50 protein-coding genes and 3 pseudogenes (1 of these 53 running past the window's edge) are annotated in these 57,671 nt (G+C 60.0%); 32 read left to right on the plus strand and 21 right to left on the minus strand.

Translation table 11 applies throughout. From position 1 onward, the window contains the following. The 3 genes from JFT63_RS04670 to JFT63_RS04660 form a co-directional block, all read right to left on the minus strand. Positions 1–3,321, minus strand: partial view of a hypothetical protein gene (locus JFT63_RS04670; protein ID WP_198843567.1) — the 5' portion only. The gene continues 447 nt to the left of window position 1, outside the view; the window shows 3,321 of its 3,768 coding nt (coding positions 1–3,321); its start codon is at positions 3,319–3,321; its stop codon lies off the left edge, out of view. Between the two features lie 290 nt (positions 3,322–3,611). Then, positions 3,612–3,998, minus strand: a complete 387-nt coding sequence (locus tag JFT63_RS04665; protein ID WP_082629627.1) for a hypothetical protein — start codon at positions 3,996–3,998, stop codon at positions 3,612–3,614. Between the two features lie 145 nt (positions 3,999–4,143). Continuing rightward, the gene (locus JFT63_RS04660; protein ID WP_198843566.1) at positions 4,144–4,866 is read right to left on the minus strand and encodes a pirin family protein; all 723 of its coding nucleotides are present in this window, start codon (positions 4,864–4,866) and stop codon (positions 4,144–4,146) included. 181 nt (positions 4,867–5,047) lie between these two features. On the opposite strand from JFT63_RS04660, the gene JFT63_RS04655 reads away from it, so the two are divergent. Then, the gene (locus JFT63_RS04655; RefSeq protein ID WP_057702739.1) at positions 5,048–5,998 is read left to right on the plus strand and encodes a GlxA family transcriptional regulator; all 951 of its coding nucleotides are present in this window, start codon (positions 5,048–5,050) and stop codon (positions 5,996–5,998) included. Between the two features lie 95 nt (positions 5,999–6,093). Next, positions 6,094–7,599 (plus strand): winged helix-turn-helix domain-containing protein, encoded by a 1,506-nt coding sequence (locus JFT63_RS04650; protein ID WP_198843565.1) that lies wholly within the window; start codon positions 6,094–6,096, stop codon positions 7,597–7,599. Here the strand turns inward: JFT63_RS04650 and JFT63_RS04645 are convergent. Together JFT63_RS04645 and JFT63_RS04640 are read right to left on the minus strand one after the other, a co-directional pair. Next, positions 7,546–10,317: an ATP-binding protein gene (locus tag JFT63_RS04645; RefSeq protein WP_198843564.1), complete on the minus strand. Its 2,772-nt coding sequence runs from the start codon at positions 10,315–10,317 to the stop codon at positions 7,546–7,548. The two genes, JFT63_RS04650 and JFT63_RS04645, sit on opposite strands and share 54 nt — an antisense overlap. A 58-nt stretch (positions 10,318–10,375) precedes the next feature. Further along, positions 10,376–10,774, minus strand: a complete 399-nt coding sequence (locus tag JFT63_RS04640) for a helix-turn-helix domain-containing protein (RefSeq protein ID WP_057702742.1) — start codon at positions 10,772–10,774, stop codon at positions 10,376–10,378. Between the two features lie 203 nt (positions 10,775–10,977). Here JFT63_RS04640 and JFT63_RS04635 point away from each other — a divergent pair, with 203 nt between their 5' ends. The 5 genes from JFT63_RS04635 (at position 10,978) to JFT63_RS04615 (ending at position 16,171) form a co-directional block, all read left to right on the plus strand. Beyond that, a complete protein-coding gene (locus tag JFT63_RS04635; RefSeq protein WP_057702743.1) occupies positions 10,978–11,883 on the plus strand; it encodes a LysR family transcriptional regulator in 906 nt (301 codons plus the stop codon). A gap of 218 nt (positions 11,884–12,101) precedes the next feature. Then, positions 12,102–12,692: an antibiotic biosynthesis monooxygenase gene (locus JFT63_RS04630; RefSeq protein ID WP_198706834.1), complete on the plus strand. Its 591-nt coding sequence runs from the start codon at positions 12,102–12,104 to the stop codon at positions 12,690–12,692. After that, positions 12,689–14,527: an amidohydrolase gene (locus JFT63_RS04625; RefSeq protein WP_057702745.1), complete on the plus strand. Its 1,839-nt coding sequence runs from the start codon at positions 12,689–12,691 to the stop codon at positions 14,525–14,527. Before JFT63_RS04630 ends, JFT63_RS04625 begins: the two co-directional genes overlap by 4 nt. Positions 14,528–14,551: 24 nt before the next feature. Beyond that, a complete protein-coding gene (ycaC, locus tag JFT63_RS04620) occupies positions 14,552–15,169 on the plus strand; it encodes an isochorismate family cysteine hydrolase YcaC (protein WP_005787666.1) in 618 nt (205 codons plus the stop codon). A 120-nt stretch (positions 15,170–15,289) separates the two neighbouring features. Beyond that, complete coding sequence (locus tag JFT63_RS04615) at positions 15,290–16,171, plus strand: LysR family transcriptional regulator (RefSeq protein WP_057702746.1); 882 nt, start codon at positions 15,290–15,292, stop codon at positions 16,169–16,171. Here JFT63_RS04615 and JFT63_RS04610 read toward each other — a convergent pair. Then, a pseudogene (locus tag JFT63_RS04610) lies at positions 16,158–16,247 on the minus strand (helix-turn-helix domain-containing protein); the annotation flags it as partial. The gene JFT63_RS04615 and the pseudogene JFT63_RS04610 overlap by 14 nt on opposite strands. Before the next feature lie 2 nt (positions 16,248–16,249). Here JFT63_RS04610 and JFT63_RS30025 point away from each other — a divergent pair. Then, positions 16,250–16,633, plus strand: a pseudogene (locus tag JFT63_RS30025) (energy transducer TonB); the annotation flags it as partial. Here the strand turns inward: JFT63_RS30025 and JFT63_RS04600 are convergent. Continuing rightward, entirely contained in the window at positions 16,518–17,372 is an 855-nt protein-coding gene (locus JFT63_RS04600; protein ID WP_057702747.1) for an AraC family transcriptional regulator, read from the minus strand. The pseudogene JFT63_RS30025 and the gene JFT63_RS04600 sit on opposite strands and share 116 nt — an antisense overlap. 109 nt (positions 17,373–17,481) lie before the next feature. Between JFT63_RS04600 and JFT63_RS04595 the strand changes: the two genes are divergently transcribed. The 3 genes from JFT63_RS04595 to glsB all read left to right on the plus strand — a co-directional run bounded on the left by JFT63_RS04595 (position 17,482) and on the right by glsB (position 19,274). After that, a complete protein-coding gene (locus tag JFT63_RS04595; RefSeq protein ID WP_198843563.1) occupies positions 17,482–17,892 on the plus strand; it encodes a hypothetical protein in 411 nt (136 codons plus the stop codon). A 73-nt stretch (positions 17,893–17,965) separates the two neighbouring features. Beyond that, positions 17,966–18,310 (plus strand): hypothetical protein, encoded by a 345-nt coding sequence (locus JFT63_RS04590; RefSeq protein ID WP_057702749.1) that lies wholly within the window; start codon positions 17,966–17,968, stop codon positions 18,308–18,310. Between the two features lie 55 nt (positions 18,311–18,365). Continuing rightward, on the plus strand, positions 18,366–19,274 hold the full coding sequence (gene glsB / locus JFT63_RS04585) for a glutaminase B (RefSeq protein ID WP_057702750.1): 909 nt from the start codon (positions 18,366–18,368) through the stop codon (positions 19,272–19,274). 392 nt (positions 19,275–19,666) lie between these two features. Here glsB and JFT63_RS04580 read toward each other — a convergent pair whose 3' ends face one another. The 4 genes from JFT63_RS04580 to JFT63_RS04565 form a co-directional block, all read right to left on the minus strand. Next, positions 19,667–19,906, minus strand: coding sequence for a DUF6124 family protein (locus JFT63_RS04580; RefSeq protein ID WP_198843562.1), 240 nt, complete (start codon positions 19,904–19,906; stop codon positions 19,667–19,669). Positions 19,907–20,400: 494 nt separating this feature from the next. Beyond that, complete coding sequence (gene mddA / locus JFT63_RS04575; protein ID WP_198843561.1) at positions 20,401–21,168, minus strand: methanethiol S-methyltransferase; 768 nt, start codon at positions 21,166–21,168, stop codon at positions 20,401–20,403. A gap of 194 nt (positions 21,169–21,362) precedes the next feature. Beyond that, complete coding sequence (locus tag JFT63_RS04570; RefSeq protein WP_057702753.1) at positions 21,363–22,607, minus strand: saccharopine dehydrogenase family protein; 1,245 nt, start codon at positions 22,605–22,607, stop codon at positions 21,363–21,365. 28 nt (positions 22,608–22,635) lie between these two features. Further along, complete coding sequence (locus JFT63_RS04565; protein ID WP_198843560.1) at positions 22,636–23,733, minus strand: carboxynorspermidine decarboxylase; 1,098 nt, start codon at positions 23,731–23,733, stop codon at positions 22,636–22,638. Between the two features lie 344 nt (positions 23,734–24,077). Here JFT63_RS04565 and metE point away from each other — a divergent pair, with 344 nt between their 5' ends. Beyond that, positions 24,078–26,366 (plus strand): 5-methyltetrahydropteroyltriglutamate--homocysteine S-methyltransferase, encoded by a 2,289-nt coding sequence (gene metE, locus JFT63_RS04560; protein ID WP_057702754.1) that lies wholly within the window; start codon positions 24,078–24,080, stop codon positions 26,364–26,366. A 209-nt stretch (positions 26,367–26,575) separates the two neighbouring features. Here the strand turns inward: metE and JFT63_RS04555 are convergent, their stop codons facing one another. Next, on the minus strand, positions 26,576–27,730 hold the full coding sequence (locus JFT63_RS04555; protein ID WP_198843559.1) for a DUF1624 domain-containing protein: 1,155 nt from the start codon (positions 27,728–27,730) through the stop codon (positions 26,576–26,578). Between the two features lie 102 nt (positions 27,731–27,832). Between JFT63_RS04555 and JFT63_RS04550 the strand changes: the two genes are divergently transcribed. From JFT63_RS04550 to yfcF, 3 genes are all read left to right on the plus strand, one after another. Beyond that, positions 27,833–28,384, plus strand: coding sequence for a DUF924 family protein (locus JFT63_RS04550; RefSeq protein ID WP_198843558.1), 552 nt, complete (start codon positions 27,833–27,835; stop codon positions 28,382–28,384). Between the two features lie 197 nt (positions 28,385–28,581). Continuing rightward, entirely contained in the window at positions 28,582–29,754 is a 1,173-nt protein-coding gene (locus JFT63_RS04545) for an MFS transporter (RefSeq protein WP_186560168.1), read from the plus strand. A 102-nt stretch (positions 29,755–29,856) separates the two neighbouring features. Then, positions 29,857–30,489, plus strand: a complete 633-nt coding sequence (gene yfcF, locus JFT63_RS04540; RefSeq protein WP_198843557.1) for a glutathione transferase — start codon at positions 29,857–29,859, stop codon at positions 30,487–30,489. Here yfcF and JFT63_RS04535 read toward each other — a convergent pair. Beyond that, complete coding sequence (locus JFT63_RS04535) at positions 30,448–30,732, minus strand: hypothetical protein (protein WP_198843556.1); 285 nt, start codon at positions 30,730–30,732, stop codon at positions 30,448–30,450. The genes yfcF and JFT63_RS04535 overlap by 42 nt on opposite strands. 137 nt (positions 30,733–30,869) lie before the next feature. Here JFT63_RS04535 and JFT63_RS04530 point away from each other — a divergent pair, with 137 nt between their 5' ends. Beyond that, entirely contained in the window at positions 30,870–31,514 is a 645-nt protein-coding gene (locus tag JFT63_RS04530) for an ATPase (RefSeq protein ID WP_186560162.1), read from the plus strand. Between the two features lie 45 nt (positions 31,515–31,559). Beyond that, positions 31,560–31,901, plus strand: a complete 342-nt coding sequence (locus tag JFT63_RS04525) for a hypothetical protein (RefSeq protein ID WP_057702761.1) — start codon at positions 31,560–31,562, stop codon at positions 31,899–31,901. Positions 31,902–32,103: 202 nt separating this feature from the next. Here the strand turns inward: JFT63_RS04525 and JFT63_RS04520 are convergent, their stop codons facing one another. Together JFT63_RS04520 and JFT63_RS04515 are read right to left on the minus strand one after the other, a co-directional pair. After that, positions 32,104–32,850 (minus strand): creatininase family protein, encoded by a 747-nt coding sequence (locus JFT63_RS04520; protein ID WP_057702762.1) that lies wholly within the window; start codon positions 32,848–32,850, stop codon positions 32,104–32,106. 30 nt (positions 32,851–32,880) lie between these two features. After that, positions 32,881–33,594 carry a murein L,D-transpeptidase catalytic domain family protein gene (locus tag JFT63_RS04515; RefSeq protein ID WP_057702763.1) on the minus strand — a complete coding sequence of 238 codons (714 nt, stop codon included), beginning with the start codon at positions 33,592–33,594 and terminating at the stop codon, positions 32,881–32,883. A 39-nt stretch (positions 33,595–33,633) separates the two neighbouring features. Between JFT63_RS04515 and JFT63_RS04510 the strand changes: the two genes are divergently transcribed. After that, entirely contained in the window at positions 33,634–35,229 is a 1,596-nt protein-coding gene (locus JFT63_RS04510) for a L,D-transpeptidase family protein (RefSeq protein WP_198843555.1), read from the plus strand. Between the two features lie 171 nt (positions 35,230–35,400). Here the strand turns inward: JFT63_RS04510 and JFT63_RS04505 are convergent, their stop codons facing one another. Both JFT63_RS04505 and JFT63_RS04500 read right to left on the minus strand, forming a co-directional pair. Beyond that, positions 35,401–36,792, minus strand: a complete 1,392-nt coding sequence (locus JFT63_RS04505) for a sensor histidine kinase (protein WP_057702765.1) — start codon at positions 36,790–36,792, stop codon at positions 35,401–35,403. Further along, positions 36,770–37,453, minus strand: a complete 684-nt coding sequence (locus tag JFT63_RS04500) for a response regulator transcription factor (protein WP_005787712.1) — start codon at positions 37,451–37,453, stop codon at positions 36,770–36,772. The genes JFT63_RS04505 and JFT63_RS04500 overlap by 23 nt, the downstream gene beginning before the upstream one ends. A 443-nt stretch (positions 37,454–37,896) precedes the next feature. Between JFT63_RS04500 and JFT63_RS04495 the strand changes: the two genes are divergently transcribed. Continuing rightward, the gene (locus JFT63_RS04495; protein WP_005787714.1) at positions 37,897–38,802 is read left to right on the plus strand and encodes a hypothetical protein; all 906 of its coding nucleotides are present in this window, start codon (positions 37,897–37,899) and stop codon (positions 38,800–38,802) included. Between the two features lie 101 nt (positions 38,803–38,903). Here JFT63_RS04495 and JFT63_RS04490 read toward each other — a convergent pair. Then, positions 38,904–40,135 (minus strand): annotated as a pseudogene (locus JFT63_RS04490) (multidrug effflux MFS transporter). Positions 40,136–40,227: 92 nt separating this feature from the next. Between JFT63_RS04490 and pdxR the strand changes: the two are divergent. Beyond that, positions 40,228–41,640 carry a MocR-like pyridoxine biosynthesis transcription factor PdxR gene (gene pdxR / locus JFT63_RS04485; RefSeq protein WP_198843554.1) on the plus strand — a complete coding sequence of 471 codons (1,413 nt, stop codon included), beginning with the start codon at positions 40,228–40,230 and terminating at the stop codon, positions 41,638–41,640. Between the two features lie 106 nt (positions 41,641–41,746). On the opposite strand, the gene JFT63_RS04480 is transcribed toward pdxR, so the two are convergent. Next, positions 41,747–42,655, minus strand: a complete 909-nt coding sequence (locus tag JFT63_RS04480; protein WP_005787722.1) for a MurR/RpiR family transcriptional regulator — start codon at positions 42,653–42,655, stop codon at positions 41,747–41,749. A gap of 284 nt (positions 42,656–42,939) precedes the next feature. Here JFT63_RS04480 and JFT63_RS04475 point away from each other — a divergent pair, with 284 nt between their 5' ends. The 12 genes from JFT63_RS04475 to JFT63_RS04420 all read left to right on the plus strand — a co-directional run bounded on the left by JFT63_RS04475 (position 42,940) and on the right by JFT63_RS04420 (position 57,031). Next, a complete protein-coding gene (locus tag JFT63_RS04475) occupies positions 42,940–44,877 on the plus strand; it encodes a bifunctional 5-dehydro-2-deoxygluconokinase/5-dehydro-2-deoxyphosphogluconate aldolase (protein WP_198843553.1) in 1,938 nt (645 codons plus the stop codon). A gap of 149 nt (positions 44,878–45,026) precedes the next feature. Then, positions 45,027–45,914: a myo-inosose-2 dehydratase gene (iolE, locus tag JFT63_RS04470; RefSeq protein WP_198843552.1), complete on the plus strand. Its 888-nt coding sequence runs from the start codon at positions 45,027–45,029 to the stop codon at positions 45,912–45,914. 3 nt (positions 45,915–45,917) lie between these two features. Then, complete coding sequence (gene iolB, locus JFT63_RS04465; protein ID WP_032897000.1) at positions 45,918–46,706, plus strand: 5-deoxy-glucuronate isomerase; 789 nt, start codon at positions 45,918–45,920, stop codon at positions 46,704–46,706. Positions 46,707–46,732: 26 nt separating this feature from the next. Continuing rightward, on the plus strand, positions 46,733–47,554 hold the full coding sequence (locus JFT63_RS04460; RefSeq protein WP_198843551.1) for a TIM barrel protein: 822 nt from the start codon (positions 46,733–46,735) through the stop codon (positions 47,552–47,554). 149 nt (positions 47,555–47,703) lie between these two features. Next, positions 47,704–49,635: a 3D-(3,5/4)-trihydroxycyclohexane-1,2-dione acylhydrolase (decyclizing) gene (gene iolD, locus JFT63_RS04455; RefSeq protein WP_198843550.1), complete on the plus strand. Its 1,932-nt coding sequence runs from the start codon at positions 47,704–47,706 to the stop codon at positions 49,633–49,635. A gap of 19 nt (positions 49,636–49,654) precedes the next feature. Then, the gene (locus JFT63_RS04450) at positions 49,655–50,665 is read left to right on the plus strand and encodes a Gfo/Idh/MocA family protein (protein ID WP_198843549.1); all 1,011 of its coding nucleotides are present in this window, start codon (positions 49,655–49,657) and stop codon (positions 50,663–50,665) included. A 150-nt stretch (positions 50,666–50,815) separates the two neighbouring features. Continuing rightward, the gene (locus JFT63_RS04445) at positions 50,816–51,844 is read left to right on the plus strand and encodes a Gfo/Idh/MocA family protein (RefSeq protein ID WP_057702775.1); all 1,029 of its coding nucleotides are present in this window, start codon (positions 50,816–50,818) and stop codon (positions 51,842–51,844) included. Positions 51,845–52,194: 350 nt separating this feature from the next. Beyond that, positions 52,195–53,130: a sugar ABC transporter substrate-binding protein gene (locus JFT63_RS04440; protein WP_057702776.1), complete on the plus strand. Its 936-nt coding sequence runs from the start codon at positions 52,195–52,197 to the stop codon at positions 53,128–53,130. 65 nt (positions 53,131–53,195) lie between these two features. Further along, complete coding sequence (locus tag JFT63_RS04435; protein WP_057702777.1) at positions 53,196–54,749, plus strand: sugar ABC transporter ATP-binding protein; 1,554 nt, start codon at positions 53,196–53,198, stop codon at positions 54,747–54,749. A 26-nt stretch (positions 54,750–54,775) separates the two neighbouring features. After that, entirely contained in the window at positions 54,776–55,798 is a 1,023-nt protein-coding gene (locus tag JFT63_RS04430; protein ID WP_003191668.1) for an ABC transporter permease, read from the plus strand. 424 nt (positions 55,799–56,222) lie between these two features. Continuing rightward, complete coding sequence (locus JFT63_RS04425; protein WP_003191666.1) at positions 56,223–56,627, plus strand: TraR/DksA family transcriptional regulator; 405 nt, start codon at positions 56,223–56,225, stop codon at positions 56,625–56,627. A 200-nt stretch (positions 56,628–56,827) separates the two neighbouring features. Beyond that, the gene (locus tag JFT63_RS04420; RefSeq protein ID WP_005787746.1) at positions 56,828–57,031 is read left to right on the plus strand and encodes a hypothetical protein; all 204 of its coding nucleotides are present in this window, start codon (positions 56,828–56,830) and stop codon (positions 57,029–57,031) included. Between the two features lies 1 nt (position 57,032). Here JFT63_RS04420 and JFT63_RS04415 read toward each other — a convergent pair whose 3' ends face one another. Then, positions 57,033–57,275, minus strand: coding sequence for a DUF2789 domain-containing protein (locus JFT63_RS04415; RefSeq protein ID WP_057702778.1), 243 nt, complete (start codon positions 57,273–57,275; stop codon positions 57,033–57,035). A 68-nt stretch (positions 57,276–57,343) separates the two neighbouring features. Further along, positions 57,344–57,574, minus strand: coding sequence for a hypothetical protein (locus JFT63_RS04410; RefSeq protein WP_057702779.1), 231 nt, complete (start codon positions 57,572–57,574; stop codon positions 57,344–57,346). Positions 57,575–57,671: the final 97 nt, after the last annotated feature.

The following is a 57,671-nucleotide window of genomic DNA, read 5'->3' on the forward strand; positions in this document are numbered from 1 at the left end:
GTGCGCCATACTGAGAAAGAAATTCTTTATCAGTGTGTCTTCGGCGTCGTCGAGAATGGCCAACGCCATGGTGTTCGACAAGGCTGCGCAGTCGCCCGAGGACGGAATATTCACCTGACTCAGATAATAGCCCTGCGGCATGGCGATCACTGTGCCGCCGGCGGCCGTGATGTCATCCGTGAATTTTCTGCTCGTTGCCAAGCTTGTTTCAAGCAGTCGATTTTGCATATGCCGGAACAGGGCACCCACTTCTGCAGGTGACAGCGCTGGGGTCAATATCAGCTCGCGCAATTGATGCATTTTCATCGTCGGCGAGAAGCCCGCGATTGCGTCTGGAATACCCCTTGCGAACCCCTCTTCAAACTGTATTTGTTGCGGTGTCGGGTGGAGGCCGGGCACGGGGTTTTGTGGCGTAATGAGCGTCTCGTAGTGTGCTCTGACTTTTTCTGGCAGGGCCTCCAACTCGTCGATACGCTTGGACAGGCTACCCAGTATTGCGGGTGAGTCGATGGAGTCCATGGCCAGTTTTTTCAGCTGGCTGATGCCCAGTGCCGCTGAGTAGCCAGAAAGGCTGGACGCGGCGACCGTGCTGTACCCTTGATGGAACGCAGCCTGGCCTGTTGTAGTTGCGGTTGCTGCTGCAACCGCGTCGTTGAAGGCCTCTGCTAAAGGAATATCGCTTTTCGCCGGATTGAGCCATCCGGTGATCCAGTCGCTGATGATGCCGTTGATTTCACCTTGGGTTGCCAGCACTTTCGGGGTGAAGTCCTTGATTGGCGCACCGTAGGGTTGGCGGGTGACGGGATCGTAGTGGTGCCACTGATCGTTTTTGAGTACCGCAACCCCCTCAACGGAGTGTTCGCCGGACTTGGTTGAACCGAGCAACGCGCTGCCATGCTCCTGACTGAGAGCCTTGAGCCACTCGTGGCTGTGACCCGTTTTTTGTAGGTTAGCCAGCCACGCTGTAGTTTTGGTCACTCCTTTGCTGAGCAGGTTTGCTCCTCCGACGGCCAGGTCAGCCAAACCGTCCATGGGATTCAGGTTGCTCAGGGTGACCATGCCGACCATTTTGCCTGTCCGTGCGATTTTGGATGCGAGGGACGCGACACTGCCGGCGACCCTGGTCAGTTTGCCGATGTTGGCCGCGCCGGCTGTCAGAAAACCAAATACATCCAGGGCCAAGTCAAATCCGCCCTCGACGTTGTTACCCTTTTTAAAGTTTTCAATCGCCGAGCGGAAAGGAATCAAATTCATGAAGAATTCGTCGATTTGATGAGCTTTTGCGTTAGCCAGGTCCTGGGTCGTCTGCCCTCTGGCGTATCGTTCGATGTCCGGGTCGTCGAGGTTGTAGTGCTCAACGAAAACATCAGCAATGTCCTGTGTGCGGGGCGTGGAAAAACTATCAATCGCGCCCGCCGCACCGGCGCGTTCTTTTGCGTGATGACTGCTGACGTTTTTGGGTATGAACACGCGGGTACCCAACTCTACGTCTCCCGCATCCCTGGATGTATGCTCTCTCACCTCCCACCTGGCAGCCGGCACGATCGTGCCTCGGGCGAGGTCGATCCGATAGCCGGTGGATTGGCCGTTGCGTTCAATTTTTACCAACAGGTCCTTTTTATAGACGGGATCGGACTTGCTCCAGAAACCCAACCGAGTAGACGACTCTCGATAATAAGTAATCTCGCCGTACTCAAAGTGCTTGCGGTCTTCGAGTGGCAGTTGGGCAATCAAATGCTTGACCGTTGTATTCAGGGCGACCTTTTTTTGCTTGATCGTGTCTTCGAATCGTTGTTCGAAGGTACCGCGTATCCCAAATCGATAACGGGCATTCATATCCTGGATGGGAATGCGTTTGTCCAATGCTTCGAAGACATAGGGCAACTCCAGATCCATCATTGCGAAGTCCAGCATCGAATGACGACCGTATAACCAGGTATGCTCCTTAGTCTGCCCTGTGCGCGTAGCGGTACCGGTCTTGATGAGTTTCTGTTTAAACAGGTCGCCCAGATCGCCGTACCGTTCCACCAGCATCTCCAGGGCCATTTTTTCACGCGTGGGCAGTTCCAGGTCCATCGCCCGGGAGGCGCTGAGCATGATTTGTTGTCGGGCATTGAAGGTGGTTATGAGGGTTTCCAACTCTTGCTGTGTGTATTGCCTGTCGTCCCTGGGGGCGATCAGGTGCTGGCAGATTCCCCAGTCTACCAAGGCCGTCATCTGGGCGTGCCGAGCGGCATCGGGTTGCTCCAGCCGGGCGCGCTCGCCCTCCAGCATCACTTGAGCGTAAGTCATATTCGGGACTTTTCCCGGCGTACCGGCTTCGATGGCCGTCGCCGCGATGACCAGGTTCAGCCAAGCCGCGCTGCCATAGTTCACGGTGGGCGGAATGTCCTTGATCAGATAAACGGGGGCTTTCTTCGCCAGTAGAGCGTACGCGCCCACCTTGGACAGTGCCGGGCTGATCCTGCCGCTGTCGCTCAAATGCTTGCTCAATGCCTCCACCACCGTAGCAGCGGGCTTACCCCAGTGTTTCTCGTTTGCCAGGTCCAATCCCGCCACCTTGTTATGTCGAGGGGCCGTGATGGATTCGGGGTCCAATTGCAGGTTAATGGCTGCCATCAGATAGTCTGCGGCGCTATTGTCCGTGGCGATACCGCTTGATTGCTCTTGCAGATGTTTACCCAGCGCTTGCCCGGCGCGGCCATTGAGCAGCGCTTCCAGCGCCTGGGCGGGGTCACTCGGTAGCTCGGGGGAGAGCGGGTGCTGGGCCAGCAGAGCATCCAGGGCATTCGGGAAGTCTGACCTCATGGAGATAACGCGCAGCCGGGTCTGCTCCGCCTGACTCAAGGGCACTGACCATGACAACGCGCCGCCGAAATTACCCAGCGGTTGGGTCAGGGCCGCATGTTTCACTATGTTTATCAGTTCAGTCAGAGCAAGCAGGGTGGTGGGTACGGCCCAGCCCTTGGCCCTGATAAAACTTTCCAGTGTCGCGCCTTCACTGGGGCGCATAGGGAACGATGAGTCAGGGTGGATATCCAGCGGCGCGCTCAAGGCGGCCCGTATTGCCTGGGGCGTGGCGTTTGCGTCCAGTTGTGTCGCAGCTTCGGTGAGGTTGTTGGTCAGCGTCTGCAGGTTGTGTCGGTCGCCGAACCCTTCTGTGTAGGTTGTCGGTGCAGAAGTGGACAGCCCGGATACCAGGGCTGAGGGTTGGTTTGTCTGCCCGGTGACGCCTGCCTGGCTGGGGGGCACGGCGGGCATTGGGGTATGGAATGGCGTGTTATACCAATGTCGTTGGGTGTGCAGGGGGGCGCTGAGCATGGGCGGGTACTCGTAGGTAAATATCTGAGAGGCCGGTTTCCTAAGGCGTGCGTCTGTATTTCAGACGCGATGTTGGGTGAAGGAAAAGGGCGTAAGGGTTCCTCTGCAGCGGGCCGGGGGAATGTGACCAATCGCAACAGGTAGCCCACGCAAGCCCGCGCGGTTTAACGGGGCGCTACCCATCGTGATTGCGGTAGCTTTACAAAGTTTGTGTCGATAGCTATCCAAATCGCAGACGAAAAAAAACCGGCTGATCAGGCCGGTTTGGAGTGTCCCGCCAACAGTGCGGGTTATACGTGGGTGCTCAGCAGGCGGTCAGCACCGCCTTCAGCCAGGCCGCGTTCCTGCAAGCGGTCGGCACCACCTTCGGCCAGGCCACGTTCCTGCAAGCGGTCGGCACCACCTTCAGCCAGGCCGCGTTCCTGCAAGCGGTCAGCACCGCCTTCAGCCAGGCCGCGTTCCTGCAAGCGGTCGGCACCGCCTTCGGCGAGGCCGCGTTCCTGCAGGCGGTCAGCACCACCTTCAGCCAGGCCGCGTTCCTGCAAGCGATCCGCGCCACCTTCGGCGACACGGGTTTCTATCAGACGATCGGCACCGCCTTCAGCGACTACAGGGTGGGCAAAAGCGTTTGCAGCCAGTACCGAGAAAGCGAGGCTAAGCAGGATTTGGCGTTTCATGATGATGTGCTCCGAATGCTTTAGTTGGGTGCCGTTTGGCATGGGTTTGATGTTACGCGTTGCATTTTTTAAGAGAACTTCATTGCGCTGATGGTGACTATCGACGCCAGCGATGGTCCCGCTTGCGGGGCCATCACCGTGACCGTCATGGCATCTGCGGCAGTTCGTTGGGGCGCAGGTCAAACACCAGCACCTCGGCGTCCTCGCCATGGCTCAGGCGGATCTGGCGCTCGTCCCGCACCCGCACGCCGTCGCCTTCCTGCAAGCGCTGGCCATTGAGTTCAACGCTGCCGCGCGCTACGTGGATGTAGGCGTACCGCTCCGGTGCCAGTTCCAGGCGGGTGCTTTCGTCGCCGTTGAACAGCCCGGCATACACCCGTGCATCCTGACGAACCTTCAGCGAGCCGTCGGTGCCGTCCGGCGAGATGATCAACTGCAAGCGCCCGCGTTTTTGCGCTTCGCTGAAGTGTTCCTGTTGATAGCGCGGCTTGGCACCCGCCTTATTCGGCACGATCCAGATTTGCAGGAAGTGCACGCCAAGCCGCTGGCTGTGGTTGAACTCGCTGTGAGCCACGCCGCTGCCGGCGCTCATCAACTGCACATCGCCGGGGCGGATCACCGAGCCGGTGCCCAGGGTGTCCTTGTGTTCCAGGGCGCCTTCAAGCACATAGGAGAAGATCTCCATGTCGCGATGAGGGTGCTGGCCGAAGCCTTTACCTGCGGCGACACGGTCATCGTTGATCACCAGCAGGTCGGAAAAACCCTGTTCCTTGGGGTTCCAGTAGTTGGCGAAGGAAAAGGTGTGGAACGACTTCAACCAACCGTGATTGGCGGCGCCGCGTTCGGAAGCTTTGCGAAGGGTCAGCATGGTCCAGTCCTCAAGTGAGCGCAGGCTGCGAGATGCAGGGCGCTGGCGTTGAGAAGAAGGTTAATGGTTAACGAATGATTGATTAAGAAGATGAAAATACAATAACTGTCGCTTTAAGGTTGACAGTAAAAGTCGTGCCATAATGCCCGCCGCACTTCTTTTCGATGGACATTTCCCGCTTATGAAAACCGTGGCCATGGCGCTGTTTCCGGACTTCCTGCTGCTCGATATGGCCGGGCCGCTCGAAGTGTTTTCGATTGCCAACCGTTACCTGCCGACTGCCGATCACTACCAGATACTGACCATTGGCACTGAGCCAGGCCCGTTGCGGGCCTCCAACGGTGTGATGGTCCAGACCGATCTGCTGCTGGACCAGGCCCAGGCGGCCTATGACCTGCTGCTGGTACCGGGCGGGCCCGGCGCCTATAACGAATGCCACCCTGCGTTGCTGCCCTGGCTGAAGGCAGCCGCGCCGCGTGCCCGGCGTTTCGGCTCGATCTGCACCGGGGCCTTTGTACTTGGCCATGCAGGCTTGCTCGACGCGCACCGCGTGACGACTCACTGGCACTACACCGAGCGCTTGATCAAGGCCTTTCCCAACGCCATCGTCGAGACCGATCGCATCTACTTGCAGGACGGGCGCCTGATTACCTCGGGGGGCGTTACTGCTGGTATTGACCTGGCCCTGTCGATTGTCGCCCAGGACCATGGCAAGCAAGTGGCGGTGGACGTGGCCAAAGTCCTGCTGGTGGTGATGAAACGCCAGGGTGGCCAGGCCCAGTTCAGCCCCATGACCGCTGCGGTAGCGCCTCAGGAAACCGCGATCACCCGCGTACAGAATCACGTGCTCGCCCATCTTGATCAGCCATTTACTATCGAGTCCATGGCCGAACTGGCTGGCATGAGTGCACGCCATTTTGCGCGGCTGTTCGCCAAGGACGTGCAGATGACGCCCATGGCGTTTTTGCAGGGCGCGCGCATCGACCGGGCCCGGCAACTGCTGGAAACCACCGACCTGCCGCTCAAGACCGTCGCGTTCCACGCAGGCTTCGGCAGCGTGCGGCATATGCGCTTTTTGTTCAGTGAGAAACTGGGCCTGAACCCAACCCAATACCGACAACAGTTCAGTTAACGACACAATGTCCGTCTGAGGCACTCGATTGTCCGTATCGCTCCCCGTGCCAGCATTGTCCTGTCATCGCTAGCTGGCAAGATAGGGCCGAGCCCATGGAAAAGGATGCGCAGGCACTCAAGCACGGGTGTTTCAGCGCTGTTACGGACATGCAAGATTCTGCGACGCTGAGCTTCGGCCCCTATACCTTTCATCGGCAACAGCGCCTGGTCAGCAAGTCTGGCTGGCCGGTGCCGTTGGGCGGCCGTGCTCTGGATATTCTGGCGGTGTTGCTGGAAGCGCCGGGGCAGTTCATCAGCAAGGCCACCTTGATCGAACGGGTCTGGCCCAACAGCATCGTCGAAGACAATAACCTGCGCGTGCATATTGCCGCGTTGCGTCGGGCACTGGACGGGCAACGCCTGATCCTCAATCACCCCCAGCGTGGGTACTGCTTCACCGGCCTCGTGCAAGCGACTGTGCCGACGCAGCCGGCCGCGCATAACCTGGCTGCCCGGCTCAGCCCGGTATTCGGTCGAGACGAGTGGGTGAGCCAGTTGGCGCGGCGCTTGTCCGGGCAGCGCTTGCTGACCCTCACCGGCGTGGCCGGCGTCGGCAAAAGTACGCTGGCCCTGGCTCTGGCCGAGCGCGTGTTGCCGCGCTATCGCGACGGGGTGTGGTGGCTCGACATGGCCTGCGTGCAAACGCTTGGAGAACTGCTCGCCAGCCTCGCCACGGTCGTGCAACTCACACCCACCGACAGTCTCGATGAGGTATCTCGTCAGTTGGCCTCGCGCCAGTTGCTGGTGGTACTCGACGGTGCGGACCTGCTGCTGGGTGCCTGTCGAAAACTGGTGCGCGCACTGCGCGAACGAGCGCCCGAAGTGACTGTCCTGATCAGCAGTCGCGAAGCCTTGCTGGCGCCCGGCGAGTGGGTGTCGCGTGTACCCCCGCTGACGCTGCCATCAGCTTCGGTGTGCCGCAGTGTCGAGCAGGCCATGGCGTGTCCCGCGGTGCAACTGTTCGTCGCCCGCGCCCGTGCCAGCCAGCAGGATTTTGTGTTGCGGCCGCAGGACCTGGCGCCGTTGCGCGATATTTGTCGGCGCCTGGACGGTATCCCGTTGGCGCTCGAACTGGCGGCCGCCCAAGTCGATGCACTGGGCATCGGCGCAGTGCATCAGCAATTGCGCAGCGGCTTGCAGGGGCTTACGCGCGGGCGCCGCACAGCGCTGGAACACCATCGATCCATGAGCGCTGCCCTGGAGTGGAGCTACGAGCGTCTGAGCCTGCCGCAGTGTTGGCTGTTCTTGCAGTTGGGCTTGTTCAAGATGGCGGTGACCTTGCCCACTTTAAGCGAGATGGTGCGCGGTACCGAGCTTGAGCACGCCGACCTGTCTTATCTGCTGGCGCGTCTGGTCAATACCTCGCTGCTGGTCATCGAACCGGGCTTGGGCCTGCCGCGTTACCGGCTGCTCAACTGCGTGCGCAGCTACGCTTTGGCGCAACTGCGTGATCCGGCTCAGGTGCAGCGGTTGCAGCAAGGTTATGGCGACTGCCTGGACGTGATTTCAGGCCGGCCGTTTGTCCTGCAACTCATCGAGCAGGCCGCGCACGCACAGTAGGTCCCGGGTGGCGAAGCCTTCGGTAAATTGCGCGTGGATCGGACTCAGCAGGTCCCTGGCCGCCAGAATGCGCCCTTGCTGTTGCCACAGTTGCGCCAGGGAGTAAGCACACCGCAACTCCCAGGCGAGGGCGCCTTGCTGCTGTGCCAGGCCAAGCGCCTGGAGCAACAGCGTTTCAGCCGCACGGCTATCACCCTGGCGCGCCCACTGTTCGGCACGCACCCGCAGAATTTCCGCGGCGCACCAGCCGGCAGCACCGCTGCGTGCCCTTTCAAAGGCGGCCTCGTCGGCTTCACAGCAGCCGAGTGTGATCAAGGTGTCCTTGATCAGTCCCAGCCCCTGCAAATGCTGTTCACCCAGGATGCCGGCGTAATGTCCGGCCCAGGTCTGGAACAGTTGCACCGAATGCTTGTGGGATTGCTCCAGCAGCAGCGTTTGCAGCGTTTGAGCGTCCTGTTCGGCGCCGTTGTAGCGGGCGATTACCACGCCGGCCAACGCCAGGGTGTAGCAGATCGATGTGCCATGATTGATCTGCAGCGCCATCTCCAGCGCCTGGCTGGCTGTACGCCAGGCGCGCTCGGGAAAACCCTGTAGCCACAGGACTCTCGCCAGGATGGTCAGGGACGCGACGTTTTGATCGTATTGCACGCCAACGCCATGGGCGAAGCGGTTCACATGGCCACTGTGGGTCATGCGCTGCAGCACCTGCTCGGCATGATGACGGGCCAGCGCTTGATGACCCATGTAGTGCTGGCCCAGCGCGCGCAAGCGTTGAACGCTGAGGTCCAGCAGCGGCTCGGTGCGCGGGTCCAGGCGTTCGAACTGTACGCTTTGCTCCAGCGCCTCGGCATAGCGCCCGGCACACAGGTTCACGGCCATATGGCCTGAGACTGCCCGCAACTGGCCGGCCCGGTCTTGATTGATTTCGGCCAGCCGTGCAGCTCCCACAAAGGCTGCAACGGTCTGGGGCGCGGGGCCCAGGGCATGGTACGAAAGACTGCCCAGGGCCAACTGCAATTGCAGGGTCAGTTGGTTGCAAGGGGCCTTGACCTGATCAATCAGCGCCAGGGCCTTATGCACATAACCGCCATGCTCGCGTAATAACGACAGCTCCTGCCACAGCGGCATCGCGCTGACCGTCAGGCGAATGGCCAACAGGTGCTCGTTTGTCTCGCTAAAGCCCCAATCGAGGGCGGCGCGCACGTCCTCGCGCAGCGGTGCGTAACGTTCGATCCAGGGTTGCGTGGCGATCAGTTCCCAGTCGCCTTGCGCCTGTTCCATCAGCGTCAGGCACCTGGCGGCGTGACGTTCTCGAGTGGTTTGCAGCTCGCCGGCCTGGCTGAGCTTTTCCAACGCGTAGGTACGGGTGATATCCAGCAGGCGATAAACCATCTCGTCATCGCTGGCTTCCACGTTTAACAGTGACTTGGCCACCAGTTGGGTGATGGAACCGAGCACCTGTGCCGGTGCGATATTGTCCCCGGCGATCACCGCCGCTGCGCTGACCAGGCTGAAGCCACCGCGGAACACGGCGAGCCGGCGCAGGCAGATTTTTTCGCATTCGGTGAGCAGGTCAAAACTCCAGTCGAGGGTGGCCCGCAGAGTTTGCTGGCGGGGCAGGGCACTGCGCCGTCCGCGGGTCAGCAGACGGAAGTTGTCCTCCATTTGTACCAGCAGCCCCTGCAAGCCAAAGCGTTCGATCTGCGCGGCGACCAGTTCGATCGCCAGGGGAATGCCGTCCAGGCGCTGGCAAATATCAATGGCCAGCGGCAATTCGGCTTCGCTGAGGGCAAAGCTTTCCTGATGGGACATCGCCCGCTCGATCAGCAATTGCATGGCCGGGTAACCCAGCGCCTGGGCCCGGTTGCCGGTGGCGGGCGGGCAGGCCAGCGGTTCGAGGCGTTGTACATGTTCACCCTCGGCGCGCAGGGCTTCGCGGCTGGTGCTGAGAATGTGCAGGTGCGGCGCATGGCGCAACAGGGTTTCGCTGATCAGGGCAATGTCGTCGAGCAGGTGTTCGCAATTATCGATCACCAGCAGCATCTGGCGCGCCTGCAGGCTGCGGGCGAAGCTGACCAGTGGCGCATTCTCGCCGGGCGTGAGGCCCAGCAGGGCGGCGAGGTTGGGCAGGATCATCGACGCGGCGCTCAGCGGCGCCAGGTCCAGCAGATGAATCCCATCGCGGTAATGCCCGATCAGCAACTCGGCGACACGCAGGGCCACGGTGGTTTTACCGATGCCACCGGCGCCGGTCAGGGTGATGAAGCGTTGCTGCGGCAGTTGCTGCACCAGGGCGTCGATCAGGGCCTGGCGGCCGATCATTCGCGTGCGTCGCAGCGGCAGGTTATGGCGCGGGCGCTGGGGAACGCCGTCGGTGGGTAGCGTCATCGGTTCGATGCTCAGTGGCGCAACAAAGCTGTAGCCGCGCTGGGCGACCGTGACGATATAGCGCTGCCCGGCCTGGCCGTCACCCAGTGCCTTGCGCAATGCCGCCATGTGTACCCGCAGGTTGCCGTCTTCCACCACGCTTCTGGGCCAGACCCGCGCGATCAGCTCTTGCTTGCTTACCACATTGCCGGCCTGCTCCAGCAGAATCAGCAGGATGTCCACCGCCCGCCGCCCCAGACGCAACGGGCGACCGGCCTCCAGCACCAGGCGCTGGCGCGGGTGGATGCAATAAGGGCCGAAGTGCACGGCCTGGTCGCTCAGGTCTGTCATGGTTGCCCTGGTTCTGGAGTAGGGGTTGGGCCAGCATATTCCAGCTGCACGAAGACCACTAGGCGGCGATCACGTCAGGCTTGGAGCGCGAGTGGTGATTTCGCCAGGTCATCGGGTTCACGCCTTCGCTGCGCGTGAACATATGACAGAAGTGCGCCTGGTCGCAGAATCCGCATTCCAGGCTGATTTGCGTGAGGCTCAAGGATGAACCCGTGATCAATTCCTTGGCCCGCAGGATCCGCTGTTGACGGATCCATTCCTGGGGCGACACTCCGGTGCTGCATTTGAAGGCGCGGGAGAAATGGCTGCGCGACAAGGCGCAGGCCTGAGCCAGGTCGGCGATGGCCAGGCTTTCACCGAGGTTGGCGAGGATCAGTTGCTTGGCGATGCGCTCGCGCCGGGGGCACAGGCCTCCGGTGGCGGACAAACGAGGGGCATATTGCTCTAGTCGGGCCATGACAAATATCCGCAGTCGATGGGAGCGTTCCCGTGAATGGATGCAGTGTAGACGTGGCTCATCTTGTTGCTCGGCCGCCTGGCTGACGAGTTAATCGTTGTTAATTTCGCCAGGTGCGCTCGCATAAAAGACAGCACGGCTATGCAATCCCGGACATCGAGGTCATGCTTTGCTTACCCCCTGTAAATCGTCTGGATACCGCCATGAACCGCAACGACTTGCGCCGCGTCGACATGAACCTGCTGGTGATTTTCGAGGCCCTGATGTTCGAGAAAAACCTGACTCGAGTCGCCGAAAAGCTCTTTATGGGCCAGCCGGCGGTCAGTGCGGCGCTGGGCCGTCTGCGTGATTTGTTCGATGACCCGTTGCTGCTGCGCAACGGTCGCGGCATGGAACCCACGCCACGGGCGGTGGCCATACTCAAGGAGCTGCAACCGGCCATGGACACCATCTCGGGCGCCGTCAGTCGCGCCAAGGATTTCGACCCGTCCACCAGTTGCGCGGTGTTTCGTATCGGCCTGTCCGATGATGCCGAGTTTGGGCTGTTTCCAGCGTTGCTCAGCCAACTGCGCGAAGAGGCCCCGGGCATCATCGTGGTGGTGCGCCGGGCCAATTACCTGTTGATGTCGTCGCTGCTGGCCAGCGGTGAAATCTCGGTCGGGGTGAGCTACACCACCGAACTGCCGGCCAACGCCAAGCGCAAAAAACTACGGGATATTCCCTGCAAGGTACTGCGCGGCGATGACGGGCAGGCGCCGCTGAGCCTGGACGACTACTGCGCCAGGCCCCACGCAATGGTGTCATTTTCGGGTGACCTTAGCGGCAACATCGACCTGGACCTGGCGCGCATCGGCCGCTCGCGGCGGGTGGTGCTGGCGGTGCCGCAGTTCAGCGGCCTGCGCGCATTGCTGGCGGGTACGCAGATCATCGCCACCGTGCCGGATTATGCCGCCTGTGCGCTGACCGAGGGCACGCGTTTGCGCGCCGAAGACCCACCGTTCGCAATTGATGCGGCAGAGCTGTCGATGGTGTGGAGTGGGGTGCATGACAATGACCCGGCAGAGCGCTGGCTACGCGGGCGGATTGCCGAGCATATGGCGGCGAACTGACTGTCGGTGATCCCCTGTAGGAGCGAGCTTGCTCGCGAAAAACCCACAGGCGCTGCGTTCATTTAGAAAGCGCGCTTTTTCGTTGACGGTTTTAGCGAGCAAGCTCGCTCCTACAGTGGGTAAGGCCCCTCCCACAACAGCACATACATCCAATTCTGCGCTTCCAATTCCCACCAAACTCCTCCCATCGCTTAATTCTGCGGGGGAGTCACCCAATCATGGACCCAACATCTAAAACCAGCTCTGACGAAGTCGTCACGCTGGTCGTCAAGCACCGGGTCAAGCCCGGCCGTGAAGCCGAATATGAAGCCTGGCTACGGCGCATCGTGCGTATCGCCGGCGAGCGTCCCGGCCACTTGGGCGTCGATGTGGTACGCAGCCAGCAAAGCGGCACGGCCCTGTTCACTTGCGTATTGCGCTACAGCTCCACCGATGCCCTGGAGCTGTGGCTTGACTCTCCACAACGCCAGGCCCTGATCGACGAAGCCGCGCCGATGCTGGCTGACGGCGACCAGACTGAAATCGGCGGCGCCAATGAGTTCTGGTTCGCGCCCCAGGCCGATGGCGCCGCCAAGCCGCCGCGCTGGAAGCAGGCGGTGGTCAGCCTGTTTGTGATCCTGCCGCAAACCTTGCTGTTGCCCTTTATCTGGGGGCCGATCCTGCGGTTGCATCCATTTTTGTCCAACTACGTGGTCTCGACCTTCCTGGTCACCCTCACCATTGTGCTGTTGGTGGTGTACCTGCTGATGCCAGCGGCCACCCGCCTGTTCGCTCCCTGGCTTGAAGCCTCTGTAAAGGAAACCCTATGAACGCCGATCTGATTTTGTTCAATGGCCAGTTCCACACTGTGGACCGGGAAAACCCACGCGCCACCGCCGTCGCCATCCACGACGGGCGCTTCGTCGCTGTGGGCACTGACGGCGAGGCCATGGCCCTGCGCGGCAGCGGCACCCAGGTGATCGACCTCAAGGGCCGCACCGTCATCCCCGGCCTCAACGACTCGCACCTGCACCTGATCCGTGGCGGGCTGAACTACAACCTCGAACTGCGCTGGGAAGGCGTGCCGTCCCTGGCCGACGCCTTGCGTATGCTCAAGGACCAGGCAGATCGCACGCCCACGCCGCAATGGGTGCGCGTGGTCGGCGGCTGGAACGAATTCCAGTTTGCCGAAAAACGTATGCCGACTCTGGAAGAACTCAACCAGGCCGCGCCGGATACCCCGGTGTTCGTGCTGCACCTGTACGACCGCGCCTTGCTCAACCGTGCAGCGCTGCGTGTGGCCGGCTACACCAAAGACACGCCGAACCCACCGGGCGGCGAGATCGTGCGTGACAGCAACGGCAACCCCACCGGTATGCTGGTGGCGCGGCCCAACGCGATGATTCTGTATTCGACCCTGGCCAAAGGCCCGAAGCTGCCGCTGGAATACCAGGTCAACTCCACCCGCCAATTCATGCGCGAACTCAATCGCCTGGGGCTGACCAGCGCTATCGATGCCGGCGGCGGTTTCCAGAACTACCCGGACGATTACGCGGTGATCGAGCAACTGGCCAAGGACCAGCAGCTGACGGTGCGCATCGCCTACAACCTGTTCACCCAAAAGCCCAAGGAAGAACTCAGCGACTTCAAGAACTGGACCGGCAGTGTCACCCTGCATCAGGGCGACGACTACCTGCGCCACAACGGTGCCGGGGAAATGCTGGTGTTCTCGGCAGCCGACTTTGAAGACTTCCTCGAACCACGTCCGGACCTGCCGCTGACCATGGAGCAGGAGCTGGAGCCGGTGGTGCGCCACCTGGTGGAACAGCGCTGGCCGTTCCGCCTGCACGCCACTTACGACGAATCCATCTCGCGTATGCTCGACGTGTTCGAGAAGGTCAACCGTGACATTCCGTTCAATGGCCTGCCGTGGTTCTTCGACCACGCCGAAACCATTACCCCGAAAAACATCGAACGGGTACGCGCCCTTGGCGGCGGCATCGCGATTCAGGATCGCATGGCGTTCCAGGGGGAGTACTTTGTCGAGCGCTACGGCGCCAAAGCCGCCGAAGCCACGCCGCCGATCAAACGCATGCTTGCCGAAGGCGTGCCGGTAGGGGCGGGCACCGATGCCACGCGGGTTTCCAGCTATAACCCCTGGACCTCGTTGTACTGGATGGTCAGCGGCCGCACGGTCGGCGGCCTGGAGCTGCACGCCGAGGGCTTGCCGCGCCTTACCGCGCTGGAATTGTTTACCCACGGCAGCGCCTGGTTCTCGTCCGAGCAGGGCAAGAAAGGCCAAATCAAGGTCGGCCAGTTGGCTGATGTTGCAGCGCTGTCGGCGGACTTTTTCAGTGTCGATGAAGAAGCGATCAAGTGGATCGAGTCGGTACTCACCGTGGTCGGCGGCAAGGTCGTCTACGGCGCCGGCGACTTCGAAGATTACGCACCGCCGCGCGTGCCGGTGCTGCCGGACTGGTCGCCGGTGGTCAAGGTGCCGGGGCACTGGCGCCCGACTTCGCCGATGCAGGCGCAGGTGCATCAATGCAGCGGCCCCTGTGGCGTACACGCCCACAGCCATGAAAAAGCCCGTCTTTCCAGCGTGCCGGTCAGCGACTTCCAGGGTTTCTGGGGTGCGTTCGGCTGCTCGTGCTTCGCCTTTTAATCAGCAAATCGAAGGAGTTAACCCATGACTTACAAGCGCTTGAACAAAGATGACGCCGTTGTCCTGCTGGTCGATCACCAAACCGGGCTGATCTCGCTGGTGCAGGATTTTTCCCCCAACGAATTCAAGAACAACGTGCTGGCCCTGGCCGACGTAGCCAAGTTCTTCAACCTGCCGACCATCCTGACCACCAGCTTCGAAAGTGGCCCCAACGGCCCATTGGTGCCCGAACTCAAGGCACTGTTCCCGGACGCGCCTTACATCGCTCGCCCTGGCCAGATCAACGCCTGGGACAACGAAGAGTTCGTCAAGGCCGTCAAGGCCACCGGCCGTAAGCAGATCATCATTGCCGGTGTGGTGACGGATGTGTGCGTTGCCTTCCCAACCCTGTGCGCCCTGGCCGAAGGCTTCGAAGTGTTTGTGGTCACTGATGCCTCCGGCACCTTCAACGAAACCGTGCAACAAGCCGCCTGGGCACGCATGACCGCCGCCGGTGCGCAACTGGTGAACTGGTTCTCGGTAGCCTGCGAGCTGCAAGTGGATTGGCGCAACGACATGGAAGGCCTGGCCAACCTGCTGTCGCCACGCATCCCCAACTACCGCAACCTGATGAACAGCTACTCGGCGTTTACTGCCAAGTAACCGGTTCTCGAAATTTGTCGGTAATCCCTTGTGGGAGGGGGCAAGCCCCCTCCCACATTTGATTTGTGGTGCTGCGACCAACCGGTTATAAAACAGCCCATCGTCCACCGAGTAGCGACAATGAACCCCTTCGAAGACATGCGCCTGTTCTGTCAGGTCATGGAGTCCGGCAGTTTCACCGCCGCCGCCGAGCAACTGGGCCTGTCCAAGCAGTTTGTCAGCCGCCGCCTGATCCAGCTGGAAGAACGGCTGGGCGTGCGCCTGCTCAACCGCTCCACGCGGCGCCTGGATGTTACGCCGCTGGGCCAGAGTTACTACGAATCCGCCTTGCGCCTGCTCAGTGATGTCGAGCAGGTAGAGCAGGGCATTGCCGGCCAGAACAGCGAACCGCGCGGCACAATCCGCCTCAGTGCGCCGCTTTCGTTTGCCATGGCGCATCTGGGTTGTCTGTTGCCGCTGTTCCTGCAGCGCTATCCCGACGTGTCGGTGGAGGTTGATCTCAGTGACCGCCCGGTAGACCTGATCGGCGAAGGCTACGATTTGGTGCTGCGCATCGGCACCCTGGAAGATTCCACCCTGATCGCCCGCCGCATCGCCAGCATCCCGCGGGTGTATTGCGCCAGCCCCGATTACCTGGCCCTGCGTGGCACGCCGCAAAAACCTGACGATCTTGCCGACCACGACTGCCTGCCCTACGGGCACGGGCGCCAGGTGCAATGGCGCTTCAAGGGTAAGCTGCAAGCACTCAATGTGAGCGGACGTATGCGGGTCAATAACGGCGATTTGCTGCGCGACACCGCCATCGCCGGCCTGGGCATCACTTACCTGCCGACCTTTATTGTCGGGGATGCCTTGAAGGACGGTCGCCTGGTTAGCCTGTTGGACGAATTCGCCCCGCAAGCCCTGACATTGTCGGCCGTATATCCCCAGCACCGGCAGAGCTCACGGCCAGTGCAGGCGCTGGTGGAGTTCCTGCGCGAACGCTTGGCTAGCGGCTGCTGAACAGCTGACGAATCAGAGTGGGCGTGCTGCCGGTCCAACGTTTGAAAGAGCGCCGAAAGTTCGCCGCGTCGTTGAAGCCTGAATCAGGAACGTGCGGCCTCTGAAAAAGCCCGAGCTGCCGTGCCTGCGCCCACCGAGGTTTTCGACAGCCGCCAGTACCAACCCTTGAGCAAGGCCGCGCCGGACTACCCCGAGCGCGCCTTGGACAAGAACCTCGAAGGCGACTGCTCAGTGGAATACACCGTCAACACCCAAGGCCGCGTGGAAAACCCCAAAGTACTGGACGGTTGTCACCCGTTGTTTATCCGGCCCTCGCCGCCGATGAGGGCGTTTCAGCAACATGCATTCAAGCGATCCCCTCGCGCATCGCAATACCCGGTTGTGCTCCCTGGCTGGGCGAACTCATGCGCTGCGCCAGATAACGCGCTGGCGGTTGGCCCGTGGCCTTGCGGAACATGGTGATAAACCCGCTGGCGTTTTCATAGCCCAGGTCCAGGGCCACGGTTTGTACGCTCTCGCCGTTGGCCAGGCGCTGCAACGACAGGATCACATGCAGCTGCCGGCGCCAGCGACCGAAACTCAAACCGATCTCTTCCAGCAGCAGGCGAGTCATGCTGCGTTCGCTCATGCCGATGCGCGTGGCCCACTCGCCCAAAGTGGACTTGTCGCCGGGGTTGGCGAGCAAGCTGTTGGCCAGTCGCGTCAAACGTGGGTCCTGGGGCATCGGTAAATGCAGGGCTTCGATGGGGGCCTGGGCCAATTCATCGAGCAATGTCGCCACCAGCCGGCCCTGGGCGCCGTCTTCATCGTAGAGCTGCGGGAAACCCACAGCCTTGCCGATCAATGCGTGCAGCAAGGGCGACACCGCCAGCGTGCAACATTGTCGGGGCAGGGCACTGGCGGCGTCGGGATCGATCAACAGGCAATACACATCCGCTTCCCCGGCGCCCCTTGCTGCGTGGGATACCCCGCCGGGAATCCATAAGGCGCATTGCGGCGGCACGATCCAGATACCGGCCTCGATCACACAATGCACCACGCCGCGCAAGGTGTAGATCAATTGCCCATGCTGATGATGGTGCGGGGTGTGCTCCCAGCGTTCGCAGGTACTTGAGGCACCTACGGCCACCACCGGGCGCGGGATCGCCGCGGCGTCGCGCACGCTGCTGGGGTCGTACTGGTCGAGGCGATGATGGACCATGCGGATGATTGCTCTGGCTGGATTGCGAAATATTCTGGCTATTTTGTGCAATGCCGTCCAGCGCGCAGGCTTTTATGATGAGAATAAATCTCATCCAAGGAGCTTTGCCATGCGACTCGACAGTTCAACTTTCCCCGTGGTGAAAATCGTGTTTGACGCCCCCAATGAGGGCGGGGCGCAAGATGCCTTCCTGATCTTCGAACGGCTGCTGGCGCGCAAACAACCTTTTGTGCTGCTGCACGAAAAAGCCGTGGATGAAAACAACCATGCCCACTCCCATGAGGAGCGCAGGCACGCTTCGATCTGGATGAAGAAAAACAAAGCGGCCTTGCGTGCGTACGTCAAAGGCATGATCCAGGTCGAACCCAGTGCGGCCAAGCGCCTGGCCCTCAAGCCATTTGCCGTGACGTTCGGCAAGGCCTGGGGGTACCCGCTGCTGGTGGTGGAGTCCAGCGACCGTGCCTGGGCACTGGCTGAGGATGTGCTGGATGAGCGGGTGTCGGATGCCGCGCATTTCTAAGCCGCGCCCTGGCTCGACAGCGCCTGTAAATGAACTACCTTGAGTGACGAGCCTTCCCACTCGGTACTCAAGTATGCGCAGCTTATGGACGCGGTATCTGGCGTTGCTGGAAAACGACCTGAGCACCCAGATTTTCGACAACGTGAAAAACCTGTTGGTGTGTGCGCTGTTGTTTGCGGCGGGCACCGATACGTTAATGGGGCGGCGTGAGTTATTTATCGGGGTGTTCGCCTCTAACATCGCCGGTTGGGGGCTGATTATTCTGTCGACGTTGTTGATGTTGTTGAATGTCAGCGACGGCATTCGCCGACTGGCCAAGCTGCCTTATCACCTGGCGCTGCAAGTGTTATTGATCCTGGTGTATGTGGTGATTGCCGAGCGGGTGGTAGAGATTGTGTGGGGCTTCCGCGCTCATTAACGTATCCTCCGCGCCTCGCTTATCACTGATTTAAACAATGATGACAGGACAAGATATGCAGGCGCTGCTGGAGTCGATTCTCGACGAAGTGCGCCCCCTGATCGGCCTCGGCAAAGTGGCTGACTATATTCCTGCGCTGGCCGACGTGCCGGCCAACCAACTCGGGATCGCGGTCTACGGCAACGACGGCACGGCCTACAGCGCCGGTGATGCCGACACGCTGTTCTCGGTGCAGAGCATCTCCAAGGTTTTCAGCCTGGTACAGGCCATCGACCATGGTGGCGAAAGTATCTGGGAGCGCCTGGGCCATGAGCCCTCAGGGCAACCATTCAACTCCATGGTGCAACTGGAATTCGAACGCGGCCGCCCGCGCAATCCGTTTATCAATGCCGGCGCCCTGGTGATCTGCGACATTAACCAATCGCGCTTCGCCGTGCCGATTTTGTCGATGCGCGATTTCGTACGGCGCCTGTCGGGCAACCCGCAAATCCTGGTCAACAGCGTGGTCGCCGAATCCGAAGCCCAGCACGGTGCGCGCAATGCGGCCATGGCCTATCTGATGAAATCTTTCGGCAACTTCCATAACGACGTGCATGCAGTGCTGCACAGCTACTTCAACTACTGCGCGTTGCAGATGAGCTGCCTGGACCTGGCACGAGCCTTCAGCTTCCTGGCCAACGAAGGCGTGAGCGCCCACAGTGGCGAGCAAATCTTGACGGCGCGGCAGACCAAACAGGTGAACTCGATCATGGCCACCAGCGGGCTGTATGACGAGGCGGGCAATTTTGCCTACCGCGTGGGCTTGCCCGGCAAGAGCGGGGTAGGTGGCGGGATCGTCGCGGTGGTGCCGGGGCAGTTCACGGTGTGCGTGTGGTCGCCGGAGTTGAACGCAGCGGGGAATTCGTTGGCGGGGATGAAGGCGTTGGAGTTGTTGAGTGAGCGGATTGGGTGGTCGGTGTTTTAGAGGCGCGGTGGGACGCTAAGCAACAGGCACTATAAAACACAATGTGGGAGGGGCTTGCTCCCGATAGCGGTGTCACTCAGCTTACCTGTCACTGATTCACCGCCATCGGGGGCAAGCCCCCTCCCACATTTGCATCTTCAGTGCTTTGGAGGGTGGGGGTATGACCTGGCTTTACGTGGCGGGGCAGGCTTCATTCAGGACTTGCGAGCGACAACCTGAAACAGTTGTGGGAAACGCCCCAGAACCCGAGCCAGCATCCACACTGTAGGAGCGAGCTTGCTCGCGAAAAACTCACAGGCTCTGCGCTTATCCAGGTTAACCGCGTCCTCCTTGGCGATCTTCGCGAGCAAGCTCGCTCCTACAGTAGGTAAGGGCGCGGCACGATCATCAGGTCAAGTGGCTGGGTGGGTGTCATCCAGTGCCTTGTCTACGAGCAACTGCACACCTTCGAGCATGCGGCAGATGCCCAGTGCTACGTTGCGTTGGGTACCGTCGATTTCAAAGGCTAGATGAGTAGCGATGTCACTGATGGAGGCTAGATCCTGGGAGGCGTTGATCAGCAGGGTTTCGATGCCCAGGCCGGGGCGCACAGTAAAGAGCGTTTCTGGGGGATTTGGGGTGTCTTTAATCATGGTAAAACTCCGTCGACAAGTGGAGCCGCCAGCGTTCGCGGTCAAGCGAAGAGGGTGGCAGCTGTACGCGGGTTGACCGACCGGTTGTCAACGAACCCGGCATACCCGAAGGTATCCCGCGCACAACTGCCGCGACACAATACCTCAGGCACAAAAAAAACGCCTGAAGAGGTGCAGGGCGTAGCAGTTCGTTAACAAGGTCGGACGGTCAAATCCGGCCGCTGAATTGGCAGCGACGGTCCAGAGGTTAGTCAGCGAAATTCCGAGCGACAACCTGAAACAGTTGTGGGAAATATCCTGACGCCGCAAATCCTCTGTGGGAGCTGGCTTGCCTGCGATAGCGGTTTTTCAGTGCCGGATATGCTGGCTGACACAGCGCCAACGATCACTGTAGGAGCGAGCTTGCTCGCGAAAAACGCCCAGGCCCTGCGGTCATCCAGGTTGCCCGCGTCATCGTTGGCGATCTTCGCGAGCAAGCTCGCTCCTACCGGAGGTTAACGGTGTCGTTTTCTGAGTCGCGGCATGATCATGCCCACGTCACGCTGGTACCGTCGATACCGCTCACCAAACAGTCGCACCAGGTCCCTTTCTTCGAAACGGGCGCCCATGAACAGATAAACCGACATCCCCAGCGCGAACAACAGATGGCCTGCCGTCATATGCGGCGTTGCCCAGAACGCGATCAAAAAACCCAGGTACATCGGGTGACGCACGAGGTGGTAGAACAGCGGTGTTTTGAATATCGCCGCCTTCTGCGGGGTGTTTCGCCAATGATCAATGGCCTGTTTTAATCCGAACAGTTCGAAGTGGCTGATCAGGAAGGTTGCCAGCAGTACGATGACCCAACCCAGGCAGAACAAGCCTGACAACAGTGCCTTGGCCCAAGCCGCTTCAATCTCCCAGACGGTGTATGGAATGGGTCGCCACAACCAGAACATCACCCCAAGCACCAGGCTGCTGAGCAGCACATAGGTGGAGCGTTCAGCCACTGGGGCAATGAGCGCGGCCATTGCGTTCTTGACGCTTCTACGCGCCATGAGGCTGTGCTGGATGCCAAACATAATCACCAATAGCCCGTTGATCAGCGCTGCAAGCGGCCAGTCGACAGCTGGCCCATCGTTGATGGTCTTGGGCACCAGCACGCCACCTGTGAAGCCTATGAGGTATAAAAACGTGGTCAGGAAAATCAGGTAGCAGGCGATGCTGTAGAGCAGCCACGCCAGATACACTGTCAGGTTGTTGGTTTGTTTTGACGGGTTCATGGACGATTCCTTTCGCGCATGGTGAAGGGGTAAGCGAGTCAGGCTAGTGGTTTTCGCACGGCCCGTAACCTGTGGAAATTGACAGTTGCTTAGACGGATTGGCGATGAAATTTCCCGGGTTTGAACGGTGTGCTTGCCTAAACAAAAAATGCGCCCCTGGGGGCGCATTCTTTTGTCAGTCAGCAATCACCTGTTCAGGCAATCGCATCCCAAGCCCGATCACCGTTCTCGTCCTTGATTCGAGTCGGCAACCCCATCACATCCAGCGCTTTGAGGAACGGCTCAGCCGGCAGTTCCTCAACGTTGGCCATGTGCTTCACATCCCACTCGCCACGTGCAACCAGCAGTGCTGCGGCCACCGGTGGTACGCCTGCGGTGTAGGAGATGCCCTGGCTGTCGGTCTCGGCAAAGGCTTCTTCATGACAGGCCACGTTGTAGATGAACATCTCGCGTGGCTGGCCGCCTTTGGTGCCTTTGACCAGGTCGCCGATGCAGGTCTTGCCGGTGTAGCCCGGGGCAAGCGATGACGGGTCGGGCAGCACGGCCTTGACCACTTTCAACGGTACCACTTCCAGGCCTTCGGCGGTCTTGACCGGTTTTTCCGAGAGCAGGCCGAGGTTTTTCAGCACAGTGAATACGTTGATGTAGTGCTCGCCAAAGCTCATCCAGAACCGCACGTTGGGCACGTCGAGGTTTTTCGACAGCGAGTGCACTTCATCGTGGCCGGTAAGGTAGAGGTTTTGCGAACCGACTACCGGCAGGTCGTCGGTGCGTTTGACTTCGAACATGGTGTTGCTGGTCCACTGGCTGTTCTGCCAGCTCCACACCTGCCCGGTGAACTCGCGGAAGTTGATTTCCGGATCGAAATTGGTGGCGAAGTATTTGCCATGGGAGCCGGCATTGACGTCGAGAATGTCGATCGAATCAATGCGGTCGAAATGCTGTTGCTGCGCCAGCGCGGCATACGCGTTGACGACACCCGGGTCGAAGCCCACGCCAAGGATGGCGGTGATGTTCTTCTGTTTGCATTCTTCCAGGTGGTTCCATTCGTAGTTGCCGTACCACGGCGGGGTCTCGCAGACCTTGCCCGGCTCTTCGTGGATGGCGGTGTCGAGGTAGGCAACGCCCGTGTCGATGCAGGCACGCAGCACCGACATGTTGAGGAACGCGGAACCTACGTTGATAACGATCTGCGACTCGGTCTCGCGGATCAGGGCCTTGGTCGCTTCCACGTCCAGGGCGTTCAGCGCAAAGGCCTGGATTTCGGCGGGAACCTTGAGGCTACCCTTGGCCTTGACGCTGTCGATGATGGCCTGGCATTTGGAGATGTTGCGCGACGCGATAGCAATACGACCGAGTTCGTCGTTGTGCTGCGCGCACTTGTGGGCCACCACCTTGGCGACACCTCCTGCACCAATGATAAGAACGTTCTTTTTCAATTGCTTTATTTCTCCTGTATCCGCCAGCTTAGGAAAGGCTGGACAGGTAGTCGTCGTAACCAAATTCACGAACCACCTCGACTGTACCGTCGAGTTGTTTCACTACGATGGACGGCATTTTCAGGCCGTTGAACCAGTTTTTCTTGACCATGGTGTAGCCTGCGGTGTCGATGAACGACAGCCGATCGCCGATGGCCAGCGGACGATCAAATTGATACTCGCCGAAGATGTCCCCGGCCAGGCAGGATTTGCCGCACACCATGTAGGTGTGTTCACCCTCGCTCGGCGCCAGCTTGGCGTTGAGGCGATAGATCAGCAGGTCCAGCAAGTGGGCTTCGATGGAGCTGTCTACCACGGCGAGGTTTTTGCCGTTGTAGAGGGTGTCGAGCACGGTGACTTCCAGGGAGGCGCTGTTAGTGATCGCCGCTTCGCCGGGTTCCAGATACACCTGCACGCCGTACATCTCGGAAAATGCCTTCAAGCGCGCGCAGAACGCGTCCAGCGCATAGCCTTCACCGGTGAAATGGATGCCGCCGCCGAGGCTGACCCACTTGACCTTGTGCAGCAGCTCACCGAAGCGTTCCTCGATGGTGCCGAGCATCTTGTCGAACAGGCTGAAGTCACCGTTCTCGCAGTTATTGTGGAACATGAAACCGGAGATCTGATCGATCACGCCATCGATCTTCACCGGGTCCCACTCGCCCAGACGGCTGAACGGGCGCGCCGGGTCGGCCAGCAGGTAGTCGGAGCTGCTCACCTGTGGGTTCACGCGCAGGCCACGGGTCTTGCCTTCGCTGCGCTCGGCAAAGCGCTGCAGCTGGCTGATGGAGTTGAAGATGATCTTGTCGCAGTTCTCCAGCATCTCTTCGATTTCATCATCGGCCCAGGCCACGCTGTAGGCGTGCGCCTCACCTTCGAACTTCTGGCGGCCCAGCTTCAACTCGTACAGCGACGACGAGGTGGTGCCGTCCATGTATTGCTGCATCAAGTCGAACACCGACCAGGTGGCAAAGCACTTGAGCGCCAGCAGAGCCTTGGCGCCGGACTGCTCGCGCACGTAGGCAATCTTCTGCATGTTGACCAGAAGCTTCTGTTTATCGATGAGGTAATACGGCGTTTTGATCATTTTTGAGAGCCTGCGGCGGTGCCTGCCAAAAAAGGACACGCATTGTGCCCGCACTTGGGGCAGATCGAAAGGTTAGCCGGCGGATTTTGCGCGCCACGTTAAGCATAGGGCGTAAGTATGACCGTTCATAAGAATCATGCCGCCTCCTGTGGGAGCGCTCGAGCCTAAGCGAGGCCGCGATGACGGCCGTCCTGGCACCCCACACATCAACAATAGCGCCGCGAATGTCATGCTTACCTGAACATGAGTAAATCTTGTGATGATCTAGAACAGAATGAGTTTGTCTCAAGACACCCCTCTGCCGACAATGACCGCCATCAATCACACCATCGGAGTTGTAAGTCATGGCAGTCGCTCATTCCCTCGGGTTTCCACGCATTGGACGCGATCGTGAACTGAAAAAAGCGCAGGAAGCGTTCTGGAAGGGCGAGCTCGACGAAGCCGGCCTGCGCGCCGTTGGCCGTGATTTGCGCAAGACTCACTGGGCGCTGCAACAACAAGCCGGCATCGAGCTGCTACCCGTCGGTGATTTCGCCTGGTACGACCAGGTGCTGACCCATTCGTTGATGTTCGGCGTGATCCCCGAGCGATTCCGCCCGGCCGATGGCCACGCCACGTTGCACACGTTGTTCGCCATGGCTCGCGGCGTCAGTGACAGCTGCTGCGCCGGTGCTCACGCCCAGGAGATGACCAAGTGGTTCGATACCAACTATCACTATCTGGTGCCGGAGTTCAGCGCTGACCAGCAGTTCCACCTGGGCTGGGATCAACTGTTCGAAGAGGTCAAGGAAGCCCGTGACCTGGGCCACACCGTCAAGCCTGTCGTCATTGGCCCTCTGACGTACCTGTGGCTGGGCAAGGCCAAGGGCGACGCTTTTGACAAGCTTGATCTGCTTGAGCGTTTGTTGCCGCTGTACGGCCAGATCTTCCAACGCCTGGCGGATCTGGGCGTGGAGTGGGTGCAGATTGATGAGCCGATCCTGGTGCTCGATTTGCCGCAGGACTGGAAGAACGCGTTTGAGCGTGCCTATAACCTGATCCAGCGTGACCCGCTGAAAAAACTCGTGGCTACCTACTTCGGTGGCCTGGAAGAAAACCTCGGCCTGGCGGCCAACTTGCCGGTTGATGGTTTGCATATCGACCTGGTGCGTGCACCGGACCAGTACCCGACCATCCTTGATCGCCTGCCGGCTTATAAGGTGTTGTCCCTGGGCGTGGTCAATGGCCGCAACGTGTGGCGTTGCGACCTGGAAAAGGCCCTGGCCACTTTGCAGCATGCCCATGAAAAGCTGGGCGATCGCCTGTGGGTTGCGCCGTCCTGCTCGCTACTGCACAGCCCGGTAGACCTCGCCCGTGAAGACAAGCTGGATGCCGAATTGAAAAGCTGGCTGGCCTTTGCCGTGCAAAAGTGCGAAGAAGTGGCGTTGCTGGCCCGGGCTGTCGACGAGCCCGAGGCGCCCGGCGTACTGGCCGCCCTGGCTGAAAGCCGTGCCGTACAGGCTGCTCGTGAGGCATCGACGCGGATCCACAAGCCTGCCGTACAGGCTCGCGTCGCCGCCATCACCGAGCAGGACAGCCAACGCCAGTCGCCGTTTGCCCAGCGTATCGAGAAGCAGCGCGCCGGCCTGAACCTGCCGCTGTTCCCGACCACTACCATTGGTTCCTTCCCGCAAACCGCGTCGATCCGCCTGGCACGTCAATCGTACAAGGCCGGCAAGTTGAGCGAAGCCGAATACGTCGAAGCCATGCACAGCGAAATCAAGCACGCTGTCCAAGTGCAGGAAAACCTTGGCCTGGACGTGCTGGTGCACGGTGAAGCCGAGCGTAACGACATGGTCGAGTACTTCGCCGAGCAACTGGATGGCTACGCGTTCACCCGTTTCGGCTGGGTGCAGAGTTATGGTTCCCGTTGCGTGAAACCGGCGGTGATCGTCGGTGACCTGAGCCGCCCGAAAGCCATGACCGTGGAATGGATCCGCTATGCCCAGGGGCTGACCGACAAGGTGTTGAAGGGCATGTTGACCGGCCCGGTAACCATGCTGATGTGGTCGTTCCCACGGGAAGATGTGAGCCGCCAAGTGCAGGCTCGGCAACTGGCCCTGGCGATTCGTGACGAAGTGGTGGACCTGGAAGCCGCCGGCATCAGGATCGTGCAGATCGACGAAGCCGCGTTCCGCGAAGGTTTGCCGTTACGCCAGGCACAGTGGCAACACTACCTCGACTGGGCCACCGAAGCGTTTCGCCTTTGCGCCGGCGGCGTGCGAGACGAAACCCAGATCCACACTCATATGTGCTACAGCGAGTTCAACGATGTGATCGAGTCCATCGCGGCGATGGATGCCGACGTGATCACCATCGAAACTTCGCGTTCGGACATGGAGTTGCTTGATGCCTTTGAGGCCTTTGACTACCCGAACGACATCGGCCCCGGCGTGTATGACATCCACTCGCCACGGGTGCCCGATGTATCGCAGATGGCTAACTTGCTGCGCAAGGCTGCCAAGCGGATTCCGGCAGAGCGTTTGTGGGTCAACCCCGATTGCGGCTTGAAGACCCGCGGTTGGCCGGAGACGGAGGCGGCGCTCATTCACATGGTCACCGCCGCCCGCCAACTACGCGCTGAATTGGCCTGATATTGTCTGCAAGTGTGGGAGGAGGCTTGCCCTAAATGCCAGTCAGTTAAGGTTTTTGTAGGAGCGAGCTTGCTCGCGAAAAACTCATAGGCGCCGCGTTCATTCAGGATGCCGGCGTCATCGTTGACGACCTTCGCGAGCAAGCTCGCTCCTACAGAGGGCGATGTACGCTTAACTGACTGGCATTAGGGCTTGCCTCCCAGCCCCGGTCAGAGGTACTTGAGCCAGGCGATATCGCGCCGGCGCGCTTTGAGCCCCGCAAACCAACGTACCGGCGGGTACAACACCAGCGGCAGCACCAACGCCGTCAGCCACACCGCACCCATGCTGTCGAAGCCGAAGTAATTGCCGTGGTTGAGCCCAAACCACCCCACACAGGCGACATACAGCACCTTCAACACATACAGATGCAGCAGATAAAAGAACATCGGCGCCGCACCAAACACCGCCAGCACGCCTATCCAGCGCTTAGACCCGGCGCGTTCGAACGCCAGCAACAGCAACAATCCAACCCCCAACGTCAACGCCAGGAACAACAGCGACGGCGGGTATTTGGTGATGTTGAAGAAGCTCATCAGGGTCTGCACGCCATTGTCATACGCATACCAAGGCTGCTCGCCGTAGCCGTTGACTGCCCGCAGCAGCACGAAGCCCATTAATGCCGCCACACCCGCGATCAGCAGATGACGCTGACGCACAGCTGGCAGTGCGGTAGTGGCAAACCATGGCCCCAGTCCATAGCCCAGGGCGATCACACCGATCCATGGCAGCACTGGATAAGTCACGCGCAGACGCAGGTTTTCCGACACCTGGATCCAACTGCGCTCATGCAGGATTGACCAGCCAGTCTGCAACGCCGACCCGGGGGCAAAGTGCACCCCGTCGAGCAGGTTATGCCCGACGATGATCACCAGCGCCAAGGTGATCAGCAGCGGGCGCGGCAACCACACCAGCGCTGCGAGGGCGATCATGCTCACGCCGATGGCCCAGATCACCTGCATATAGATCACGCTGGGCGGCAACTGGAAGGTCCAGGCGAAATTGACCAGGGTGAATTCCAGCACCACCAGGAACAGTCCGCGCTTGAACAAAAAGGCCGACACATCGCGTCGTCCCTGATATTTCTGGCCGTAAAGCCATGCCGACAATCCGGTGAGTAACACAAATACCGGCGCACACAGATGGGCCAGGGTGCGGCTGGCAAACAGCGCAGGCTCAATGCTGTCGATGCTCATCGGGTCGCTGACCTGACGGTGCAGCAGGAAGGTTTCACGCACATGGTCGAGAAGCATGAACAGGATCACCAGGCCGCGCAGGGCATCGATGGATTGCAGGCGTTGACGGAGGGGAACAGCGTCGGTCATGGGCAAGGATCACAGGCAAGACGAGAAATTAGCGTTATCCTATAACATTAAACTGCGCATTGCCGCGCTGGATCTTATCTGCGAACTGATGGGGAGGTACCCATGACACACACCACCACACAACCGGCCGAGGCCGTGATTGAGTTCTGGACACAGGCCGGTCCCAAGCGCTGGTTCGCCAAGGACGAAGGCTTCGATACGGCCTTTCGCGACACCTTCCACACTACCCATATGCAAGCAGCGCGGCGCGAGCTCGACGGTTGGCTGGCCACGGCCGATGGCGCACTGGCGTTATTGATTTTGCTCGACCAATACCCACGCAACGCTTTTCGCGGCACGGCGCACATGTTCGCCACCGACCCGCTGGCGCGTTTTTATGCGCAGCAGATGGTGGAGGCCGGGCTGGATCAACAGATCGATCCGCAGTTACGCGCGTTTTGTTATTTGCCGTTTGAACATTCCGAAGACCCGCAAGACCAGCAGCGCTCGTTAGCGCTTAACCAGCAGTTGGATGCCAACACCTACCACTGGGCCAAGGAACATGCCGATATTATCCAGCGGTTTGGGCGGTTTCCCCATCGCAATGCGGTGTTGGGCAGGGCTACGACAGCAGCGGAGCAGGTTTTTTTGGATGAGGGAGGGTTTGCGGGGTAGGGCGGAGCAAGAGTGTTTGCTTAATCACCTTTCACTGATTCAACATCACGATGCATCGGTTAGTTTGGGGGAGACCTGTGATTACTTGAAGAATTTGCCTACAAATTTTTAGGTTGAATCCTATACTTTGCTTGCTTGTAAAGTTCTTCTGCGTGCTCAAACATCATTATCAGGATAACTAACCTGAGGCGCAGGACGTGCAGCCGAATGTGCGGATACTGATTTTAGCTTGCAGCACCACCGTGATGGCCCAGCTGGGCGTGACACTTTATCTTCCCGCCACGCCTTACATCATTTATGCGCTCGGTATGAGTGAGGCTGAAGGCTACAACGCCTTATTGATGTATTTGAGCGGTGCCGCGTTTCCATTGATTTTTGCCGATCACCTTATTCGGTTATTTGGTCGTTCAGCAGTTCTTTTGGGGTTTTGCTGCATCTTCTTTAGCGGGAGTTTTTTATCCGTGTGGGCTTGTGATGATAAAAGCTTTTATCTTTCCAGGCTGATGCAAGGCTTTGGTGGCGGTGGGGCGGCGTTGCTGGGGCGCGCATTGTTATCGGAGGTTTTCTCGGGGGGTCACTTGGCGAGAAATTTATCCCTTTTATCCTATTCATTTGTTTTTGCGCTGGCGGCAGGACAAGTCGCAAGCGGTTTATTGGTTTCTTTTTTTCGCTGGGAGGTGGTGGCAGTGGTCATGGCTTGCGGCTCAGTCATCACCGCTATACTGATGCTGCCCGTAAGAGAGACTCTGTCTGCTTTGGATATTGCTAGTCAGCAGCGAGTCGGACCTCCAAGGTATGCAGCCATGGTCAGTCATCCCAGCTTTTATTTGCCGGTCATACTAGGCGGATGTGGTTATGGGGTGTTTGTTGTGTACCAAGGTGTAGGTGTTTACGTCTTCGACGCGCTATTAGAGTGGAATGGCGCGCAGTACGGTATGTTTGGCGTATGGCTGGGGGGTGCCTATTGGCTCGGGGCGCTATCCGTAAGGTGTGCACTTAGGTCGGTTAGCCTTTCTGCACTTTCAATGATGGCCAGCGGTGTGCTGCTTTTTGCGGTGTCTGTATTTTTATTAACAACCCTAAAGCACTTGGATCGCCACTTTATGTTCTTTGCATATCTAGCAGTCTGGTATGCCCAGGCAATGATTTATCCCTGCGTCGCGTCCATGGCGGTAAAAAAATACCCTGGTATTGAGGCAATGATGTTGTTTAGTTTCTTGCAACAGTTAGTCGCTCTGTTATTCGCAACATTAGCATCACTGCTCATTGCCGTTGGAATGCATGGCGTGGCGTTACTAACCCTTGGTTTAGGCGTCTTGGGAGCGCTGGTGACAGTTTTACTGGCAAACAACAGGAGCAGCCAGACATAGGGTGGCTTTTGTATTCCCCCCAGGAATGCCCCCATAAAAACCCTGCATTATCTTTATCGACTCGGATCTCGTAGCGTGGTGTTTCATTCTCGGAGATAGCCCATGAGCCAACCCCCGCTGCGCCTCTACGTTGATTCGCTGTTCACCAGCCCCTACGCCATGTCGGTGTTTGTCGCCCTGCGGGAAAAAGGCCTGGCGTTCGATACGATTACCCTGGACCTGGACGCTGGGCAAAACCAGTCGGCGGATTACGCTCAGCGCTCCCTGACCCAACGGGTACCCACTCTGGAGCACGGTGATTTTACGTTGTCGGAATCTTCGGCAATTACTGAGTACCTGGACCAGGCTTATCCCCCGATCAGCCTTTACCCGGCGGGTCTGCAGCAGCGGGCGAGGGCGCGGCAGGTTCAGGCATGGTTACGCAGTGACTTGCTGCCAATTCGTCAGGAGCGTTCAACCCTGGTGGTGTTCTACGGGCAGCAGATGCCGCCTTTATCGCCGATGGCGCAGGCTGCTGCGGGCAAGTTGATCAGCGCTGCTCAGGCACTACTGGCGGGCAACCCCGAGTATTTGTTTGGTCAGTGGTCGATCGCCGATGTGGATTTGGCGGTGATGCTCAATCGCCTGATCCTTAACGGCGACGCCGTGCCGGCCGAGCTGGTGGCGTACGCGCAACGCCAGTGGCAACGCCCGTCAGTTCGGGAGTGGGTCAACCTGCAACGGCCGGTGCTCTAGCTGCCACTCTTCCTTGACACGCCGGTCGAGGTCCTCCCAGTGGGCCATGCCCAGCACCCGCATGGTGTTCAAGCCTCGCAGGTAACCACGCAGTTGCTGGGCGCTGGCCGAGCGTTGTTCGGCGCCGGCGTTTGGGTCCAGCAGTACGGTTTCATACTCGACCAGGTAATCGGCGACCCGCTCGCGAAATTCCGGCAGTACGGCATCGCGGATGCGGTCGAAGGTTTTCTGGTAGGGCTTCATGGCGGGGTCCTTATAGGTTTTATGGGCTGCCTGACACTATCGGTTCAAATGATAGTCACCATCAAGGATCACAAGTTCTGTTTTTTCGCCAAACGCGCAAAATCTGCCCATCCAGACGCAGCTCAAGGAAATGCGCGATGAGGACGATTATCCAGCTTGCTTTAATGGCCCTGATGTTGGGCACCACCGTCATGACCACCCCGGCGATTGCTGATGAGCTGCGTACAGGCCATTTGCTGCCGCTGGCCGCTAGCGTAGAATCCCTGCAACGCACCCAGACAGTAGGGGTGTTGTTCAGCGAAAACACCCGCGACAACCTCATCTACCTTGAGCGCTATCATGCCATGGCAATGAACGGCGCCAAGGATGCCCTGGATGGGCGGATTCGCCAGGCGTTCGTCAACAGCTCCGATCCGGAACTGGCTATCGACTGGTTGATGAACTCGCTGCAGGGCGCTTTTTTCTCGGTGACGGTCTATAGCTCCCTGGATGACATGGTGCAGGCGCATCCGGATGTGGTGGTGGTGCTCGATACCCATAACCAGTTGCTGACCCAGCGTAACGACCGGGTTGAGGCACGCTTTGCAGCACGTTTTTATGACGCGAACCTGCAATATATCGCCAAGGCCGAAGGCTCGATGGACAGGCAAGTGCCGTCAGTGTGGGTGCACGGCAAGGCAGCGCCGGAGATTGCCGCGTTGATCGAGCAGCAGCGAGATGTACAGCAAGACGCCCTGAAGCAGTTCGATGTGTCGCTCAAGGCCCTGGTTCGCGCAGGTTGATTCGCGAGTGGATGTGAACCCTATTGGTTATTTTCAGGAATCTGTATGCGCTCTTTTTTCGCCCCGGCAGTGGCCTTTGCTGCCCTGTTGCTGACTGGTTGTATTACGGCTCCCAATGCCCCGTCGCTGACCCTGCAAACCGCCAAGACCCCCGAAGGCTATGTGCAATGCCTATTGCCCAAGCTGGAAAAGCACGGCATCAGCTCGACCGTGACGCAGAACTCCCGTCACGCCAAGGTGTTGTTGACCAGCAAGATCGCCGCCGATGATGTGCTGGAAGCCTACAAGTCCCAGGACGGTACCAAAGTGTCGCTGTATGAGCGCAAGCCGCTGGTTTCGGCAATCAAGCCATCGCGGCTTGAGCAGGCGGCCCAGGACTGCAAATAATGTGGGAGAGGCTTGACCGGAGCCAGTCAGTTAAGCGTACATAGCCCTCTGTAGGAGCGAGCTTGCTCGCGAAAAACTTCAACGATAAAGCGTGCTTCCTGAATGAACGCGGCGCCTGTGAGTTTTTCGCGAGCAAGCTCGCTCCTACAGAACTGCTATCGGGAGCAAGTCGGATCGTCGCACGGCCCCTCCCGCATTTGGCTCAAGGTTTTGCTTCGTTGCTGAAGCTGTCCACCGTCTTGATCAACCCCAGCGCCGCCAACGCGACCAACTCACCGCCTTTTTCCACCGTCGCCAGCGCCGGATCCGACCCCATGCGGCCATCGGGGAAGCGCGCGCGGAAGTCCAGCGCCTCGCGGATCGGGCCGGTGTTGGCGATTTGCGGTGAGTAGTCGGCAGACTTGATCGACTGCGGGTAAGCCCACTGCGTCACCGCAATCTCCGACGGCGTGGCGTGGCTGCCGTGGCCGACCGGGAACTGGCGCTGGGCCAGGTCGGTGACGCCTTCCAGGTCCCACCAGTTCACCAGCTTCAGCGCGAACCCGGCCGGGCGGCGGGCGAAGCTGGCTTCGGCGTACAGCTCGGAAAACGCCGCCTCGATCGTGGCGATATTGCCGCCATGGCCGTTCAGGAACAGGATTTTCTCGAAGCCATGCCCGGCCAGCGAACGCACCCAATCGCCAATCGCGGCGATAAAGGTGGAAGGGCGCAGCGAGATGGTGCCGGGAAAGCCCAGGTGGTGCTGGGCCATGCCTATATTGAAAGTAGGGCCGATCAGGATGTCGGCGTTTTTTTGCGCCTCATGGGCGATGATCTCCGGGCACATCCAGTCGGTGCCCAGCAGGCCGGTGGGGCCGTGTTGTTCGTTGGAGCCGATAGGGATCACGACCGTGCGGCTGCGTTCCAGAAACTGCCCGATTTCGATCCAGGTGCTGGTGTGTAGAAGCATTCGAAGCTCTCTTTTATCTGTGGGGACAGGCTATCCGCCACGGATTGTACGACTACTCGCCACCTGTTGGGGTTTGCAATTGAGGTACGTCGAGGACTTCAACCAGCGCTGGTCGGGATACCAGGAGAACATGAACTGCCCATCCTTGAGCTTGTCTACCACTTGACGGGCGACCTGCGGGCGTACTGCCGGGCAGCCCTGGCTGCGGCCGATTCGGCCTTCGCGCTTGCTCCATAACGGGCTGACGTAGTCGGCGGCATGGATCACGATGGCGCGGTCGCGTGCCAGGTCATTGAAGCCGGGCTCAAGGCCATCCATGCGCAGCGAGTAGCCATGGGCGCCGAGGTAGCTTTCCTGGGTGCGGAACAAGCCCAGGCTGGATTGATGGCTGCCTTCGAGATTGGAGAACTGAGTGGCGAAGTTTTCCCCCGACTTGGCGCCATGGGCCACCAGATCACGCAGCACCAGGGTCTGTTTGCGCAAATCGAAGATCCACAGCCGACGGGCGGTCGAGGGCTGGGAGTAGTCAATAACCGCCAGGCGATCGGAGCGTTCCTCGCCGTTATTGACTGCACACTGCACCGCGCTCAGGGCACTTTTGAGTACAGTGGGATTGAGTTCTGGAGCCGAGCGCGCCAGGCTGCTATACAGGGAAGGTGGGGTGCCAGCGGCAGCGAGCGCAAAATTGCTCAATAAAGCCAGGCCCCCGGTGATCAAGCCGAGGTGGCGCATAAAAGTCAGCATCTACAGTCGAGTCCCCGCTGTGGAGTGGAGCTAAGTCAATTGTTCAAAAAACACGCATGTTACTTGAGCATTTGCCTGCTCGTTGCACCATTGGTCGCGACAGCCGATGCGCTGGCGCCTGAGCCGCTGCCGGTCACTACGCCTGCGCCCGTCGATCTGGCGCCGGTACAGCAGGCGCTGGCGCAACTGTCCAGCGTATGCCCGCACCTGGTCTCGCGGGTCGACGCCACCGCGCAGGTGCGCCTGCAAGCCTTTTACCAACAGCAGGGCAATGCACCGTTATGGTCGGCCGACGAGTCTCGGCAAGCCTTGCACACCCAGTTGCAGATGCTGGCCGACGACGGCCTGGATCCCTCCCACTATAGCTTGCCTGCGGTAGATGCCACGGCCAACGTGCTGTGCAGCGACATCGCGACCAGCCAGCAATACCTGCAAGCCCTGCACGACTTGCATTACGGGCGCCTGCTGCAATCGCGCTATGAACCGCTCTGGCATTCTCAACCGCCCACAATTGACCCTAACACCGCAGTATTGGCATTTGCCGCCACCGGCTTGCAGGACATGGCCAAAGGGTTCGACCAGGCGCGGCCCAGTGCAGACTTGTATCGCAGCCTGCGCAATGCCTATTCCAGCCTGCGCCAGCAACCTTTACCGCACTGGGACGCGGTAGGCAGTGGTCCGCTATTACGCCCCGGCATGGAAGACCCGCGTGTGCCGGAATTGGCGCGGCGCCTGCACAGTGGCGGCTATCTGGCCAAGTTGCCCAACGGCAAGCAATATCAGGGCGATCTGGTCAAGGCGGCCAAAGCGTTCCAGCTCAGTCATTCGTTGCAAGCCGATGGTGTGATCGGCGCAGGCACCGTGGCCGAACTCAATATCAGCCCGGCGATACGCCGCGAACAACTGCGCATCAACCTGGAGCGTTTCCGCTGGCTGGCCCAGGACCTGGAGCCCGAAGGCGTCGTGGTCAATGTGGCTGCTGCGCAATTGAGTGTGTACCAGAGCGGCATTCCGGTATGGCAAACCCGCCTGCAAGTGGGACGCGCCGAACGCCAGACACCGCTGCTCAAGTCGCGCATCACGCGGCTGACCCTCAACCCCACCTGGACCATCCCGCCGACCATCATGCGCGAGGACAAACTCCCGGCCATCCGTCTGAACCCGGAATACCTGCGTCAGCAAAACCTGCAAGTGCTCGACGCCGAAGGCCATCCGCTGACGCCCGAGCAGGTCGACTGGGCGCGCCCCGGCAATATCCTGCTGCGCCAGCAGGCTGGCCCGCGCAACCCGCTGGGCAAGATCGTGATGCGCTTCCCTAACCCGTTCTCGGTGTACCTGCACGACACACCCAGCCAGCCGCTGTTTACCAAGGGTCCACGGGCGTTCAGTTCGGGGTGTGTGAGGGTCGAGCAGCCGCTGCTGCTGCGTGACCTGTTGGTAACCCCGGCCGAACGCACCCGTACCGATGAGCTGCTGGCCACCGGCCTGACCCATGAATTCAGGCTGACCACGCCGGTGCCGGTGCTGTTGGGGTATTGGACGGTGGAAGTGGATCGCCAGGGGAGCCTGGTCTACGCGCCGGATATCTATGCGCTTGATCCGGTGTTGATCAAGGCCATGGGGAGTGTGCTCTAGAAAAAATATGGGGGAGGGCTTTGAAACACCATGTAGGAGCGAGCTTGCTCGCGAAAAACGTCAACGATAACGCGTGTTTCCTGAGTAAACGCGGCGCCTATGGGTTTTTCGCGAGCAAGCTCGCTCCTACATGGTGTTAGGGCAAGCGCCGTCCTTGATGTCCCTTACGTTCTATTCCGGTATCAACTGCTGGCGGCATTCCAGCACCAGCAGGGCGCCGCCCAGTTCGCTGGTGCCGACTTCGAGCTTGAAACCGTGCAGGTTGATGATCGCCGCCACAATCGACAGCCCCAGACCAAAGCCACCTTGCTGATCGTTTTCATCCACCCGATAGAAACGCTGAAACACCGACGCGCGTTCAGCCGCCGGAATTCCGGGCCCCGAGTCGAGCACTTCAATGCGCGTACTGCCCATATCATTGACCGCTCGCAGGATGACCTTGCCATTGGGCGGAGTGAACTTGATCGAATTGCTCAACAGGTTGGCCAAGGCCTCAAACAACAGGGCGCGATCGCCGGTCACCCACGGCAATGATTCGGGAGTTTGCAATACCAACTCCATTTCACCTTCCTCCGCGAGGGGCAGATAAAAGTCATGCAGTTCGCGCAGCAACGGCAGCGGGTCCAGTACCAAAAAGCCTGACCGACGCTGGTGATCTTCCAGTTCGGAAATGCGCAGCAGCCCGCGAAAGCGCGCCATCAGTGTGTCGGTTTCGGCAATGGCGTCATCGAGTTTCACTGCGTGGGCGGAGTCTTCCTCGGCTTGCTGCTTGATGCGGTAAAGCTGCGCGCGCAGGCGGGTGAGGGGGGTACGCAGGTCGTGGGCGATGGCGTCGCACACGCCCTTGACCTCGTTCATCAGTTTCTCGATGCGTTCGAGCATGGCGTTGACGATGGCCGCGAGCATGTCCAGTTCGTCGCGCCGATCAGACAGCGGCAAGCGGTGCGTCAGGTCGCCGGCGACGATGGCTTCGGCGCTGGCCTGGATCCCGCGGATGCGCCGCAACGGGCGGCGGCGCAGCAGGTGCCAGCCGGCAGCGCCGGGGATGATGGTCAACGACAGCGCCCACAGCAGGGCATGCCAGATGATCCGCGTTACGCCGAACAGCGAGCCGTTGGCGCGCACCAGCACCAGCCAGCGCCCGTCGTCGGTGTGGGTGGCAACGGCGTCGCAGCTGTCCTTGGGCAGCTTGGGGTCATCGGATTCGACGCAGTTGGCCAGGGTGTGGATCTTGCCATCCAGCGGCAGGTCGGCCGGTACCGTGCGGATCGGGCCGCTCAGGGGCCGGAACTGCTCGTCGAACAAGCCGTAGGCGTCGACGCCCTTCATGTCGAAGGTCATGCTGGTGGTCAGCGCTTCGACCAGGGCTTCGCCGTCAAAACGCTGGAACAAGTGCTGGCGTTGCAGAAGAGAATGGCGCGACAGGTCGCTGAGGTAGCCCGACACCTCGTAATACAGCACCCCCATGAGGATGCAGCTCCACGCCACGAACAACGAGCTGTACAGCGCCAGCAAGCGGCTGCTGGAAGAACGCCAGCCCTTAGAGGGGTTCAGCAATGACATACCCGGAACCTCGTACCGTGCGGATCAGCGGCGTGAGGCCCGGGGGATCGATTTTCTTGCGCAGGCGACCGATGTGCACGTCGATCAGGTTGGTGCCCGGGTCAAAGTGATAACCCCAGACTTCCTCGAAAATCATCATGCGCGACAGGATCTGCCCGGTGTTGCGCATCAGAAATTCCAGCAGTTTGTATTCGGTCGGCAACAGCGTCAGCGGCTGCTCGGCGCGGCTGGCTTCGCGGCTGATCAGGTTCAACTCCAGGTCCGCCACGCGCAGGGCGGTTTCGAACTCCTTGACCGTGCTTTTGCGCCGCAGCAGCACTTCGACACGGGCGGCCATTTCGTCGGAGGCGAACGGCTTGGTCAGGTAGTCATCACCGCCGGCACGCAGGCCGCGTACACGCTCGTCGACATCGGAGAGGGCGCTGATCATCAGGATTGGCGTCGATACCCCAATCGTGCGCAAGGTGGTGACGATGGCCAGGCCATCCAGTTCGGGCAACATGCGGTCGAGGGTAATCAGATCGTAATCGCCGCTCACGGCGCGGACCAGCCCCTCGCGGCCGTTGTCTACCCAGTCTACGTCCAGTCCATGGCTACTCAGCTCGGCGACGATCTCGCGGGCCGTTACGGCGTCATCCTCGATGGTCAAAATGCGGGTCATAGGAGTACCTGGTGAGCGTTCACACTAGAAGTGGAGGTTATTTTGCCAAGAAGTTGCTGAATGTTTCCTAAATAAAACTTCATCTTGGCAAAACTGCCACCATGACTGACACAACCCAGTGTGGGAGGGGGGCAAGCGCTAATGCCTGTAGGAGCGAGCTTGCTCGCGAAAAACGTCAACGATAACGCGTGTTTCCTGAATGAACGCGGCGCCTGTGGGGTTTTCGCGAGCAAGCTCGCTCCTACATGGAATGTGCCCGACGGAAGAATGCATATCGCCCGGTCTTAACCCACCTTTCTTGCAACTTGCATGGTTTTGCGAAGTTCAATTTAGTTAAATTATTGAAAAATAAGAATTTTAAAACGTATGGCGACTGGCATGGTGCCTGCACTGTCCCTTTTGAGACTTGTAACACTATTTTTCATGCCTGGAGCAAAACAACAATGATCACATCCTCATCCGCGCTGCAAGAGTCAAGCACGCTCTCCGGGGTTTCCTGGGGGGCGATCTTCGCCGGGGCCGCTGCGGCGGCTGCGTTGTCACTGATTCTGGTGCTGCTGGGCTTCGGCCTTGGCTTTTCGGCGGTGTCGCCGTGGGCCGACAGCGGTATCAGCGCCAAGGGTCTTGGCATTTCCACGATTGTCTGGCTGGCTTTTACTCAGATCGTCGCATCGGGCCTGGGCGGCTACATCGCTGGCCGGTTGCGGGTGAAGTGGGCCAATATGCACGGCGATGAAGTCTACTTTCGTGATACGGCCCATGGTTTCCTGGCGTGGGCCGTGGCTACCCTGATCACGGCAATGCTGGTGGTCGGTTCGGTCAGCAGTGTGGTCAGCGGCGGTGTTAAAGCCGGTGCCAGCGTCGCGTCGGGCGCCGCCAGTGGTTTGACTCAGGCGGCCGGCAGCGCAGCCAAAGGTGCCGACAGCGGCGACTTCGGCTATTACGTCGACAGCCTGTTCCGCGATGACCGCCCAGCCGCGGTCAGCGACGACGCGGCGCACGCCGTGGTCGGCCGTATCTTTGCCCGCACCCTGAGCAATGACGGCCAACTGGCTGCCGAAGACCGTGCCTACCTGGCCCAGTTGATCACTCAGCGCACCAACCTCAGCCAGGCCGATGCCGAGGCGCGTATCGACAAAGTCTACGGCGATGCCCGTAAAGCCATCGAAGACGCCAAGCTCAAGGCCAAGCAAGCCGCCGAGACCGCCGCCAAAGTGGCTGCCTACACCTCGCTGTGGACCTTCGTGGCGCTGTTGATCGGTGCTTTCTTCGCCAGCTTCGCTGCCACCTTCGGCGGTCGCCGCCGGGATGCTGTGGTGTACGTCGAAACCGAAAACTACGTTCGTTAATTCAAGGTCCATTCATTAAAGGAAAGCATCATGCGCTCATTACTGCTGTGGTTCCTCGGCGTGCCGATTCCGGTGATCATCCTGATCGCGATCTTCATGCACTAAACCCGGGCCTGGCTCGGTAAAGGGTGGGAAGGGCTTTGCTCCTTCCCACTTTTGGTTTTACGCAGTGCCAGCCAACTGGTGACCAGCAAGGCGCTGGCCAGTGAGGTCATGATCACCAGCGGTTGCGCAGTGCCATCCGACAGCAGCCCGGTGGCCCAACTGCTCAGCGCCGTCACAATCATCTGAATAAAAAAGAACAACCCTGACGCCGTTCCGGCAATTGCGCCGTGGGGCTGCAACACCGACAACTGGCAGGCATCGTCAGCCCCACCGATACCATGATCACCACCATCGGCAATACAATCGCCAGCCAATCCTGCGCCAGCACGGTTGTGGCTGTCGCCAGCATCACGCTGCCCAGCACATTCAGGCCGATGGCAACGCTGATCAAGCGGTCTGCCTCGAACCGCCCCACCAGGCGGCGGAACAGGTTGGCGCCGAGCATGTAGCCGCTGATCGTTGCGGCAAATACCAGCGCATAGGCGCTGGGCGACAAACCAAAGCCGCGTTGCAGCAACGCCGAAGACTCGCTGATAAACGGAAAATAGGTGCTGTACACGCAGCCGATCGCCAAGGCATAACGCAGGAAATAACGGTCGCGCAGCAGTTGGCCGTAGATGTGCAGCAAGTGCGGGGGCGGGGCAGCGGCCACTTGCGGCGGACGGGTTTCCGGCAAACGCCGTTGCACCACCAGGCACAACAGGCTGCCAATCACCCCCAGCAACACAAATAAACCTCGCCAACCCAAGAGGGGCAATAACACGCTGCCAAGCACCGGCGCGGCCATGGGCGAGACTGCCATCGCCATGGAGATCAACCCCAGCAAGCGCGCCTGCTCCTGCGGGGCAAAATAGTCGCGCACAATCACCCGACCAATCACCGTGGTGCAGCACCCGCCGAGGGCCTGGAACAGCCGCGCAATGATCAACACCCCGAGGCTGTCGGCCAGTGCGCAAGTGAGGGTCGCCAGCACATAAATCGTCAACCCGGCCAGCAACACCGGGCGACGGCCGAAGCGGTCGGTAAGCGGGCCGCTGACCAGCAAGGAAACCGCCGAACCGAGGGTGTAGAGCGTCAGCACCAGTTGCAGTTGACTGTCCGAGGTTTGGAAGTAGTCGGCCATAGCGGGCAGGGCGGGCAAGTGCAGGTCCAGGGTGAGGCGCGGCAGGCCCACCAGGATCGTCAGCAGCGTTAGCCAGAACCAAGGGGCGAGAATACGTTGCGTCATGGGCGGTTACTTCGCGAGGGGTAGAGCCTGGACTCTAGCGGCGTTGTGGTTTAATCCGCAGGACCACTTGTGCACGGAAGGACTGGACCACTATGCGCCGAGGAAAAGCCGCCTCCCACCTTGACCTGCCGCGCCCGGACAACCTGAATGCGGGTAAACAACAGGGCGCCTATGAGGCGTTACGGGGGGCGATCCTGAATCGGCAGTTGCCGGCCGACAGCCGCTTGCCATCGACCCGCAGCCTGGCCGAGCGTTGGCAGGTTTCACGTGGCACCCTTGAGGCGGTGTTCGACCGCTTGCACAGTGAAGGCTATGTGCAGCGTGTGGCGGGCTCCGGCACGCGGGTGTGCGCGGTGATTCCCGAGCAATTCATTGCGGCCCCGGCATCAGAACACATGCTGCGCAGACCGGTTGACGCCGACCCACCCCACGCCGGTGTGCAGAGCCATGTGCCCTTTGTTGCACGGCGCCCGGATGCCGGCCTGTTCGACCGCAAAGCCTGGGCGCGCTGCATCTCCCGTGGCTTGCTGGCCGCGGGCGTTGGTGTGCTGGAGGCCGCCCACCCGGGGGGGCTGCCGGCCTTGCGGGAGCACATTGCGGATTACTTGCGCAGTTATCGCGGCATGCACTGTGAGGCGGACGAAGTGATTGTTACCACCGGCATTCGTCATGGCCTTGACCTGGTCGCCCGCACGCTGCTTCAACCGGGTGACCTGGCCTGCGTCGAAGATCCCGGCTACACCCCGGCGCGGCGTCTGTTCAACCTGGCCGGTGCACAGGTGCAGTCGATTCCGGTCACCGCCGAAGGGCTCGATACCGCTCAGCTCCCCGCGCACGCACGGCTGGCGTATGTCACCCCCGCGCACCAGGCGCCGCTGGGCGTGACCCTGTCGGTGTCGCGTCGTCTGGCGTTGCTGGATTGGGCACATCGAGCGGATGCCTGGGTGGTCGAAGACGACTATGACAGCGAGTACAACTACAACAGCGCCCCTCTGGCCGCGCTCAAATCCCTGGACACGAATGACCGCGTGCTCTACTGCGGCAGCTTCAACAAAAACCTGTTTCCAGGCTTGCGAGTGGGTTTCATGGTGGTGCCCAAAGCCCTGCGCCCATCACTGCTGCGCACCTTGCAACTGACCGGGCATTCGGTAGGCGCCAGCGATCAGTCGGGCCTGGTGGATTTTCTTGGCAGCGGTGCGTTCGTGCGGCATTTGCGCGCTTCGCGCCAGGCCTATCAGGCGCGGCGTGATGCCTTGCTCGCGTGCCTCCCGCCGGGCGTTACGGTCAGTGGTGAGCAGGCCGGGCTGCATTTTGTGCTGTGGTTACCGGCTGGGGTGTCAGAGGCGGATTTCTGCGCTCGCGCTGCCGACGCCGGGCTGAGCTTGCAGCCACTGGGCAAGTTCTGTGTCGAGGTAACGTTGCCGCCCGCGGTGATCATCGGCTACACCGCGTTGACCCTGGCGCAGATCCGCTTCCACGGCCGGGCCCTGGCGCAATTACTGTAGGAGCGAGCTTGCTCGCGATGATCGTCAACGATTAAGCGTGCTTGCTGAATGAACGCGGCGCCTGTGAGTTTTTCGCGAGCAAGCTCGCTCCTACAGATGGCGCATGTCAGTCGTCGAACCCGACCTGCTCATGAATTTCATCCACCTTCAATTCCAACCGATACGCCACCGCAATAAACAACGCCTGGCACAGGCACAAGGTGGCGCTCAGCGAACGGAAGGCAAACGAAGAGCCTTCATTGACCAACAGCACCGCATTCGCGCGCTTGGCCAGCGGCGACAGGTTGCTGTCGGTGATGATCAGGGTCTTGGCCTGGTGATGCTGGGCAATGCGCAGGCAGTGCTGGGTTTCCTTGCCGTAGGGGGTAAAGCTGATGGCAATCACCAGGTCATTGGCGCGCACGCTGCGCATCTGCTCGCGATAACTGCCGCCCAGGCCCGAGATCAGGTGAATGCGCTTGTTGGTGTGCTGCAGGTTGTAGACCAGGTAGTCGGCCACCGCAAAGGAGCGGCGCACGCCGACCACGTAGATGTTGTCGGCATTGACCACCAGGTCCACGGCTTTCTCGAAAGCCGCATCGTCCAGTTCCAGGCCCAGGCGTTCGATGCCCGAGAGGGTGGCGTTGACGCATTCACGCGCCAGGTCGCCGCCGCTGGCTTTCTGCGACTTGTTGGCGATCATGCTGCGGATGCGCTGCTGGTAGTTCTGCACCGGCGTGGTCTTGTGGGTATACGCCTCGCGAAACAGCGCCTGCATTTCACTGAAACCGCTGAAGCCGAAACGCTGGGAAAACCGCACGATGGCCGAGGGGTGTACTTCGCATTCACGGGCGATGTCACTGATGCGATCGACCATGATGCGGTCGCTCTGCTGGCTCATGTAACTGGCGATGCGCTTGAGCTGGCGCGGCAGGCTTTCGTATTCGTCGGTGATCAGCTGCAACAGGCGCTCGGCATTGATCGGAGGGCTGGCGACAGTTTCTTCCAGGGTGGTCTCGGGATCGGTGCGGGACATGGGCAATCCTTTTGGCGTGTTCGTCTGATGCGCTGATGGTTGGCGCAAGTCTACAGGGTAGGCGCAAAAAAATACCCCGACATCACGGCCCGCGTGGCCTGCTGAAACGATGCACGGGCGCTGGCGTGCCGCTATGCTGACGTATTGGAAAAAATATTCCACTAAAAATAATTATGGAATAAATATTGATTGCCGCCGTCGGACGTTCTAGTCTGCTCCCACCAAGAGCGTTTGCCGCCACCACGGCGGCACAACGCAGGCTGATAAAAATAACAGGAGCCAGCATGGGCCAGACTCGTTTTGCCAGTGGGCGTCAATTGGATCTGATTTGCCTCGGGCGCCTGGGCGTCGACCTCTACGCGCAGCAAGTGGGGGCGCGGCTTGAGGATGTGTCCAGCTTCGCCAAATACCTCGGTGGTTCCTCCGCCAACATTGCGTTCGGCACTGCCCGGCTGGGGCTTAAGTCGGCGATGCTGAGCCGGGTGGGTGACGACCATATGGGCCGTTTTCTGGTCGAATCCCTGGCTCGCGAAGGCTGCGATGTCAGCGGCATCAAGGTCGACCCGGAGCGCCTCACCGCCCTGGTGTTGCTGGGCCTCAAGGACCGCGAAACTTTCCCCCTGGTGTTCTACCGCGAAAACTGCGCCGACATGGCCCTGCGCGCCGAAGACATCAGCGAAGCCTTTATTGCATCGAGCAAGGCGCTGCTGATCACCGGTACGCATTTCTCCACCGACGGCGTGTACAAGGCCAGCATCCAGGCGCTGGAATACGCCGCCAAACACAACGTCCAGCGGGTACTGGATATTGACTACCGTCCGGTGCTATGGGGCCTGGCGGGTAAGGCTGATGGCGAAACCCGTTTTGTTGCCGACCAGAATGTCAGCCAGCATGTGCAGAAAATCCTGCCGCGTTTTGACCTGATCGTTGGCACGGAAGAAGAATTTCTCATTGCCGGCGGCAGTGAAGACCTGCTCACGGCCCTGCGCACGGTGCGTGAACTGACCCCGGCGATCCTGGTGGTCAAGCTCGGCCCGCAGGGCTGCACGGTGATCCACGGCGCAATCCCTGCGCGCTTGGAAGACGGGGCGATCTATCCCGGTGTGCGCGTTGAAGTGCTCAATGTGCTGGGCGCCGGCGATGCCTTTATGTCGGGCTTTCTCAGTGGCTGGCTCAATGACGCCAGCGACGAGCGTTGCAGCCAGTTGGCCAATGCCTGTGGCGGCCTGGTGGTCTCGAGGCACGCCTGCGCACCGGCCATGCCCACGCCCGCCGAACTCGATTACCTGTTCAATAGCCCGGTGCCGATCACTCGGCCCGACCAGGATGCAACCTTGCAGCGCCTGCACCGCGTCACGGTGCCGCGCAAGGCCTGGAAGCAACTGTTCGTGTTCGCCTTCGACCACCGCTGGCAGCTGGTGGAGCTGGCGCAAAAAGGCGGCCAGGATCTGGCGCGGATCAGCGCCATCAAGCAGCTGTTTATCCAGGCCATTGAACGTGTGGAGAACAAGCTCGCCGAGCAGGGCATCGAGGCCGATGTGGGTCTGCTCGCCGATCAGCGTTTCGGCCAGGATGCCCTCAACGCCGCCAGTGGCCGTGGCTGGTGGATCGCCCGCCCGGTCGAAGTGCAGAACTCTCGGCCCCTGGCGTTCGAACACGGCCGTTCGGTGGGCAGTAACCTGATTGCCTGGCCCCAGGAACAGATCATCAAGTGCCTGGTGCAATTTCATCCCGATGACGAGCCGATGCTGCGCCTGGAACAGGAAGCGCAGCTCAAGGCGGTGTATGAGGCGTCCATCGTCAGCGGCCATGAACTGCTGCTGGAAGTCATCCCGCCCAAGGATCACCCATCCACTTACCCCGACGTTTTGTATCGCAGCCTCAAGCGCCTGTACAACCTGGGCATCTACCCGGCGTGGTGGAAGATCGAGGCACAGTCGGCCGAGGATTGGAAAAAGCTCGACGAACTTATCCAGGAGCGTGACCCGTACTGCCGTGGCGTGGTGCTGCTGGGCCTGAATGCCTCCCCTGAGTTTTTGGCTGATGGCTTCAAGCAGGCCAGCCAGAGCAACACCTGCCGCGGGTTCGCCGTGGGCCGCACGATATTCCAGGAACCGAGCCGGGCGTGGATGGCGGGGGAAATCGATGATGAGACCTTGATCCAGCAGGTACAGGCTACCTTCGAACAACTCATCAATGCCTGGCGCAGTGCTCGAACCTGATACATGACCGATACCTGTAGGAGCGAGCTTGCTCGCGAAAAACGCATGGGCACCGCGCTTCGTCAGAATGCCGGTGTAATCGTTAGCGATCTTCGCGAGCAAGCTCGCTCCTACAGTTGAGAAGCGACTTGAATAATAAAGGTGCAGCCATGCCCGCAATCCGAATTGGCATCAACCCGATCTCCTGGAGCAACGATGACCTCCCGGCCCTTGGCGGTGAAACCCCGTTGAGCACGGCCCTGAGCGAAGGCAAGGACATCGGCTACGAAGGTTTTGAACTCAATGGCAAATTCCCCAAGGATGCCAAGGGCGTCGGCGACGTGCTGCGCCCCTATGACCTGGCCCTCGTCTCCGGCTGGTACTCCAGCCGCCTGGCTCGTCGTTCGGTGGCCGAGGAAATCGAGGCTATTGCCGGGCATGTCGAACTGCTCAAACAAAACGGCGCCAACGTACTGGTGTACGGCGAAGTCGCCGACTCGATCCAGGGTTCACGCATTCGCCTGATCGAGCGTCCGCGCTTTCACAGTGAGCAGGCGTGGCAGGCGTACGCCGACAAGCTCACCGAGCTGGCGCGTTTCACCTTGTCCCAAGGCGTGCGCCTGGCCTACCACCACCATATGGGCGCTTACGTTGAGTCACCCGAAGACATTGACCAGTTGATGACACGCACGGGCCCGGAAGTTGGTCTGTTGTTCGATTCGGGTCACTGCTACATGGGAGGCGGCGAACCCATCGAGGTGTTGCGCAAGCACATCGACCGCGTTTGCCATGTGCATTTCAAGGACGTGCGCAAGCCGGTGGTGCAACTGGCGCGCAACCAGATGTGGAGCTTTCCCGATTGCATCGTCAACGGCACGTTCACCGTACCCGGCGACGGCGATATCAACTTTGCGTCGTTGCTGGACGTGTTGCTGGCTGCGAACTATCAAGGCTGGCTGGTGGTGGAAGCCGAGCAGGACCCGGCCGTGGCGCCCAGCTATATCTACGCGAAAAAGGGCTATGACACCTTGCGTGCGCTGCTCGACGAGAGGACTTGAGTGATGAGCTTGTTGGTCAAAAGCAGTAAACGCGGGCAAACCATGGTTGCCCTGGAGGCGGGTCGCCTGGAGTACGTAGGCTTCGCCGCTTACCGCTTGAGCCTGGGCGAAACCTTGCCGGTCAGCGCGGGCGATCAGGAGCTGTGCCTGGTGCTGCTCAGCGGTCGGGTGAATATCGAAGGCGAAGGCTTCAATTGGCAGAACCTGGGCGATCGCCAGTCGGTGTTCGAAGACAAGTCACCGTTCGCCGCCTATTTGCCGCCGGGCACTGACGCCCGAGTCACGGCCCTGAGCGATGTGCAAATTGCCGTCTGCGCAGCGCCGGGTGCTACGGGTTTTGCCCCGCGCCTGATCCGTCCCGAGCAGTGCAAACGCAGTGTGCGCGGCAAAGGCGCCAACACCCGCTATGTCTGCGACATCCTGCCCGACAGTGAGCCGGCGCATTCGCTGCTGGTGGTGGAGGTGCGCACGCCTTCGGGGCATTCCTCAAGTTATCCGCCGCACAAGCACGACACCGACGACCTGCCGCATCAGAGCTTTCTGGAAGAGACCTACTACCACCAGATCAACCCGCCCCAGGGCTTTGTGTTCCAGCGCGTGTACACCGACGATCGCAGCATCGACCAGGCTATGGCCGTGGAAAACAGCGACCTGGTGGTAGTGCCCAAGGGGTATCACCCGGTCAGTGTGCCGTATGGCTACGAGTCTTATTACCTCAACGTCATGGCCGGCCCCAAGCGCGCCTGGCATTTCCATAACGACCCGCAGCACAGTTGGCTGCTGGACCTTTAAACGGTTTTGGACGGAGAACAACAACAATGAAGTCGCCGCTACGTTTTGCCCTTAACCGTATGGTCGCGCCTGATTTGCCCCTGGCGGATTTTATCCAGCTGGCCAAAGCCCTTCAGTGCGATGCCATCGAGATCCGCAACGACCTCAAGAACCGCGAGATCGAATACGGCATGTCCGCCAGCCGCGTGCGTGAGTTGTGCGCCGCGCAGGGCATCCAGGTGTTGTCGATCAACGCGCTGTACCCCTTTGATGTTTGGAACGACGAACGCCGGGCCCAGGCAATCGAACTGGCCACCTACGCCCGTGAATGCGGGGCCCAGGGCCTGGTGATGTGCCCGTTCAATCAGTCTGGCGATACGCGCAACGACGCGCAGCGCGCCGCCGGTTTGCGCACCGCGTTGAGCGAACTGGCGTTGATCCTGCGCGAATACGGGATTCTCGGCTTCATCGAACCCCTGGGTTTCACCGTATCCGCCCTGCGTCGCAAGCGTGTGGCAGTGGATGCAATCAAGGCCGTCGGTGGTCTGGATGTGTTCCGCGTGGTGCACGACACCTTTCACCATCATCTGGCCGGCGAGCATGAGTTCTTTGCGGAGCTGACCGGCCTTGTGCATATCTCCGGGGTGGAAGACCGCGAGGCGCCGCTCGACTCGATCCGCGACGGCCACCGCGTGCTGGTGGGCGAGGACGATATCCTCGGCAATGCGGCGCAGATCGACACCTTGTTGAGCACCGGTTACAGCGGCTATCTGTCGTTCGAGCCGTTTGCCGAAAGCGTGCATGGGTTGGTGGATATCCGGCAGGCGTTGGGCAGCAGCATGGCGTATTTGCAAAAGCCCCTGCCATAACGCGATCAAAAATGTGGGAGCTGGCTTGCCTGCGACAGCGGTGCGTCAGGCAATGCATATGCAACGGATAGACCGCTATCGCAGGCAAGCCAGCTCCCACAGTGGATCGGTGTTGAACATTCCAATTGCATTCATACAAGGTGCAAATGATGACCACAACAAGATTGACCATGGCCCAGGCCCTGGTGAAGTTTCTGGATAACCAATACATCGAGATCGATGGCGTACAGAGCAAGTTCGTCGCCGGGGTATTCACTATTTTCGGGCATGGCAATGTGTTGGGTCTTGGCCAGGCGCTTGAGCAGGACGGTGGCGACCTGGTGGTGCATCAGGGCCGCAACGAACAAGGCATGGCCCACGCCGCCATCGGGTTTGCCAAGCAGCACCTGCGCCGCAAGATCTATGCGTGCACGGCCTCGGTGGGCCCCGGTGCGGCGAATATGCTCACCGCCGCAGCCACCGCCACGGCCAACCGCATCCCGTTGCTGTTGTTGCCCGGCGATGTCTACGCCAGCCGTCAGCCCGATCCGGTGTTGCAGCAGATCGAGCAGTTCCACGACCTGAGCATCAGCACCAACGACGCGTTTCGCGCCGTGAGCAAATACTGGGACCGTATCAACCGCCCTGAACAACTGATGACCGCAGCGATCCACGCCATGCGCGTGCTGACCGACCCCGCCGAAACCGGCGCGGTGACCCTGGCGTTGCCCCAGGATGTGCAGGCCGAGGTCTGGGACTATCCCGATTACTTCCTGCAAAAGCGCGTGCACCGTATCGACCGGCGCCCGGCCACCGCCGCAATGATCGGTGATGCGCTGGCAGCGTTTCGCGGCAAGCGCAAACCGTTGATCATTTGTGGCGGCGGGGTGAAGTACTCCGGCGCCAATGCGGCACTGCAAGCCTTTGCCGAGCGCTTTGCGATTCCCTTTGCCGAAACCCAGGCCGGTAAAAGCGCGGTGGTCTCCAGCCATGCGCTGAACGTCGGCGGCATCGGTGAAACCGGCTGCCTGGCGGCGAACCTGCTGGCTCCCGAGGCGGACCTGATCATCGGCATCGGCACGCGGTATACCGACTTCACCACCTCGTCAAAATCGCTGTTCAAGCACCCCGATGTGGCCTTTCTCAATCTCAATATCAACCCTTGCGACGCGTTGAAGCTGGACGGCGTGCAAGTGCTCGCGGATGCGAAAGTCGCGCTTGAAGCGCTGGCCGACGCCCTGGGCGATTACCGTTCGGGATGGGGCGAGCAGATCGCTGACGCCAAAACGCAACTGGATGCCGAAGTGGATCGCGTGCACCAGGTGCAATACTCAGGCGATGACTTTGTGCCGGAAGTTGACGACCTTCTGGACCGCGCCGTACTGCGCGAGTTTATCGAACTGACCGGCTCCTGCCTGACCCAAAGCCGCGTATTGGGCGTGCTCAACCAGACGCTGGCCGACGATGCGATCATCGTCGCCGCCGCCGGCAGCCTGCCCGGGGACTTGCAGCGCGCCTGGCGCAGCAAGGGCGTCAATACCTATCACGTCGAATACGGCTATTCGTGCATGGGCTACGAGATCAACGCTGCCCTGGGCGTGAAGCTGGCCGAGCCGAGCAAAGAGGTCTATGCCCTGGTCGGTGACGGCTCCTACATGATGCTCCACTCGGAGCTGGCCACCTCGATCCAGGAGCGGCGCAAGATCAACGTGGTGCTGCTCGATAACATGGCCTTTGGTTGCATCAACAACCTGCAGATCGGCAACGGCATGGACAGCTTCGGCACCGAGTTCCGCTTCCGTAACCCCGAGAGCGGCAAGCTCGACGGCGGCCTGGTGCCGGTGGATTTCGCCATGAGTGCGGCGGCCTATGGCTGCAAGACCTACAAGGTCAGCACGGTAGATCAGCTGGAAGCGGCCCTGGCCGATGCGCGCACGCAAACCGTATCCACACTGATCGATATCAAGGTGCTGCCCAAGACCATGGTCCACGGCTACCTGTCATGGTGGCGGGTGGGTGTGGCGCAGGTGTCCACCAGTGAACGTACAAATGCAGCGGCAAAAAAACTCAATGAACAGCTGGCCAAGGCCCGGCAGTACTAATAACAAGAGGAGTGTTTGCATGTCTTTAAAGCTTGGAGTGATCGGTACGGGCGCCATTGGCCGGGACCATATTCGTCGTTGCAGCCAGACCCTGCTCAACAGCCAGGTGGTGGCGGTCACTGATATCAACCTTGCGCAGGCCGCACAGGTGGTGGCGGACTTGAAACTGGACGCCGAGGTGTATCCGGATGGCCATACGCTGATCAATTCGCCGGAGGTCGAAGCGATCCTCGTGACCTCGTGGGGCCCCAGCCACGAAGAGTTCGTACTGGCCGCCATCGCCGCCGGCAAACCTGTGTTCTGTGAAAAGCCCCTGGCGGTCACCGCGCAAGGCTGCCGCAAGATTGTAGAGGCCGAAGTGGCTTACGGTAAGCGCCTGGTGCAGGTGGGCTTCATGCGTCCGTATGACGAAGGCTATCGGGCCTTGAAAGCTGTGATCGACAGCGGCCAGATCGGCGAGCCGTTGATGCTGCACTGCGCGCACCGCAACCCGACGGTGGGTGAGAACTACAACACCGACATGGCGATCACCGACACCCTGATCCACGAGCTGGACGTGCTGCGCTGGTTGCTCAATGACGACTATGTGTCTGTGCAGGTGGTGTTTCCGCGCAAGACCAGCAAGGCCCTGGCCCACCTGCGCGACCCGCAGATCGTGCTGCTGGAAACTGCCAAGGGCACGCGTATCGACGTGGAGGTATTTGTGAACTGCCAATACGGCTACGACATCCAGTGCGAAGTGGTGGGGGAGACCGGTATCGCCAAACTGCCGGAGCCGTCTCAGGTGCAACTGCGCAGCGGTGCGAAGCTGTCCAATGCGATCCTGATGGATTGGAAGGATCGCTTTATCGGTGCCTATGACGTCGAGTTGCAGGCGTTTATCGACAGTGTGCGCGCCGGGCAGGTCGGTGGGCCGTCAGCCTGGGATGGGTTTGCGGCGGCGGTGGCGGCGGATGCCTGCATTGAAGCGCAGGGCAGTGGGCAGATTGTGAAAGTCAGCCTGCCGGATCGCCCGCGCTTCTACGGCTAACTCACTGAAGAAATGTGGTTAACATGGTGGGAGCTGGCTTGCCTGCGATAGCGGTCTATCAGTGGCAGATTCAGTGCCTGACACACCGCTATCGCAGGCAAGCCAGCTCCCACAGTTGCTTGGGTTCCCAAATCAATTCTGGAGTTGAGCATGCGAATCGGACTAGTGGGCTACGGCCACGGTGGGCGCTTTTTTCATGCGCCGCTGATCGCCACCCTGCCTGGCGCTACCTTTGTCGGCGTGGTGACGCGTTCACCCGAACGTCGCCAGCAATTAAGTACTGATCTTCCTGGTGTTAAAGCCTTCGATTCCATCGGCCAGATCGTCGAAGCCGGCGTTGACGCCCTGGTGATTTCCACCACCCTTAAAGGTCGCCCGGCATTGGTACTGGAAGCCATCGAACACGGCGTGGCTGTGGTCAGCGACAAACCTTTTGCCGCTAACGCCGAGCAGGCCCAGGCCCTGATCACTGCCGCCGAGCGCCAGGGCTCTCTGCTCAGCGTTTACCAGAACCGGCGCTGGGACTCGGATTACCTGACCCTGCGCAAACTGATCGATGCCGGTGCCCTGGGCACCATCACCCGCTTTGAATCCCGTGTGGAACGCTACAGCCCCCAGGCACTGGGCAATGCCAGCGGCGGCGGGTGGCTGCGGGACCTGGGCAGCCACTTGGTCGATCAGGCGCTGCAACTGTTCGGGCCGGTGGATCGGGTGTTCGCCCAATTGCAGTACACCCAGGAACATCCCACGCTGGACCATGGTTTTTTTGTTTCCCTGACCCATGCCAACGGCGTCATTTCACACCTGTGGGGCAGCGCCTTGCAGAACAGCCAGGCGCCGCGCTTTCGTGTCAGCGGCACGCTGGGGTGCTACACCGTCGAAGGGTTGGACGGCCAGGAGGACGCGCTGATCGCCGGTAAATCGCCGAAGACCGAAGGCGAGCACTGGGGCTTTGAGGAGCATCGGCGCTGGGGCTGGTTCGAACAAGGCGCGGAGCGTGAGCGGGTGCCATCGGAGAAGGGCTGCTGGACGCAGTTTTATCGCCAGTTGCAACTGGCCGTGCAAGGGCAGGGACCGCTGCCGGTAAGCGCCTATGACGCCCTGGAAACCACCCGTATATTGGACGCCGCGCGCCTGAGCGCCGAGCGCCAACAGGTGGTTTTGACAAAAATAGAATAAAATTCTAAAACAGGTTGATATGGAAATTATTTTCTAATACAGTCGTTTCCAGGTTGCATAAAGTACGTTCCGGACCCAACGGGCGACTCAACAAAAACAAGATCAAAACAACCAGGTACCGTCAGATGAAAATCTTCAACGCTGTACTGCGAGTTTTACGCCCCGCCCAAGCGCCACGCGGACTGCCCCGCGCCCGGCCGTTCTACTTCTCCTTCCTCAACGTGCTGTGCGTCGAAAGCCAGGGCGCGCTGGTTTGCTGCCTCCCAGGCGCGCCCGTGGTGCGACTGACAGCCGAGTCCTGATAAACGCAACGTCGAAAAAACCAACAAGAAAGTGGAGACAGACCGTTCATGAAGACCCCGATCCGTTTTACCGCGCTGGCCCTGTGCATGTTGCTGGGCAGTGGTTTTGCCATGGCTGCCGATCTGAAGATCGGCGTGAGCATGTCGCAGTTCGATGACACCTACCTGACCAACGTGCGTGAGTACATGGACAAGCAAGCCAAGTCCTATCCCAAGGGCGATGGGGTGCAATTGCAGTTCGAGGACGCCCGCGCCGATGTGGTCAAGCAGCTGAGCCAGGTCGAGAATTTTATCAGCCAGAAAGTCGACGCCATCATCGTCAACCCGGTGGACACCGCGTCTACGGCGCGGATCAGCAAGTCAGCGATCGAAGCCGGGATCCCTCTGGTGTACGTCAACCGTCGGCCCGACCAAAAAGACCTGCCCAAAGGTGTGGCAGCTGTGACTTCCGATGATGAAGAAGCCGGCAAGCTGCAGATGCAGTACGTCGCCGATAAACTCGGCGGCAAGGGCAAGATCGTGATCCTGTTGGGCGACTTGGCGAACAACTCCACTACCAACCGTACCAAGGGCATCAAGGCGATCCTGACCCAATACCCAGACATAAAAATCGAGCAGGAGCAAACCGGCATCTGGTTGCGTGACAAGGGCATGACCCTGGTCAACGATTGGCTGACCCAGGGCCGTGAGTTCAATGCAGTACTCGCCAACAACGATGAAATGGCCATTGGTGCAGCCATGGCTTTGAAGTCGGCCGGAACCAAACCGGGCAGCGTGTTGATTGCGGGTGTCGACGGCACACCGGATGGCTTGAACGCGATCACTAAGGGCGAAATGACTGTGTCGGTGTTCCAGGACGCCAAAGGCCAGGCAGTTGGCTCTTTAGAGGCGGCCCGCAAGATGGCGAAGAATGAGGCGATCGAACAGAACATTGTCATCCCATTCCAATTGATCACCCCGGACAACGTCAAAGACTTCAAGTAGCCCTGACATAACAACAATAAGCCGGCAGGGCGGCCACGGCCGCCCTGCAGATGGAGTGCCTCCTTATGCTTGCTCAAGCCGCTGCCTCGCAGCCCCCGGGCATCCAGCCGTTGCCGCTGGACGAACCCTACCTGCTGGAAATTCTCAACATCAGCAAAGGCTTTCCCGGAGTTGTCGCCCTGGACGACGTGCAACTGCGGGTGCGCCCCGGCACGGTGCTGGCGTTGATGGGCGAGAACGGTGCGGGCAAGTCGACGCTGATGAAGATCATCGCCGGCATCTACCAGCCCGACGCCGGGGAAATCCGCCTGCGTGGCAAGCCCATTACCTTTGAGACGCCGCTGGCGGCGCAAAAGGCCGGGATCGCCATGATCCATCAGGAGCTCAACCTGATGCCCCATATGAGCATCGCCGAGAACATCTGGATCGGCCGCGAGCAGCTCAACAGCCTGCATATGGTCAACCACCGCGAAATGCACCGCTGCACCGCCGAGTTGCTGGCGCGCCTGCGCATCAACCTCGACCCTGAAGAGCAGGTGGGTAACCTGAGCATCGCCGAGCGGCAGATGGTCGAGATTGCCAAGGCGGTGTCCTATGACTCCGACATCCTGATCATGGATGAACCGACCTCGGCCATTACTGACAAGGAAGTGGCCCACCTTTTTTCAATCATTGCCGACCTCAAATCCCAGGGCAAAGGCATCGTCTACATCACGCACAAAATGAACGAAGTGTTCGCCATTGCCGATGAAGTGGCGGTGTTCCGCGACGGTCAGTACATCGGCCTGCAACGGGCCGACAGCATGAACAGCGACAGCCTGATCTCGATGATGGTGGGGCGTGAGCTGAGCCAGTTATTCCCGGTGCGCGAGACGCCGATAGGGGACTTGCTGTTGTCCGTACGCGACCTGAGCCTGGACGGCGTGTTCAAGGACGTCTCGTTCGACCTGCACGCCGGAGAGATTCTTGGTATCGCCGGCCTGATGGGATCCGGGCGCACCAATGTGGCGGAAACCATTTTTGGCATCACCCCAAGCTCCAGCGGGCAAATCACCCTGGACGGCAAGGCGGTGCGCATCACCGACCCGCACATGGCCATCGAGAAAGGCTTTGCGCTATTGACCGAAGATCGCAAGCTCAGCGGCCTGTTCCCGTGCCTGTCGGTGCTGGAAAACATGGAGATGGCGGTGTTGCCGCACTATTCGGACAACGGCTTTATCCAGCAGAAGGCCCTGCGCGTCCTGTGTGAGGACATGTGCAAGAAGCTGCGGGTAAAAACTCCATCCCTGGAACAATGCATCGACACCTTGTCCGGCGGTAACCAGCAAAAAGCACTGCTGGCGCGCTGGTTGATGACCAACCCAAGGCTGCTGATTCTGGATGAACCGACCCGCGGTATCGATGTGGGCGCCAAGGCCGAGATCTATCGTTTGATCGCTTTTCTTGCCAGCGAAGGCATGGCGGTGATCATGATTTCCTCGGAACTGCCCGAAGTGCTTGGCATGAGCGACCGGGTGATGGTGATGCATGAAGGCGAACTGATGGGCACCCTGGATCGCGCCGAGGCCACCCAGGAAAAAGTCATGCAGTTGGCCTCCGGCATGTCCGCGGTCCACTGATCTATAGAATAAGAAGGTGATGGGCTATGAACGCAATAACAGACAACAAGCCGGCGACGGCACCGGTGAAGAACCGTCGACGCATGCCCACCGAACTGAGCATCTTTTTGGTGCTGATCGGTATCGGCCTGGTGTTTGAACTGTTCGGCTGGATCGTTCGCGACCAGAGCTTTTTGATGAATTCCCAGCGCCTGGTGCTGATGATTCTGCAAGTCTCGATCATCGGCCTGCTGGCCATCGGCGTGACCCAGGTGATCATCACCACGGGGATCGATTTGTCGTCCGGCTCAGTGCTGGCCTTGTCGGCGATGATCGCGGCCAGCCTGGCGCAGACCTCGGACTTTTCCCGGGCGGTGTTTCCGTCCCTGACCGACTTGCCGGTGTGGATCCCGGTGGCGATGGGCCTGGGCGTTGGGCTGCTGGCGGGGGCGATCAATGGCAGCATTATCGCGGTGACCGGTATCCCGCCGTTTATCGCGACCCTGGGCATGATGGTCTCGGCCCGTGGTCTGGCGCGTTACTACACCGAAGGCCAGCCGGTGAGCATGCTCTCGGATTCCTACACGGCCATCGGCCATGGTGCGATGCCGGTGATCATCTTCCTGGTGGTGGCGGTGATCTTCCATATCGCCCTGCGCTATACCAAGTACGGCAAGTACACCTACGCCATCGGCGGCAATATGCAGGCGGCGCGTACCTCGGGCATCAACGTCAAGCGCCACTTGATCATCGTCTACAGCATCGCCGGGCTGCTGGCGGGCCTGGCCGGAGTGGTGGCCTCGGCACGTGCCGCGACGGGGCAGGCGGGCATGGGCATGTCTTACGAGCTGGACGCGATTGCCGCCGCGGTGATCGGCGGCACCAGCCTGGCGGGCGGGGTAGGGCGCATCACCGGCACCGTGATCGGCGCGTTGATCCTCGGTGTGATGGCCAGCGGGTTTACCTTCGTCGGGGTGGATGCGTATATCCAGGACATCATCAAGGGCCTGATCATTGTGGTGGCGGTGGTGATCGACCAGTATCGCAACAAGCGCAAGCTCAAGCGCTGAGCCTATCTCAAGGACAGCACCAATCAAATGTGGGAGGGGGCTTGCCCCCGATTGCGGTGTGTCAGTCACCGAATATGTTGAGTGAACTATTGCTACCCGGGGGCAAGCCCCCTCCCACATTTGGTATCGTGCCAGTCTGTTTCAACCGTTTGTCTTCTATATAGCTCCACTGCACTGAATTTCTTGCTATAAACGCACTCCGATGACCATTCGCCAAGCCCGTCCTGGTGCCTTTGGGGGTTAATCGGGAAAAAATGCCTGTCTTTTCAGTTGCTGCGCCCTCAAGTCGGCCTTAGACTGCCGCCCCTCGTAAATTGAGTGCCGGGTGGCGCTTGAAATGGACGGCGCCCTTCCGAGACCTGCACAGGCCTTGCGGAACGCTCCCTTATTCGCCTTAATGCACGTATTTTTTATAGAGAAATCAATGACAAAGGAAAAGTTGCTGGCCATGCCGGCGGATGACTACATGAATGCCGAACAGCACGCTTTTTTCGAGAAGTTGCTGCAAGACATGAAGGTGGAACACCACGAGCGCATTGAACAGAACCGTATCGCCATTGAAAGCCTGGACACCCCGGCAGACCCGGCTGACGCGGCTTCCGTCGAAGAAGAGCGCACCTGGCTGGTAAATGCCATCGACCGCGACCAGCGTATGCTGCCGCAGCTTGAGCGCGCCCTGGAGCGCATCAAGGAAGATTCTTTTGGCTGGTGTGATGACAGCGGCGAGCCGATCGGCCTCAAGCGCCTGCTGATCAGCCCGACCACCAAGTACTGCATCGAAGCCCAAGAGCGCCACGAGCAGATCGACAAGCACCAGCGTCAAGCCTGATGCGCGCAATGGGGCGCCTGCCAATGCGTCGGCCGCCCCGTCTGCAAAAGCCTTCCGAGATCATCCGGTCTACGTCTGGGGGGCGGGATTGTTGCTGTTTATGCAATGAAGCTATTCCCAGGATAGCTTTTTCCAACTGGAATAAAACCGTAGCATGGCCAACATTGTTAGGCAGCTAACTAATGCTACGGAGAACTTCCATGCAAAACAAAGTCGATGTGGCCGTGATGATCGGCAGTGGCGTACCTGAAACCCTGCGCGCACTGGGCCAGAAAGCCTGCTGGGTGGTGTTGCTCAATGGTGAACAGCGCGGCACCGCTTTTGCCAGTCGCGATGAAGCGCAGGAGTGCCAGGCTGCCTGGCAAGCGCTGTTGCGCATGGAACAGTCAGACAGCCTGCATTGAATCAAGCCTTCGGCGACTCGTGCAGCAGTGCGTTGAGGTCATCCACCGCAGGTGCCCATTGCGCATCCACCTGCAATTGCTCCCTGAGGAAACTCGCCTGTTGTTCGCTCCAGAATGGCGCGTCGATGAGTTTCACATCATCCGGCAGGCGATGCTCGGCGGTGAAGCGTTCTATGGCTTCCTGACTGGAATCCAGGCCCAATTGATCGAACAGGGTTTCAAGGGTAGGGATAGTGGTGTCCATAGTGTTCTCCATGCCAACTGATCGTTATGCATGTGAGGGGAATTGGACGCCAGAGTTCTATCGGATTATCAGGAGTTTAGTGCACCGCAATCCACGGCGGTTTTCAGGGCTTTTGCGGCTTCTTTTGCTGCGATGGCAGCGGCGTCTGCAGTCTTGAACCAGCGGTCTTTTTCTACCTGGTGCGCGGTCACGGTGGTCAGCGGGGGTTTGGCCCGCATGATAATGACTGCTTGAAACTCTCCGTCTACTTCCCTTGCGTCGCCGTGGATAAAAAATTCGCCAATATCAAATTCCGTCACGTATAGCCTTCCCTTCAAGGTAACTGCACTGATGAAACCTGACCCATACGGGGCAAACTTCAATGGACGGGTCAGTATGGCAGTTGTTGAAGGGCGA

This window comes from Pseudomonas sp. MF7453 (genome assembly GCF_016405455.1).
Lineage (GTDB): Bacteria > Pseudomonadota > Gammaproteobacteria > Pseudomonadales > Pseudomonadaceae > Aquipseudomonas > Aquipseudomonas paralactis.

Coding starts and splice junctions, on each gene's coding strand:
- JFT63_RS04665 (WP_082629627.1), bottom strand. CDS start 3,998: ATGAAACGCCAAATCCTGCTTAGCCTCGCTTTCTCGGTACTGGCTGCA.
- JFT63_RS04660 (WP_198843566.1), bottom strand. CDS start 4,866: ATGCTGACCCTTCGCAAAGCTTCCGAACGCGGCGCCGCCAATCACGGT.
- JFT63_RS04655 (WP_057702739.1), top strand. CDS start 5,048: ATGAAAACCGTGGCCATGGCGCTGTTTCCGGACTTCCTGCTGCTCGAT.
- JFT63_RS04650 (WP_198843565.1), top strand. CDS start 6,094: ATGGAAAAGGATGCGCAGGCACTCAAGCACGGGTGTTTCAGCGCTGTT.
- JFT63_RS04645 (WP_198843564.1), bottom strand. CDS start 10,317: ATGACAGACCTGAGCGACCAGGCCGTGCACTTCGGCCCTTATTGCATC.
- JFT63_RS04640 (WP_057702742.1), bottom strand. CDS start 10,774: ATGGCCCGACTAGAGCAATATGCCCCTCGTTTGTCCGCCACCGGAGGC.
- JFT63_RS04635 (WP_057702743.1), top strand. CDS start 10,978: ATGAACCGCAACGACTTGCGCCGCGTCGACATGAACCTGCTGGTGATT.
- JFT63_RS04630 (WP_198706834.1), top strand. CDS start 12,102: ATGGACCCAACATCTAAAACCAGCTCTGACGAAGTCGTCACGCTGGTC.
- JFT63_RS04625 (WP_057702745.1), top strand. CDS start 12,689: ATGAACGCCGATCTGATTTTGTTCAATGGCCAGTTCCACACTGTGGAC.
- ycaC (WP_005787666.1), top strand. CDS start 14,552: ATGACTTACAAGCGCTTGAACAAAGATGACGCCGTTGTCCTGCTGGTC.
- JFT63_RS04615 (WP_057702746.1), top strand. CDS start 15,290: ATGAACCCCTTCGAAGACATGCGCCTGTTCTGTCAGGTCATGGAGTCC.
- JFT63_RS04600 (WP_057702747.1), bottom strand. CDS start 17,372: ATGGTCCATCATCGCCTCGACCAGTACGACCCCAGCAGCGTGCGCGAC.
- JFT63_RS04595 (WP_198843563.1), top strand. CDS start 17,482: ATGCGACTCGACAGTTCAACTTTCCCCGTGGTGAAAATCGTGTTTGAC.
- JFT63_RS04590 (WP_057702749.1), top strand. CDS start 17,966: ATGCGCAGCTTATGGACGCGGTATCTGGCGTTGCTGGAAAACGACCTG.
- glsB (WP_057702750.1), top strand. CDS start 18,366: ATGCAGGCGCTGCTGGAGTCGATTCTCGACGAAGTGCGCCCCCTGATC.
- JFT63_RS04580 (WP_198843562.1), bottom strand. CDS start 19,906: ATGATTAAAGACACCCCAAATCCCCCAGAAACGCTCTTTACTGTGCGC.
- mddA (WP_198843561.1), bottom strand. CDS start 21,168: ATGAACCCGTCAAAACAAACCAACAACCTGACAGTGTATCTGGCGTGG.
- JFT63_RS04565 (WP_198843560.1), bottom strand. CDS start 23,733: ATGATCAAAACGCCGTATTACCTCATCGATAAACAGAAGCTTCTGGTC.
- metE (WP_057702754.1), top strand. CDS start 24,078: ATGGCAGTCGCTCATTCCCTCGGGTTTCCACGCATTGGACGCGATCGT.
- JFT63_RS04555 (WP_198843559.1), bottom strand. CDS start 27,730: ATGACCGACGCTGTTCCCCTCCGTCAACGCCTGCAATCCATCGATGCC.
- JFT63_RS04550 (WP_198843558.1), top strand. CDS start 27,833: ATGACACACACCACCACACAACCGGCCGAGGCCGTGATTGAGTTCTGG.
- yfcF (WP_198843557.1), top strand. CDS start 29,857: ATGAGCCAACCCCCGCTGCGCCTCTACGTTGATTCGCTGTTCACCAGC.
- JFT63_RS04535 (WP_198843556.1), bottom strand. CDS start 30,732: ATGAAGCCCTACCAGAAAACCTTCGACCGCATCCGCGATGCCGTACTG.
- JFT63_RS04530 (WP_186560162.1), top strand. CDS start 30,870: ATGAGGACGATTATCCAGCTTGCTTTAATGGCCCTGATGTTGGGCACC.
- JFT63_RS04525 (WP_057702761.1), top strand. CDS start 31,560: ATGCGCTCTTTTTTCGCCCCGGCAGTGGCCTTTGCTGCCCTGTTGCTG.
- JFT63_RS04520 (WP_057702762.1), bottom strand. CDS start 32,850: ATGCTTCTACACACCAGCACCTGGATCGAAATCGGGCAGTTTCTGGAA.
- JFT63_RS04515 (WP_057702763.1), bottom strand. CDS start 33,594: ATGCTGACTTTTATGCGCCACCTCGGCTTGATCACCGGGGGCCTGGCT.
- JFT63_RS04505 (WP_057702765.1), bottom strand. CDS start 36,792: ATGTCATTGCTGAACCCCTCTAAGGGCTGGCGTTCTTCCAGCAGCCGC.
- JFT63_RS04500 (WP_005787712.1), bottom strand. CDS start 37,453: ATGACCCGCATTTTGACCATCGAGGATGACGCCGTAACGGCCCGCGAG.
- JFT63_RS04495 (WP_005787714.1), top strand. CDS start 37,897: ATGATCACATCCTCATCCGCGCTGCAAGAGTCAAGCACGCTCTCCGGG.
- pdxR (WP_198843554.1), top strand. CDS start 40,228: ATGCGCCGAGGAAAAGCCGCCTCCCACCTTGACCTGCCGCGCCCGGAC.
- JFT63_RS04480 (WP_005787722.1), bottom strand. CDS start 42,655: ATGTCCCGCACCGATCCCGAGACCACCCTGGAAGAAACTGTCGCCAGC.
- JFT63_RS04475 (WP_198843553.1), top strand. CDS start 42,940: ATGGGCCAGACTCGTTTTGCCAGTGGGCGTCAATTGGATCTGATTTGC.
- iolE (WP_198843552.1), top strand. CDS start 45,027: ATGCCCGCAATCCGAATTGGCATCAACCCGATCTCCTGGAGCAACGAT.
- iolB (WP_032897000.1), top strand. CDS start 45,918: ATGAGCTTGTTGGTCAAAAGCAGTAAACGCGGGCAAACCATGGTTGCC.
- JFT63_RS04460 (WP_198843551.1), top strand. CDS start 46,733: ATGAAGTCGCCGCTACGTTTTGCCCTTAACCGTATGGTCGCGCCTGAT.
- iolD (WP_198843550.1), top strand. CDS start 47,704: ATGACCACAACAAGATTGACCATGGCCCAGGCCCTGGTGAAGTTTCTG.
- JFT63_RS04450 (WP_198843549.1), top strand. CDS start 49,655: ATGTCTTTAAAGCTTGGAGTGATCGGTACGGGCGCCATTGGCCGGGAC.
- JFT63_RS04445 (WP_057702775.1), top strand. CDS start 50,816: ATGCGAATCGGACTAGTGGGCTACGGCCACGGTGGGCGCTTTTTTCAT.
- JFT63_RS04440 (WP_057702776.1), top strand. CDS start 52,195: ATGAAGACCCCGATCCGTTTTACCGCGCTGGCCCTGTGCATGTTGCTG.
- JFT63_RS04435 (WP_057702777.1), top strand. CDS start 53,196: ATGCTTGCTCAAGCCGCTGCCTCGCAGCCCCCGGGCATCCAGCCGTTG.
- JFT63_RS04430 (WP_003191668.1), top strand. CDS start 54,776: ATGAACGCAATAACAGACAACAAGCCGGCGACGGCACCGGTGAAGAAC.
- JFT63_RS04425 (WP_003191666.1), top strand. CDS start 56,223: ATGACAAAGGAAAAGTTGCTGGCCATGCCGGCGGATGACTACATGAAT.
- JFT63_RS04420 (WP_005787746.1), top strand. CDS start 56,828: ATGCAAAACAAAGTCGATGTGGCCGTGATGATCGGCAGTGGCGTACCT.
- JFT63_RS04415 (WP_057702778.1), bottom strand. CDS start 57,275: ATGGACACCACTATCCCTACCCTTGAAACCCTGTTCGATCAATTGGGC.